Origin of the sequence: Pauljensenia sp. UMB3104 (assembly GCF_030217285.1) — a bacterium.
Classification (GTDB): domain Bacteria; phylum Actinomycetota; class Actinomycetes; order Actinomycetales; family Actinomycetaceae; genus Pauljensenia.
In genome coordinates, this window is record NZ_JASONN010000011.1 from 1 (window position 1) to 57,671 (window position 57,671).

Here is a 57,671-nt window from a genome sequence, read left to right on the forward strand (position 1 = left end):
GCCCGGCCACAAGCAGCCGAGACTACTCAGAACAACCCTCTCAAAACAAACGGTCCGAAAAACCCAGACCCCTCCAACAGGCACGCGTTGTATATGAAAGCGCGTGCCTGATCGAGAGTGAAGCTGTTCTTGTCATAGATCCAGCCTCGGTAGTGACTGATACCAGCTGGCAACATTGAAGGAGTGAGCTCTGCGTGGCGCAGGCTCGATAGTTTGGTGATTCCGTGCCGTTTACGTAGCTCTTCGTTGAGGTCCATGCTCAGATCATGCTACTTTGTGGCGCTTTATGTGAGCTGTTTGAAAAATCTGTGGATAACTAAGAAATTTCGCATGCAATTCCTTCCTGGGGTCTTTGGCGAACCTCGAGAAAACCGCATGATTTCAACGATCTGACTTCAAATCTTGAAAGAAGTGTGGGGGAATTGCATGCGACATTGTGGGGTAATTGAGGGTGTGGGGGAGGTGGGGGCACGAGGCTCGGGTGGGGGCACGAGGCTCGGGTCGGGTTACGAGGCCTGGGTGCGCGAGGCCGGGGTGCAGTTCGAGAACGCCGCGTTGTCAAACGCGTTCTGCCAATGGGACGAGCTTGTTTGTTGCCCGTGTCACGGATTACGGTGAGATTGCTGGCATGTCGGTCAGCCGCTGCACGGTCTGCGGTGAGCGGCCAAGCTTCACAGACGATGACACGCGCATACACAACACAAACTAAGGATGCATATGAACGCACTGAAAAAAGTCGCACGTGGTGAGCGGACGACAATCGTCGTCATTGCACTGGTCGCAGCCGTCGCCCTCGTCCTGGGCGTCGGTGGCTTCTTCATGGCGCGCACGTTCCTGACGAGCGCGGACTCGGGAACCACGGCCTCGAAGGCGAGCTCCGATTCAAACGGTGGAATGAGTGGTGCCTCGTCCGGCGAGGCTTCACAGGCGCCCGACACCGCGCCGCAGTCCGAGGCGGCCCCCACCCCGGAGGCCACGGCCTCGAGCATGCCCCCGTGCGAGGACGGCACCTCTGCGCCCGACGGCACCTGCCTGCACCCCGCATCGGTTCAGTGGCTCGACGACCTCCTACCCGACCCGTCCACCGTTGATCGCAAGGACGCTGACGCGGTGTGCTCCGCCTACGTCATCACCAATCAAACGTGGGACGCGTCGCGCGATGTCACAGACGCGTTCGCGTCCATCCGTGCGAGCGTCTACGAAACACCCGAGCTGCAGCGTAAGCACACGCCGACCCCCGAGCTGGTGAAGGGACAGGGCGAGTTCCTGCCGTTGGTGCCGAACCGCTCCCACACGACTGTCACGATTGAGAACATCGGCGTCGAGGGCAGGGAATCGCCCCGCCGCGAAGGCAATGAGTGGGTGAGGCTCGTCAGCTTCACGCGCTCCTACGCGGATGGCTCGCACGAGCCGGTCCGCGAGTTGGTGTTCCTGACCCTGGTCGAGCAGGAGGACGGCACCTGGGCTGTCGGTAACGCCGAGTGGCACTGATTGGCACGAGGCGGGTTGGCTGATGCGTTGTGCCGCGTTGGCTGATGCTGGGTAGCCTCTTCAATTTCGCATGCAATTCCCTGCCGAGGTCTTTTTGGTACCTCGGGAAAACCGCATGATTTCAACGATCTGATTTCAAATCTTGAAAGAGCTGCGGGGGAATTGCATGCGAAATTGGTCGGGGGGATAAGTATCGACGCCGGATAGAGTGAGCGGCTACCCCGTGCGGGGTAGCCGCTCACTGCGTTCAATCGTGCGTGAGGTGGTCGCTTGCTGCGTTCAATCGTGCGTGCGGTAGTCGCTCGCTGCGTGAAGGCCTGCGTGCCTCAGTCGGGCAGGGATGCTCCCGCCTGGGTGAGGAGCGTGCGGATCTGCTCCTCGACGCCCTTTGTGCCGCGACCCACCGCGACCAGCTGGCCGTCCGCGCCCGCGATGTAGTGGGTCGGCCACGCCGTCGCGCCGTAGGCCTTGAAGGCCTCGAGGTCGGGGTCCAGTGCCACCGGGTAGGTGATGCCCAGCTTGTCGATCGACGCGTTCACGACCGCAGGGTCGCGCTCGTAGGCCTGCTGGGGCGAGTGCACGCCCACCACGACCAGGCCGTAGTCCTTGTACTTCTCGTAGATGGCCTCGAGCTCGGGGATTTCGCGCTGGCAGTTCGTGCACGAGCTCGACCAGAAGTCCACCAGCGTCACCATTCCGGACGGCTGGCCCAGGGAATTCAGCCACTCCGAGGCCTGAATCGTCGGCATCACGCCGCAATCCTTCGCGCCGCCGCGCGCGCACTGCGCGAAGTCGGTGCTCGCCTCGACCTCCTTCTCGGGCTCACACGCACCGTCCTCGCAGGCGCCCTCGGTGCCCGCCTCGAGCGAGGCCGTGTAGTCGGGGATCATGCGCTGCAAGGCCATCGGAGCGTCGGTCGCAATGCCCAGCGCGAGCGCGATCATGGCGACGCCCGCCGCAATGCGCAGGGGGCGCTGGCGGGTCTTCAGGAAGCGCGCGGCCACCCCCGACCCGGCGATCGCCACGATCATCAGCGGGATCGACACGCCAATTGCGAAGGAGATGGCCAGGCCGATGATGTGCCAGGTGATCTGCCCGGAGCTCGAGGCCACGATGATCGAGGTCAGCACCGGGCCCGCGCACGGAACGAACGCCGCGCCCAGGACGAGGCCGAGGCCGAAGCCCGCGCTGTCACCCGTCGTACGAGGCGCCAGGCGCGCGAAGGGGCGTTCCAGCACTTCCATCATCTTTGGGACGATCATGCCGATGCCGACGGCCAGCAGTAGGACGATGCCGGTCCAGCGGATCAGCGCCTGCGGCAGGTTCAGCAAGCTCAGCAGCGCCGAACCTGCGACTGTGATCAGCATGAACGAGGTCACGAGGCCCAGGACGATGAGCACCGGGCGGCGCGTCACCGACTCGCCGCTCTGTGCTGCGACAGCTGCCTTCTTGGGTGCCTCGCCGCCCAGGTTCACGCCCGGAGCGAGACGGAAGAGCGACGGATCCACGCCCGCCTTCGCTTCGTCAGAGGGTGCGGAGGAGCGGGCGGCCCCGGCCTCGTTCGAGGAGGACGCGGAGTCGCGCCCGCCCGCGGCGCCCAGGAAGAGCGCGGGTAGGACCGGGAGGATGCACGGGGAGATGCCCGTGATGAAGCCGCCGAGAAGGCCGAGCAAGAGGAACATAGGTTCACCTTACTTGGAAGTGGTTGAAAATGCGCGCTACTTATCGACGGCAAGCATGGCAACCGTTTGGCATGACCGTCCCCTGAAAAGTCGCACGTAATTCGCTCCCTGGCATTTCAAACGTTGAAATAGGATCGTTGAAATCATGCGGTTTTCGGCCGTGCTCTAAAACTGACCGTGGGAAATTACGTGCGAAATTGTGGGGGTGTGGGCGCAGGGATGACGGTGGCGAGGTCGGGGAGCCGGCGGCCCGAAAAACGCGCGAACAGCGCGGTGGCGAGGCCGGGGAACGGCCGGCAGGACTCGCCTACAGCGACAGGATGAGGTCCGCGCGCTCCTTCGTGCGCTCGACCAGCGCCATGTTCGCCGCGTCCACGGTGCGCACCCAGTGCGCCGCGTCCGCGCGGTCGCGCCCAAAGCTCATGTGCCGGTCGATGAGGCGCGATGCGAGCTCCTCGAAAGGCGTGTCGATGAAGACGAGCAGGTCGATGAGGCCGCGCACGTCCGCCCAGCCAGGCAGCTCGAGGCCCAGGTAGTTGCCCTCGGTGATGACGACGCCGTCGACCTCGACGGGCAGGGAGGCGGCGACGGGTTCGTGCAGGTCGCGCCGGTAGTCGGGGGCGAGGACCACGCCGTCCGCGCGGCGCACGCGCCCCAGGAGGGCGATGAAACCGCCCACGTCAAACGTGTCGGGTGCGCCCTTGTGGTCGGCGATGCCGCGCGCCGCCAGCACCGCGTTGGACATGTGGAAGCCATCCATGGGGGCCAGTCCGGCGACGGGGATGCCGGCCTCGGGCAGGGCGCGAGCCAGCTCGGCGGCGATCGTCGTCTTGCCGGTCCCTGGAGGGCCGGTCAGGCCCAGCACGCGCACGGGGTCACCGTTGCGTGCGCGCTCGGCCACGGCCTCGACGATGCGCCGGGTGATCGACGAGGCCTGGGCGCGGCCGGGAGAGGCGGCCGCCTGCCGCCCTGAGCCCGCCCGAGAGGAAGTCACGGCTTGATGACGGGCAGCGTCGACCAGGGGAAGTTGATCCACTTGTCGGTGTGCGCCCACACGTAGTCGGGGTCGATGATGGACACGGGCTTCTTGTAGATGACCGCGCTGCGCGCCTCGACGCGCACGGAGGAGGAGCCGTCGAGAGAGAGGCCGTGCTCGTCGATGAGGTCCATGACCATCTTGAGGGTCTTGCCGGAGTCGGCGACGTCGTCGACGACGAGGACGCGCTTGCCGTTCATCGCGGAGACGTCCATGAGCGGGGGCAGCAGGATGGGTTCGGCGAGGGTCTCGCCGATGCCGGAGTAGAACTCGACGTTCATGGTGCCGATCGCCTTGACGTCCATCGCGTAGGCGATGGCGCCGGCCGGGATGAGGCCGCCGCGCGCGATGGCGACGATCAGGTCCGGGATCCAGCCGGAGTCGACGATCTGCTGGGTGAGCTCACGGGACGCGTCGCCGAAACCTTCCCAGGTGAGGACCTCGCGGTCGGGAGCGGTCGTGGCGTCGGGGCTGGCGGTGGTACCCATGGCTTCCTTCTCTCGGGGGTGTTGGGATCAAGGGTATCGCCGTCGGGTGGGTGTGTGCGCGCCCGCCCGGGTTACAAAACTGTGACGTGGGCATATGCGGGCTGCGGACAGCGTTGTGGGTCTCCAAGGTCAGGGCCGAGGAAGGGGCGAGGAAGGGGTGAGGAAGGGGTGAGGAAGGGCCTGAGAAGTTTCTCCCCGAATATCGCAGGTAATTTAACTCGGTCATTTTTTGAGTATGGCTTAAAACGTTGCAATTCCAACGGTCTGATTTCAAAGTTTGAAAGAGTGAAAGGGGAATTGCATGCGACATTTTTGGGTAAGTGATCGTGTATGGGATCGGTCGGCGGCGGTGCTCACCGCGGTAACGCTAACGACGGCGGCGGAGTGCGGCGAGCTCGCGCTCGTAGGCGCGCCCGGGCGAGGCCGACTTTCCGTGGTGCTCCCACGTGAGGATCAGCGCGGGATCGAAGGCGCGCGAGCACACCCCGCACGAGGAGACGCGGCGCGGCGCCCGGTACAGGCGGCGCGTGGCCCCGCAGCGCGGGCACGTGCCCACCCAGGGCGCATCCGGGGAAGGGAGGGACGAGGGCAGCCGCGCGGAATCCGGGGCACCGAGGGCGCGTGCGGCCCGCTTCCACGCGGCGTCGTGCCCGTGGGCGGGGCCGACGAGGGCGTGGGCGATCTCGTGCAGGATGACACCCCGGATCGTGTCGGCGTCGTACAGGTCGGTGAGCGGCCCCGACAGGCTGATCGTACGCGAGGAGTGCGTGCACGCCCCCGCCCGACGTTTGGCGTGGTCGAAGCGGAAACGCCAATCGACTAGGCCAGAAGCGTCCATCAGGGAGCGCGCGAGGGCACGTGCCTCCTCGCGCTTCACCGCGCCCCCGCGAGGACGCCGAGGAGGCGCTTCATGGAGACCTTGTTGGGCGTGCCCAGGGTCTGGGCGAACATGGACACGCGCAGCTCCTCGGCCATCCACCGCGCCTGCGTGAGCGCGGTGTCTCGGCGGGCGTCGTAGGGCCGACGCTCCAGGGCCTGCCGCGTGGCGGCGATGTCGGCCTCGGCCTGGTGGATGCGATCCATGTCCTCCAGGTCCCGCCTCAGCGCCCCCGGCGACGAGGCGGCGCGCTCGATGCGCACGGCCCCGGCACGCAGGTAACGGGCCAGGTGCGGCAGCGCGAAGGCGGGCGTGGCCGACACGAAGCCCTCGTAGAGCAGTGTCTTGCCGTGGCGGGCGACGTCGTGCGTCGTCTCCTCCAGCGAGGCCTGGGGGTGCGAGCGCACGGCGGCGTCGGCCTCGGCGCTGGCCTCCAGGGCCCGCACGACGTGGGAGAGGATCTGGTAGACGCGGTCCTCGTGCGCGTCGCGCGCGGCCGCCACGAGGGTCTCGAAGGCCTCGGGGTCGCGCACGTCGGAGGGGGTGCTCAGCTCGTCGACGAGGGACAGAGTCGAGGCCAGCTGCGCGTCCGCGACCAGGGCCGCCGTGTCCGCGTAGGGGGAGGCCGCCAGCATGAGGGCCTCGCGGCCCGTCCAGCGCGTGGTCACGCGGTTCGTCGCCAGGGCGATGCGGGACAGGAGCAGGCGGGCGAGGCCGGCGCGGTGCTCGCGGTCGGCCTCGGCGGCGCTGGCCATGACGCGCACGCCCGCCGCCGGGGCCGCCGCGCTGCCCTGGGGGACCAACGCGGGGAAGGCCCGCAGCGTCATCGAGCCCGAGGTCTGGGTGATCGAGCGCGGCAGCGTCGGCATCTGCGTGACGCCATCCGCGTGGAACGCGGGGTCCGGGGACGAGGCCTGGGCCGCGTCACGGGGTCCGGTGCCCGTCGTGGTCGTGCCGCGCGTCGGGGTGGGGGAATTCTCTCCACCACGTGAACCTGCGGAGGTGTCGGTGGGGGAGGTTGCTCCGTCGGTGGTGTTGTTCGCGCCGGTACCAGCGTTTTTCCCCGAGCCTCCGCGCCCGCGCTTGTTCCTGCGCGCCTGCTTCTCCCCGGCCTCCTCGAGGGCCGCGCGCACGGCAGTGCGCACAGCCTTATTCGCGTCGCTGGCGAGAGTTCGCTGGAGATAGGCCAGGTCTTTGCCCGCGCCCAGCTCCTTGCCCGACGCGTCCGTGACGACGAAGGTCATGCGCAGGTGGTCGGGCAGGTGGGCGCGCGCGTGCGCCAGATCTGCCTCGCTCAGGTCCACGCCGCGCAGGACGCGCACCGCGTGGGCGAGGGCCTCCAGGACCGGGCCCTCGGTGAGGGGGCGGGGCTTGGGGGCCTCGGAGGCAGGCGTGTCCGCGCCCTGCTGGGCGGGAGCTGGAGCTTCTTTCTGCGACGCCTTCTTCTGCGTGGCCTTCTTGGGCGAGTTGCGCGTCGACAGCTTGCCCGATGTCGCGCCCCACGCGGCCAGGCGCCCCATCGCGGCATCCAGGCTCAGGGGGTCCGGATCGTCGGCCTGCGCGGCGTCCTTCTGGCCGCCGCGCTTTGCGGCACCGGTACCGGAACCTGCGTTGCCGTCCGCCCGGGTACCCGTCCCGGCCGCATCCGCGTGTGCGCCCGTCGACTCAGCGACGGCCTCGGCCGGCTCATCGCCCGCCTGCTCGATCCAGCGGGCCACCGACGCGGCCACGTCCGGCGCGGGGGCCAGCAGGCGGCGCACGCCCTTGGGCAGGGCACGGATCGCCTCGGTCAGCAGGTCCTCGCGCATGCCCGGCACCAGCCAGTCCGTGCCCTTATCGCTGACGCGCTCGAGCACCTCGATCGGAATGTGCATCGATACGCCGTCGCGTGGGCTGCCCGGCGCGAACTCATAGCTCAGAGCCAGCGACAGGTCGCCGCACTGCCACCGGTCCGGGAAGCCCTCGCCCGAGGTCGCCTCGCGCGGCATCAGCAGGGACGCCGGGTAGATCAGTAAGTCCGGGTGAGAGCGGCGCTCGTCCTTCCACCAGCGGTTGAACGCCGCCGCGCTGGTCACGTGCTCGGGGATCAGGTCGTCGAAGAAACGGAAGCGCGCCTGCTCGTCCGCGACGAGGCCGTGGGTGCGGCTGCGGCGCTCAACCTCGCGCGCCTGCTCCACCAGGGCCTCATTTCGGCGCTGGAAACCGTGCCTCTCCCTCCACTGGCCATCCACCAGGGCGTTGCGAATGAACATCTCGCGGGCCAGCTCGCGGGCCGTCGTCCCCTCGCGTGCGGCCGCCAGCTCCTCGAAATGACGAGGCTCAAACGACCCAGACGACAGCGGATCCTTCGACGCCGACACCAAGCCGGCCGCCAGCGCCTCCAACGACCCCGCGCGCGGAGCGTGAGAGCGCGAGGCGGCCACGGCCTCGTCGATGACGAGATCACCCAAGCGCCCCAGCAGCACCTCGCGGTCCGCCGCCAGCGTGAGCCCGTAGAGGGTCACGCGCTCGCGGACCATCGCCGCGCCCTTCGCGACCGACCAGAACGGTTCCGAATAGGAGCGCTTGAGTAGGCCGCGCGCTGCCGGCTCCACCCACTCCGGGCGGATGCGGGCCACCGTGCGCGCGAACAGGCGCGAGGTCTCCACGAGCTCCGCGGTCATCACCCAGGAGGGGTGACCGCTCACGCCCGAGCCCGGCCAGATCGTGAAGTGCGTGCCGCGTGCGCCCTCGTAGTCGCGCTTCGTCTCATCCCACGACCCCAGGTAGGACAGCAGGCCGACCAGCAGCGAGCGGTGCACCTGGTCCGCGTCCACGCTCGCCGGGCCCTGCCCGTAGGCCAGAACCGCGCGCACGGCCGCGTCCTGCGCGCCGCCGAACTGGGCAGCCTCCACGACGTCGCCCGTCGATGGCTCGCCCACCGGCCCCACGCCGATTCCCAGCGCGCGGGCCATCTGGCGCAGCTGGCCGACGACGTCGCGCCACTCGCGCCAGCGCAGGTAGTGGAAAAACTCCGCGCGGCACAAGCGCCGGAACGCCGAGCCCGACAGGTCGCGTGCCTGCACCGCCAGGTAGCGCCACAGGTTCAGGTAGGTGATGAAGTCCGAATGCGGGTCCGCCAGGCGTGCGTGCGAGGCGTCCGCCGCGCCCTGGTGCTCGGCCGGGCGCTCGCGCACGTCCTGGATCGACAGCGCCGCCACGATGACGAGCACCTCCGAGGCGCATCCCAGGCGCTCGGCCTCCAGCAGCATGCGCCCCAGGCGCGGGTCGATCGGCAGGCGTGCCAGGTCCCGGCCGATGCCGGTGAGCCTGTACTGGGACGAGGCCGGGGCCGCGTCCGCGCTCTCACGATCCTGCGCGAGCGCGCCGATCTCCACGAGGAGGGCCACGCCGTCGCGCACCGCGCGCCGATCCGGGGCGTCCAGGAACGGGAAGTCCTCGACCGCGCCCAAGCCCAAGGACGCCATCTGCAAAATGACGCTGGCCAGCGACGTGCGCAGGATCTCCGGCTCGGTGAAACGCGGACGCGAGTTGTAATCCGCCTGCGAGAACAGGCGGATCGCCACGCCCTCGGCGACGCGGCCACATCGGCCCGCGCGCTGGTTCGCGCTCGCCTGGCTGATCGGCTCGATCGGCAGGCGCTGCACCTTCGTCTTATTGGAATAGCGGGAAATGCGCGCCAAACCCGGGTCGATGACGTAGCGGATGCCCGGCACCGTCAGCGACGTCTCCGCGACGTTCGTCGCCAGGACCACGCGGCGCAGGCGGTGCGGCTCGAAGACGCGATGCTGCTCAGCCGCCGTCAGCCGCGCGTACAGCGGCAGGATCTCGATGTCTCCCGGACGCGCGCCCTTGTCGTCTCCCGCGCGCCGGCCTCGTCCCTTCAGGTGATCGAGGAGGGCCGCCTCCGTGTCGCGGATGTCGCGCTCACCGGGCAGGAAGACCAGGATGTCGCCGTCGCCCTCCGCGCTCAGCTCGTCCACCGCGTGGCAGATCGCGGTCTCCACGTCGATGTCCTCGCCCATGCCGTAGCCCAGCGTCGCCAGCTCGTCGTCCGGGTCCTCCAGGACCAGCTGCATGGGGCCGGACTCGGTGGCCTCGGTGGTTTCGATGATCTCGATGGGATTGTCCGCCTGCGCGGGCGAGGCCTCGGACGTGTACGAGGAGGGCGTCGTCGGGCCGAGCGGACGGTAGCGGATCTCGACTGGGTACGTGCGGCCCGACACCTCGATGACCGGCGCGGGCTCGATCAGGCGACCCGAGCCGGGCGTGCCCTCCCACGTGCCGAAATGGCGTGCGAAACGGTCCGAATCGATCGTCGCCGACGTGATGATGACCTTCAGGTCCGGGCGCGCGGGCAGCAGGCGCGCCACGTAGCCCAGGATGAAGTCGATGTTCAGGCTGCGTTCGTGGGCCTCGTCAATGATGAGCGTATCGTAGCGGCGCAGCATCGGATCCGACTGAATCTCCGCCAACAAGATGCCGTCCGTCATCAGCTTGACGAGGGTCGTGGGGCCGACCTCGTCCGTGAAACGCACCTGGTAGCCGACCACCTGGCCGGGTTCGCGGCCCACGGTCTGGCCCAGCTCGTCGGCGATGCGATCCGCGACCGAGCGCGCCGCGAGCCTGCGCGGCTGAGTGTGTCCGATCATGCCTGCGACGCCGCGGCCCAGCTGCATGCAGATCTTCGGCAGCTGCGTCGTCTTCCCCGAACCCGTCTCGCCCGACACGATGACCACCTGATGGTCGCGGATGGCGCGCGCGATCTCCTCGCGGCGCTCGCTCACCGGCAGGTCCGGGAAGGAGATGACCGGGATTGCCGCTGCGCGCTCTGCTAGCTGCTCCGGCGTGAAGGGCTTGAAGGGACGCGCGTGCTCGCGCGGGCGCCTGCGTCCTGCGTTGCGCGGGCGCGGTTTGCGTGCTTTGCGCTCAGATGAGCGGGGCGTGGCGGAGCGAGAGTCAGGCATGATAGAGCCAGTTTAGTCGCAGGCCAGAGGGGGACGCCGGTCAGGCGGTGGGTGCTTCGCCCTGCAGGTCCTCGTCAAAGCGAGTGACAGGCGGCTCGAGACGCAGCTCCACGAGGTCACGCGCCAGCTGGTCGATCTCCTCGCCCTGATACAACGTCGACCTCCACGAGGCCGGGATGGCCTCGACCCCGTAGAACGCGCCGCCCAGCTGGCCGTAGATCGCGGCGTTCGTGTCCGTGTCGCCGCCCATGTTCGCAATCGCCAAGGTCGCGTCCTTGAAGGACGGGAAATCCAGGAGGCCATGCACCGCCAGGCGCAGGCCGTTGACGATGTAGCCGTTTGTCTCCGCCTCCCACGAGGCGCGCACCTGCGGATCCGGGCTGATCACCCGAGCGGCCATTTCATCGAAAGCCGCACCTGTCGACGCCCATGAGACGTCCATGAGCTGCTCCGGCGACCACCCCAGCAGCGCGCCCACCAGCAGGGCGGCGAACACCTCGGTGGCGGCCTCGGCCTCGAACGAGAAGTGCGTCTCGCGCGCGCTCAGACGCGCGGTGGCAACGACCTCGCGAGGGGAACGCGAGCGGAAACCCGCGATCACCATGGGCGCCAGACGCATGATCGCGCCGTTACCGGCGCTGTTCGTGCGCTCGGCGGTCACCGGCACGCGGCGCTCGTGCTCGTAATCGAACAGCGCGGCGCGCACCTGGCCGCCGATGTCGAAACACCTGTCCGTCGACGAACGGTAACCCTTCGAAAACCACCGCTGGTAGCGGTCCATCACGTCGAATGAGTCGTAGCGGCCCTGCGCCAGCAGAGAATCCGCGATGCACAGGGCCATCGACGTGTCATCCGTCCACTGGCCCGGCTTCAGCAGGAACGGGCCGCCACCCACCATGTCCGTAATCGGCTCGAAAGTCCCCGCCCACTTGAACTCATTCGTGGTGCCCACCGCGTCGCCGACCGCCAGGCCCACCATGGCGCCGCGCGCCCGAGAAAGAAAAGTCGTCATGCCCCCAGTCTCGCATACCGGGTGCACACGTGGGTCCCGGCCGCCGCCCCACGCCTCGCCCGAGGCCAGGGGAACGCGCGAGTCAGCCCCGGCCTCGTCCCCCGAGACCTTCCCGGCCTCATCCCGGTAGAGACGTCAGGAAACCGAGGTGCCGAACAGCAGGCCCAGCAGGTAGGTCACGCCCGCCGCGCCGTAACCCACGAGGAGCTGGCGCAGCGCGCGGGGCGTCGGAGCCTGACCCGAGAGGATGCCGACCACGCCGCCCGTAAACAGCAGGGCGACGCCGACGATCGCGGCCGCGACGGCGATCGCCGCCAGGCCCGTCAGGCCCAGAATGTAGGGGATCAACGGGAAGATCGCGCCCATAGCGAAGAAACAGAACGAGGACAGGGCCGCCTTCGTGGGCGTGCCCACCTGATCTCCCGCGCCGTCCGACTCGGGGCTATCACCGAGGGCCGCGCGCAGCGCGATCGCGCCGGACTCGCCGGTCGCCGGCTTGGCGAGGCGCGCAAAGACCTGCTTCGCGTGCCGCTCAGCCTCCTCCTCGCTCTCGCCGCGCGCGCGGAACACGAGGGCCAGCTCGTTCGCGTCCACATCCAGGTCCGTCACCGCCTGGTGCGCGTCCGGATCGGGGATCGAGGCGTCGAGGAGCTCGCGCTGACTGCGCACACTCACCCACTCGCCGGCCGCCATCGACAGGGCGCCCGCGAGCAGGCCCGACACGCCCGTCAGCAGGACGACGTGCGGCTCCATGCCCGAGGCCGCCACACCCAGCACGAGAGCCAGGTTCGACACGAGGCCATCGTTCGCGCCGAAGACCGCCGCGCGGAACGTGCCCGCCAGCGTCTCGCGGGACTTCGCCGCCAGGGAGCGGATGACCTCGGCGTGAATCTGCTCGTCGGCCTGCATGTGCGCCGGCACATCATCATCCACGTCGCGCGCGGAACGCTGCTCCGCGCGCTGAGCCATCGCCAGAATGAAAATCGTGCCAAAAAGATGCGCGAGGACCGACGCGGCGCGCGTGCGCAACGGCGGCTTCGGGGCGGGCAGGGCGTGCTCACCGAGGCGCGCCAGCCAATACTCCTCGTGGCGGCGCTCCGCCTCCTCGAGCTGCAAGAGGACAGCGCGCTCCTCGCCCGTGCGGCGCTCCGAAAGATCGCGGTATGTGCGAGCCTCCATGCGCTCTTCCGCCAGGTGCTTGCGCCAGCGCTTAATCTGCTCGCGCGTGGGTTCCTGGCCGCTGGTCCGCTGGTGCGCGCTCACGGCCTCGTGACTCATCGCGCTCAACGCTGCGTCGTCGAAGACGTCGCCTGCGCGTCAACCGTCGTCGACGTGGCGGACCCGGCGGAGGGCTGCGTGGCGGGGGCACCGAAAAGGCGTTCCTTCACGGCGTCGGCAACCTTATCGGTCACCTGCTCGCCGCCCGCACGCACGAGGTCGGACATCTTCTGCCCCGCCGCGTCCAAGGGACGAGCAACGACCGGGAAACGGCGCAGCTTCGAGGCATTCGCGCGGATCTGCTCGTAGCGTTCGCGGCCCGCGCGCGTGCCTAGGACGTATCCGATGCCGAGTCCGATGAGGATTCCGGTCTTGGTTCCCATGAATGTCCTTCTCTCGCTGCAAGTTGTGGGCGTCGCATTGGCGCGGGCGGTCGCTGATCCTCGTGGGCGCGCTTCCCACCGGCGCATATGCACCCCATCTTAATGGTGCCGCGTCCCCCGGCGCATGATCCTCGACCTGAGCGGGGATTTTTCTCGGCTCTTTCTCGCGCGGTGTGTCGTCTTGTCACATTTGTGCACAGTATGGTCGCCCCTTCACGTAAGGGGCATGGAAGCGCTATGTTTAACACGTGAGCCAGATAACGATTGAGACGCCCCGGGGAGTATCCCTCTCCGGTACATTCACGCGTCCTGTGGACTGCCGCGATGCTGCGGTGATCTTTTCTCACACCTTTTTTTCGGATCGTCACGCATCGGGCATGTTCGACTCACTCGGTCGCATATTGCGTCGTGCGGGCTATGCGACACTCACCTTCGATTACTCCGGCCACGGCGCCTCGGGCGACGAAATCATCGCCTTCGATCCGTTCATCGAAGACTTCCGCTCCGCCTCTGGATGGCTTGCCGACCAGGGGTTTACGCGCCAAATCTGCATCGGCCACGAGTTCGGCGCCGCCGTCGCGCTGCGCTCCCGCCCGCCCGCCGTGCAGACATACGTGCTGGTCTCCCCGGTCCTCGGCCCCCTGTCCTACGACTGGAACCTCGTGTTCTCCGATGTGCAGCTCTCCGACCTTGAGCGCCACGGCGCCACCACCGTCCCCGACGACTCCGCCTCCGCGCGCCAGCAGTTCACCATCTCCAAGCGCACCCTCGCCGACATGTCCATGGTCTCCGGCGAAAACGCGCTGCGTGGCATCACTGCTCCGGTGCTCATCACGCACGACTCCTTCGACGAGGAAACCGGCCTGCTCGACCGTACGCGCGAAGTCTTCCACCTGCTGCCCGACGGCTCCCACGTCGAGATGACCTCCTTGCCCGACGGTATTGCAGGCGAATACACGCCGGTCGACGGAGTGCCCGTCATCGACGAGGCTGTGGACCGCGCCCTGGCCGCCTCCGGCGCATCGCACCTGCCCGCGCTGACGGATGTCGCGCTCAGGTGGTCGAGCCGCTGGGTGCCTGTGAGCCGCTAGCTGCCCGCGCCGCGTGTGTTGCGGCGCCTGTTATTCCACCTGGTTTTCGGCGTTGCTACGCCCGCCTGATTTCCGGCGTTGCTTGTGGTGCCGCTGGTGTTCCGGGCGCCGTCGGGCCCGGCCGCCCGCGAGATCGCCACACGCGAGCCTAAAGGCTCGGAGTGGTCGATCTCGAGGCCCGCCCTGGCCCTCCGGACCCTCCGGCGCCCTCCACACCAGTGGGTCTTGTGTCGCTGATGTCTGGTTCGGCGCGTCGTCTCGGAGCCTGGCCAGGCCCCGCAGGCCCGCAGGCCCCGCGGTGGGCTCCAATCGGGCGGTTCGTGTGCTGCTGCCCTGACCCTGCGCCACCCTCTGATCCTGCCTCGCCAATTTCGCATGCAATTCCCCTGGGAGTATTTCGAGATTTGAATTGTGATCGTTGGAATTGCAATGTTTCTAGGCTTTGTTGAAAGTTCATTTAGGTGAATTGCATGCGAAATTGGGGGAGGGGCGCGTTGGTGGGTGAGGTGGGGTGTTGGTGCGTGACTTTTTTCGCCCTGCTCGGCTTGGTGGTGGTGGAAGCGGTATAAAACTCTCCCTGCTGGCGCAAAATGCGTCGAAAATGGGTATTTCGGGTGTGCCGGGAGAGTTTTGTACCGGGTGCGGCCGCCGGGCTGCGTGCGGGGAGAGTTTTGTACCGGCACCGGCCCTGGATCCGGTACAAAGTTCTCCCGGCATGGCTTGTTATTGGCGTGAGCGCGAAATAGTTCGCCCGGCGCACCCAAAATGGCCTAAAATCAGCGTTTTTTGGCGTGCTGGGCGAACTTTTTCGCGGAAGTGCCCAAGAGGGCGGGTTGCTGGGCGAACTTTTCGCGGGGGTGCCCAAGAAGGTGGGTTGCCGGGCGAACTCTGTCGCGAGTGGGCCCGAGAAGGCCCCATGCTGGACGACCTTCGTTCGGCATATTGTGCCCCGCCGACGCCAGACACCTACCAGCCGCGCACCAGCTCCACGAGAGTCGGGGATGTCAGCCACTGCCTGGTGCCGAAGGAGGACACCGACACCGCGGCCACGGCCGACGCGAAGCGGATGAGGCGCTCCGGATCTGCGTCCCCGCCGCGCTCGATCGCCCACGTGAAAGCCCCATGGAAGGCGTCGCCCGCGCCCAGCGTGGACGCGTCCGGAACAGCGTCAACGGGAACCTCTCCGGTTGCGCCATCCCACCAGTACTGCACGGAGCGATCCCCGCGCGTGCGAACCGTGCGCGTGATGCCGAAGCCCCGCAGGAACTCGGCGACCTGCGCCCCGTCCGGGCGCGCCATGAGAGGCGGCGCGAAATCCTCGGACACGACCGCAATGTCGACGAAGCCCAGCAGGGGAGTGAGCCAGTCCTTCCACGAGCCGCCGTCCATGATGCGCGGGTGCGGCGGGCGCGCCTCGAGAGGGGCGAACGGGTCATCCCCGTCGACGTCGGGAACCCCCAGCGTGAGTGCCGCGTGCGCAAGCGCCGGGTTGTGCCCGTCGATGAGGACCGCTCCGACGCGCTCGGGCAGCTCGGCCGCGACGCGCCCCGCATCCGCGTCAAGCCGCGCGTTCGTGGAGGCCACCATGCGTCCGCTCGGGTGCTCGATGATCGAGGACACGGCGGGCTCTCGCGTCGCAGGGGACGAGGCCGGGGCTGCGTCGCGCTGGCCGGGCTCGGTGGGGTTGTGTCCCGCCTCAGTTGACGAGGAAGAAAACGCCGTCGCGTCCAGCACGCGCACGCCTGCGGCCGCCAGGTCGGCGGCGAGGAAGGCTGACACTGGGCCCTCGCCGAGCGCCGTCAACAGCGTGGGCGCTTCCGCGGAGGGAACCACAGTGCAAGAGGTGGCCCCGGCCTCGTCGTCAGAATCAGAGAGAACGCGCGAGGCGGCGCTCAGGGCCGCGTACGTGACGGCGGCGTTCGTCGCGGGACCGCCGGCGGCCATCGTGAAGTCCGTTGACGTGACCTTGAGGAGCGGATCCGGCACGTGGTCGAGGCGATGCAGGACGTCCAGGGTCGTGAGCCCGGCGAAGAGTGCAGTCATGGGGACATTGTCGCACCCGGTGGGAGCGTGAGACGGGATGGCCGGGGCTCTCGCTGACAGAACGACAAACCCTGTAGCATATGAACAACGACACTCATCGACTCCTCCGGATCGCCATGCACCTGCTCGACGCCCTGAATAATTCCCTGCCCGAGGTCTTCCGAGCCATTGACCTCATGGGCGTGCTCCTCAATGGCATCCTCGGCGGCAAGGTTGCCCGAGAGCGCAACTTCGATGCCGTCGGCTTCTGTATTCTCGCGATCATGACGGCGCTCGCGGGCGGCATGATTCGCGACCTGCTCCTGACCACGCGCACGGGCGCGCCCGTGGCCATCACCGACCCCTACTACCTGTGGTTCGCGATCATCGGCGCCCTCGTGGCGATGGCTTTCCGCATGGATTCGCGCGTGTGGTCGGTCCTCCTGGTCATTGCCGACGGCATGGTGCTGGGCTGTTGGAGCGCGACCGGTGCGATCAAGACCCTCGACGCGGGGTTCGCGATCATGCCGGCGATCCTCCTGGGCATCATGACGGCGATCGGCGGCGGCATGGTCCGCGACATTTCCGCAGGCCTGGTCCCGCGCGTCTTCGGCGGCAACAACCTCTACGCGACCCCGGCGTTCGCGTGCTCGCTGGTGACGGTTCTCTTCTGGTACATGGGGCAGCCGGTCCTCGGCATGGGTGCCTCGATCATCGTGGGCCTCGTCTTTACGGGTATGGCGCACTGGCGCCGCTGGAGGCTCCCGCAGACCCGCGAGTGGACCATCACTCTCACATACTCTCAGTTGAAAGCTCTGCGTCGGGGCAGGCGTTAGTATGGCGGTGTGACTCCCCAATCAACACCCGTTTCTTCCACTCCCGCCGAGCCGGAGGCGGCCTCCGGGCGTAAGCGTTTTAAGACGTGGCACCTGTCCATGATGGCCCTCGGCCTCGCGATCGGCGCCGGTTTCTTCCTGGGCACGGGTTCGGCGATCCACCAGGCCGGACCTGCCGTCATCGTGTCCTATACGGTGGCCGCGTTTATCGTCGTGTCGGTCATGCTGGCCCTCGCGGAGCTGGCCTCGTCTCTACCCACGACGGGTTCCTTCTCGTCATACGCCGAGGCCGGGATCGGCCGCTGGGCAGGCTTCACGATCGGATGGCTGTATTGGGTCATGCTCATCATGGTGTCGGGCCTGGAGGTGACGGGCGCGGCGACGTTCTTCGTCGGCTGGTTCCCGGATATCCCGCAGTGGGTGGTGGCCCTCGTTATTGTCGTCGTTATTGGCGGCATTAACCTGCTGTCCGCCGGACAGTATGGCGAGATCGAGGCATGGCTGTCGATGGTGAAGATCGTCGCGATTATCGCCTTCCTGTGTGTGGGCGTGTACCTGGTTGCGCGTACGGCGATTGTCGGCCCCCTGCCCGGCCACGAGGGAGTGTGGCAGAACATTTCGGGGCACAACGGGTTTATGCCCAATGGCCTGTCGGGTATCGCGGTCGCGCTCTTGGCAGTCATTACGTCTTTCGGTGGCCTGGAGATCGTGACGATCGCTGCGGCCGAGGCCGAGGATCCCCGCGCCGCGATGAGCAGCGCGATCCGCTCGGTCGTTACCCGCATCCTCGTGTTCTACGTCGGCTCCGTCATCCTGCTGATTGCGCTGCTGCCGTGGGACGGCGAGGCCATGAAGACGAACGCCTTCGCCGCTGTGCTCGAGATGGCTGGCATCCCCGCGGTCGGCACGCTCATGAACGTCATTATTTTCATGGCGCTGATCTCCGCGTTTTCCGCGAACATCTACGCCTCCTCGCGCATGGCCTATTCGCTGTCGGCGCGAGACATGGGGCCGCGCTGGCTGCTGGGTGCTGCCGCGTCCAGCAAGGCTCGCGCGCGCTCGGTCGTCGAGGCCGCCCTCGAGGATGACGAGGCCGTCCTGGCCTCCGAGATGGAGGGTGACATCGAGGCCGGGCGGACCCCGAAGCGCGCGGTCGGCCTCGTCGTGGTCTTGGCGCTGCTGGCGGTCCTGGGTAACTGGTACCTGCCCGGTTCGATCCTGACGATTCTCATCAACGCGATCGGCATGGTTCTGTTGATCGTGTGGACGTTCATCATCATTTCGCTGATGCGCCTGCATCCGTCGCTGGAGCGCTCGGGCTCACTGGTGATCCGCATGCCGGGGTGGCCGTGGCTGCCGTGGCTGGTCCTCGCGGGCCTGGGCGGTATCGGTGTCCTCATGCTCATGAGCGACGAGGGCCGGGCTCAGCTGGTCTCCATGGGTGCCCTGACGCTCATCATCGTGGCCGTCTACTTCGTGCGCCAGCTGCTGGGCGCGCGCACCAAGGCCTAGTTATCCACAGGCGCCGCCCGCCGGGACGCAGATGCCGGCGGGCGGGTGCATCATGAGGGCATCCCGAACACCGTGTCGGGGTGCCCTCACCGTGTGGGCGGTGTGATGGAAGGAGGAGACGTGGCGCGCAAGCGACGCAGGAGCCTGGGGGACAGGATTGTCCTGCTGGTGATTCTCGCTGCCCTCGTGTGGGCCTTCGCGCCCGGAGTGGGCCCGGACCTGCTGGGTCTGCGCTCACGCCTGGGGTGGCCGCCGCTGCGCAGCGGGCAGGCGCTGTCTTCTCTGCCGGATAGCGAGGCGGCTCGGCAGCTGCGTGAGCTGACGGTTCGTGAGTCGGTCAACGACCCCGACGCTCCCGCCTATGACCGCAGCGCCTATGGGCAGAGCTGGGCGGACACGAACCACAACGGCTGCGACACTCGCAACGACATTCTTGCCCGTGACCTGGCGCGCCCCACCTTTAAGCCGGGCACGCACGACTGTGTGGTCCTGTCCGGCACGCTCGCCGAGCCCTACACGGGGGTCACGATCGAGTTCCAGAAGGGAGAGAAGACCTCGTCCCTCGTGCAGATCGACCATATCGTCGCGCTGGCGGACGCGTGGCGCTCGGGCGCGTGGCGGTGGGACGCGCAGCGCAGGCAGGAGTTCGCCAACGATCCAGAGAACCTGCTCGCGGTGGATGGGCAGGCCAACGAGGACAAGTCGGCGTCCTCTGCGGACCAGTGGCTGCCACCGAATAGGGCCTTTCGCTGCGACTACGTGAAGCGGCAGATTGCCGTCAAGAGCGCCTACGGGCTGAGCGTGACCCGTGCCGAGCAGGATGCGATGGCTGAGCAGCTGTCAATCTGTTCGGAGTGAGGAGAGAGGGGGAAGTTCTGCGTGCTTCGCAGGTGCAGCGCGCAATTCTGACCAACAATTTCCAGTGGATTCCCAGCCGTTTTCTCACAATGTGTCCATCTTGTGTGGAACTGGGCGCACGTCCGGAACATTGCCCGATAACGCCGGTAATGTTCCCCTCAGAGGGAGGGGTGACATGTACACGGCAATCAACTGGGCGCTTGACCTGGGACTTTACGCTGCGGTCTGCGCGATCACGTGTGCGCTGTGGTGGCTGCTCGGCAGGCGCAGGAATTCCGGTCGTCCCTCCTCGGGCGGCCGCGCTTCCTCGGAGGACAATCAGGTGCCTGGGCAGGAGCATCGCGCACATCTGACCGTCGTGCAGGCGCTCCCGCTCATCTACCGACGCTCCAAGCGCACGGGTGCCCTCCTGCCGCGTGAGGACAACCCCGACACCCCGATGACCGCGGAGATTCCGGTGATCGCGGCCCCTGCCTCGTCGATGTGGAGGCTCCCGCGAGCCCTTCCGCTCGCCTGGTTCCTCTATGTCGTCGGCCTGCTGATTTTTACGCTGCTGCCGCTGCCCTCCGACCCGGTGGCCGCGTGCGCCGCGATCATCCACTGGGATAACTACGTGCCGTTTGGGTCCTTCGTGGCGGTCGTCGACCAGTTCCGCGACGGGGAAACCCTGCGCGGGACCCTGTATGGCCTGTCGATCCTGCTGAATATTGCTCTGTTTGTGCCGCTGGGGTCCCTCGCGGAGACCACCTGGCGTATCCGGCGCATGCGCAGTGCGCCCGCCGATGGGTCTCGCCTGGTGCGCTCAATCCCGCATCGCCGCGTCCTGGCGTGGGTGGCGATCGGCTGCCTGCTCTCCTGCTTCATCGAGCTGACCCAGTACACGGGCCTGTTCGGTGTCGTGCCCTGCACCTACCGCGTCGTCGACATCGACGACGTCATCATGAACACGCTGGGCACCTACGCGGGCGTGCGCCTGCTGCCCTTCATGGCGCGCAACTCGCGCTTCATGGGCGCGTAGCCGTCCATTCCGAGAGCGTCGCGCAGACTTGCTCCATCGTTATCTGAGAGGAAGCGACGGCGATAACAAGCTCGTACACGTCGTCGTTGGTGACGGTTTCCTGGATCGGCAGTGCATTGAGAGACAAGAAAACAGAACAAGCGGCCCACCCAAGGCGCTTGTTTCCGTCAATGAGCGCGTGGTTTTTCGTGAGCGATTCGAGCAGGGCTGCGGCCTTGGCGGTGGTGGACGGATAAGCGTCCTGGCCCATCAGCGTTGTTTGGGGGCGTAGCGCTGCCGCATTGAGGAGGCCGAGATCCCGGACAGGACCGATTTTCAGCGCGGATACGATGTCCAGGAGGTCCTCAAGCGAGAGAAACTCGCACGGCATGGCGTTACTGCCCGAGTCGCTCAAGCGCGTCCCCCCAGCGCTCAACGGTCTGGTTGAGTGCGTCGGTGACGCGCTGACGGTGGGTCATGCGGTTGAACTCCTCGTCGATGGCGCGCAGCACAGCATCGTGTTTGGACGTGCCGGAACGTTGCGCGAGCTCGTCGAGCTTGCGTGCGTGTTCCTCGTCGAGTCGGAGTGTCATAGCCATATCGGTATGGTATCACTCTGATACCACTCTTGTGGTGGTGCCCCTCCTGCAGCCAGCCGGCGGCCTGCCTACAGCCAGCCGGCGGCGCGAGCCAGGGACGCGGCCTCGGCGCGGGTGCGCGCGTCCATCTTCAGCATCGACGAGGACACGTGGTTGCGCACCGTCCCCTGGCTGAGCCCCAGCGAGTGAGCGATGTCCGCGATGGTGCCGCCGCCCTCGACCTCGCGCAAAACGTCGGCCTCGCGCTCCGTCAGCGGCGACGAACCCGTCGACAGCGCCTCGAGCGCCAGACTCTGATCGATCGCGCGGCCACCCGCCGCGACCGTGCGCACGCCGTCAGCCAGGGTTTCGACGGGCGCGTCCTTGACCATGAAGCCCGTAGCGCCCGTGTCGAGGGCGCGCTGCAGGTAACCCGGGCGCCCGAACGTCGTCACGATGAGCACCCGCACGCCCGGGAATCGCGCCCGGATCGCCTGCGTGGCCGTGATGCCGTCCATGCGGGGCATCTCGATGTCGATGATGGCAACGTCGACGGGCGCGCTCGCGCGGGCCGGGTCAGATGGGTCGTCCGCTGATGCCAGGCGCGCCAGCTCCTCGAGGGCCTGCGCGCCGTCGGCGGCCTGCGCGACGACCTCAATATCGCGCTCCAGATCCAGCAGCCCAGCCAGGGCGCCACGAATCATCGCCTGATCGTCAGCCACGAGTACCCGAATCGTCACGCCACCCTCCTGTCTGTCTGCGCTTGGGGTACCAGGCTAGCGCAGGTCAGGGGATCGTTCCTTGTGGTCTCCACCCCTCAGGACGAGGCCGGCTCGCCCTCCCGGGACCGCGCGGGGTCAGGGGAGGGGCGTGATTCTGGGACCGCGCGGGATCCGAGGAGGGGCCCAGGCCTCGTCGATGAGGCCACCTGCCTGGGAAGGTCAGAACGAAAACGTCAGGACGAGCGAGCTTCGGCTTCCGCATCGAAAGACAGCGCGAGCGTCCACGTGGAACCCGACGCGCCCCAGGTGAGCGTGCCTTCCTCGCCGACCAGCTCGGACAAGCCCGCCAGCCCCGACCCCGACCCCGCGCTCGACGCCGCGTAGGCGGCCGAATATCCGTCGTTCGTGACCGTCACGCCGTCCGGAGAGAGACGGACCCGCACCCACGAGGGGCGTGCGTGCAGGATCGCGTTCGTGACGCCCTCGCGGATCACGTGGGCGGCGGCCGCCGAACGAGGCCCCGACGGCGGCTCGCCCTCGTTCGTGATCTCGGCGTCGATGCGCGCGACCTCCAGAAGTGCGCGGGCCTCCTCGAGCTCCTCGGCGGGGGACAGGGCCCGCGTGGCCGCGACGATGCGGCGAACGTCAGCCAAGGCCTCGTTCGACTGGGCGGTGACCGCGCGAATCTGCTCGCGCGCCTCCTCGACGCGACCCGCCTCCAGGAGGCGACCCGCCAGCTCGGATATCATCGTGATCCCCGTCAGCGAGTGCCCGAGAATGTCATGCAGGTCCGTGCTCAGGCGCGCACGCTCCGCGGCCTTCGCGCGCTGGATCGCGTCCTGGCGGCGCAGATGCTCGCGGGCCGAACGCTCCATGCGCCAACGCGCCACCCCCACGAAGACGAGCAGCAACACCAGGTACGAGCCCATCCACAGGGGCTCACCCTGCGCGTAAGCGGCCACACCCGCGATAGCGGTCACCGGCACGAGGCCCGCGGCAATGAACCTGCCCGGCGCCTGAAACACCCACGCGACCAGCAGATACGACGTCAGCATGAACGCGTGAGGGGTGTCGACGGACACCGCGTACACGAGGTAGGCGACCGTCGCCGCCGCCAACGTCGCGTGGGAGAGGATGAACGGCCTCGTGAAGGAGTTGCGCGCGGGCAGGGGATTGGCCAGCCACGTCGCCGAATTCACGACCGCGATGAGGGCGCACAACCCGATGAGACCCGCGCGCTGGGCAGGATCCGGCAGCCGCAAGGCGTAGGCGAGGGGGAACCCCATGAACAGCATCCACGGGGCCGCCCACGCCAGGGAGATCAAGCGCTCCTTCATGACACCAGCCTAGCGAGCCGTGTCGTGTGACGCGCCCCACCAGGCGATGCCCGCCGTGATAACCACCCACCCGACGATGTTGAGCCACGCCGCCGTCGGCATCGGGACGGTACCGGCGACCGCGTAGATCGCCTGGACGGCGCCGTACAGGGGCGTGAAGGGTGCGACGTGGGAGACGAAGGGCGGCATCTGCTCCAGCGGGATGAACATGCCGGACACGAACGCGCCGAACACCATGACGAACGCCGAGGCGCTGTAGGCGTTCTCGCCCTTAATCGTGTAACCGCAGGCCAGGCCGATGAGCGCGCCCAGGGCCGACAGCGCGATGACCACCGCGGCGCTGGCCGCCCACGCGCCCGCCGTCATCTGCGAGCCGGTAGCCAGACCAACACTGAAGCAGATGAGCGCGATGAACGCGCTCAGCGCCACGAGGGCTGTCAGGCGCACAAGGAGGATCACCCACGGCTGGATGGGGGTCAGCGCGTACATTCGCGAGATGCCGGTCGTGCGCTCGACGGACAGCGTCGCGCCGAGCGACCCGCCCACCAGGATCACGCCGTACGTGGTCATCATGACGACCATCGCAGCGGCCACGTTGCCGCGCCCAGTCTGCGTGGTGCGCGCGGCCTCGGTCATCCCGAACATCGCGTACATAAACAGGGGCAGGAGCAGGGCAAACGCCATGTTCCACGGGTTGAGGATGTGCGACAGGAACGTCGCGCGCCACAGCTTCCCCGCACCCGTAAAGGGGGAGGGAATCGGTCGGTCGGTGGGTCGCGCGGGTGCGTGGGTGGTCATGATGCCTTCTTCGTGTGTCGTGTCTGGGTTCGTGGGGCGTCGGCCTCGGGACGAGGCTGGGGCCGGCTCATCGGGGCGTGCGTTCGTCGCGCTCACTCGGCGTCGGCGTGGGAGGTGATGCGCTCGAAGACGTCTTCGAGGTCCTCGTTGTCTGCGACGACCTGCTCGGTGGGCGCATCCAGGAGAACCTTGCCGGCGTCGATGATGACGATGCGATCGGCCTCCTTGCGAGCCTCGGTCAGGTAGTGCGTGGCGAAGAGGAGCGTGCGGCCTTCCGCGGCCTCGGCGTGCATCGTGTCCCAGAATGCGCGCCGCGACAGGGCGTCCATGCCGGCCGTGGCCTCGTCGAGGATCAGGAAGTCCGGGTTGCCGGACAGCGCGAGGGCGAGTCGCACGCGCTGTACCTCGCCGCCGGACAGCTTGTTGAGCGGGCGCTTGGCGAGCTTCGTCAGGTTCGTGCGCTCGAGGAGCTCGTCGGTGGGGATCGGGTTGGCGTGCATCGCGGCGACCAGGTCGATCGTGTTGCGGACCTTCCCGTCGCGCGGAAGGGCCCCGGACTGGAGCATGGCGCCGACGAGCGAGCGGCGCACGGCCTCGCGCGGGCTCATGCCGTAGACACTGATGTCGCCCTGCGTGGGGGCGGCCAGGCCGAGGACGATGTCCAGGAAGGTGCTCTTGCCGGCGCCGTTCACGCCGAGGAGCGCCACGATCTCGCCGGGCATGAGGGTCAGGTTCACGCCGCGCAGCGCGTCGACGTGGCCGAAAGACTGGTGGATGTTCGTCGCCTGAAGGGCGGGCGTTGCTTCTGCGTTCATGACTCCCAGTCTGCGCTCGTATCAATGGGGCCGGAAGTGCCCTTTGATGCAGGTGGTGCCATGACAAATGTCAGGGGTGGCCTCTTCCAAAAGTCGCACGTAATTTAATGCGGTCACTTTTTGAGATAGCCTGCAAACGTTGCAATTCCAAGGATGGTAATTCAGCCTTTGAAGCGGTCGTCGGGGAATTACGTGCGAAATGGCGGGTTCGCGCTCGCGATAGCGGGTTCGCGTGTGCGCAACAAACCATGCCAGAGGCCGGATCCGCCAAAACGTAGACTCATTCAGCCACAACAGGCTTTCTTCACCGTTTTTCACCCAATGGGTCTGCACTTTGGTGGCCACACCACCGCAAACCACGCCCGCGCCGCCGCCAATCGGGGGGAATTGCACTACACGGGGGTTCGACACGCCGGCGACACGCCGTCAGAGGGCTTCGTGTAGTGCAAAACCCCCACCGCCACCGGCGTGGAGAACGCCGGGGGCACGGAGAGCCCGGCCGCAGTGCGCATGAGCAGCGCCAGGGCGCCGCCATAGCCCGCCTACTGGCACGAGGACTACGCCAGAGCACGGCATTATTCGCCCAACAACAACCACACCTTGCCGCTTCGGTACAAAACTCTCCCTGCACACCTGCCCTCGCCGCATGTGCGGTACAAAACTCTCCTTGCTCGCCCGAAATGGCCCAATTTGGCGCTTTTTCTGCATGCAGGGAGAGGTTTATACCGTTCTCGCCACCAAGAAGCCCAGCAGGGAGAGTTTTGTACCGAACGCGAGGCAGAGATCGAGCGAGCCAACACAACAGCGCACCAGGCCCCACCGGCATGGAGCGGAAGACACCCGAGGAGCCGCAGGACCCGGCCGCGGTGCGGGCTGCGGCCGGTTGGTAGGGCCAGCGCGGGTTCGCAGGGCCACCGCCAGACAAATTTCGCATGCAATTCGATTGGGCCAAATTTCAACAAACCCAGAAAACGTTGCAATTCCAACGATGCAAATTCAATGTTTGAATAAGCTGCGGGGGAAATGCATGCGAAATTGATGAGAGAGCGGCCCGTGGGTGGCGGCAGGGCCTGGCTGGGCGGTGCGGGAGGGCCTGGCTGCGGTGCCCGTGGGCGGTGGCGGGGCCTGGCCGGGCTTCGAGGCGACGCGCCGAACCAGACAACAGCGACCCAGCCCCACTGGTGTGGAGGGCGTGGGAGGGATTGGAGGGCCAGGCTGCGGTGCCCGTGGGCGGTGGCGGGGCCTGGCCGGGCTTCGAGGCGACGCGCCGAGCGAAGCTCGCGGCGCGGACGGCTCGCGGGCGGGCCGCCGCCCACGGGCACACCACGCAGCCCGGCCCACACACCACGCAGCCCGGCCCACACACCACGCAGCCCGGCCCACACACCACGCAGCCCGGCCCACACACCACGCAGCCCGGCCCACGCAGCCCGGCACGCACACAGCGCAAACAGCGTACACAGCAAGGGGCCCGAAGCGCCGTAGCGCCTCGGGCCCCTGCGTCAACCGCGTCAGCTCACAGGTTGAGCTGGATGTTGCGGCCGGGGACGGCCTCGATCAGCTCGCGCGTGTAGTCCTGAACCGGGTTGTTGAACAGCTCGTCCGTCGAGTTGGCCTCGACGAGCTTGCCCTTCTCCATGACGATCACGTCGTCGGCGATCTGGCGGACAACGGCCAGGTCGTGCGTGATGAACAGGTAGGACAGGCCCAGCTGCGCCTGCAGGTCGTTGAGCAGGTACAGGATCTGGTTCTGCACCAGCACGTCCAGGGCGGACACGGCCTCGTCCAGGACGATGACCTCGGGGTTGAGCGCGAGGGCGCGGGCCACGGCGACGCGCTGGCGCTGGCCGCCGGAGAGCTCATTGGGGTAGCGGCGCATGGCGCTACGCGGCAGGGCCACCATGTCGAGCAGCTCGGAGGCGCGCGCGATGCGCAGCTTCTTCGGGTTGAATTCTCGCTTCTCGGCGGCGGTCAGCGAACGCTTCGCGTCGGCGGCCTCGACGAGGACGCGCATCCACTCCTCGGGCTCGCGGCCCGTGGCTTCGGCGCGCTTGATTTCGGCGCGCGCGTACTCCAGGGTGCCGTAGCCGTGGATCTTCAGCGGCTCCTCGATCAGTCGGTAGATCGAGAACATGGGATCCAGCGAGCCGTAGGGGTTCTGGAACACGGCCTGGAGGCGGCGGCGCAGGCGGAAGAGTTCGCCTTCGCTCATCTGCGAGGTGTCCTCGCCGTCGAAGTAGACCTTGCCCTTCGTCGGCTTGAGGAGCTGCAGCACCATGTTCGCGGCGGTGGACTTACCGGAGCCGGACTCGCCGACGACCGCGAGGGTCGTGCCGCGGCGCAGCTCGAAGGACACGTCGTCGACGGCCAGGAAGGTGTCCTGGCCCTTCTTGGCGCCGCGGATATCGAATTCCTTGGTGAGGTGCTCGGCGCGGATGATGGCGTCCGTGGAGGTCGCACCCTTGCCGGCGCCGACAAGCTCTTCCTCGGTGACCGAAATGCCCTGCTTGTGGGCGGACTCGATACGCGCCGAGGCCAGGGAGGGCGCGGCGGACACGAGGCGCTTCGTGTAGGGATGCTGGGGGTGCTGGAGGATCTCCAGGGCGGGGCCGGATTCGACGATGCGGCCGCGGTGCATGACGACGAGCTGCTCGGCGCGCTCGGCGGCGAGGCCGAGGTCGTGCGTAATGAACAGCACGGCGGTGCCCATCTCGGCGGTGAGTTTGCCGAGGTGGTCGAGGATGCGGCGCTGGACGGTGACGTCCAGGGCGGAGGTCGGCTCGTCGGCGATCAGCAGCTTGGGGTGCGCGGCCATGCCGATGGCGATGAGGGCGCGCTGGCGCATACCGCCGGAGAACTCGTGCGGGTACTGCTTGGCGCGGCGTTCGGCGTCGGGCAGGCCGGCTTCCTCGAGGAGCTGGGTCACGCGCTGGCCGGCCTCGGAGCGGGGCACGACGTTGTTCGCGAGGAGAGCTTCCTTGACCTGCGTGCCCACGCGGAGCACGGGGTTGAGGTTACTCATGGGGTCCTGGGGGACGAGGCCGATGCCGGAGCCGCGCAGCTCCACCCACTGCTTGGTGGACAGGTGGGTGATGTCGCGGCCGTCGAATTCGATTGTTCCGCCCGCGACCTTGCCGGTGCCGGGCAGCAGGCCGATGACGGCGGCGGCGGTCGTGGACTTACCGGAGCCGGATTCGCCGACGATTGCGACGGTCTGGCCGGGGTAGATGGTCAGGTTCGCGCCGCGCACGGCGGGGACGACGCCGGTCGAGGAGGTGAAGGTGACCTCCAGGTCCGTGATCTTGAGCAGGGGCTGCGCGTCGTCCGGGTGGATGTCGGACGAGGCCGGGGCCGCGCTGGGGGCGACGGCTCGTTCGACGATCTCTTCCATCTCCTTCTCGGAGAGCTGGGGGGTGTTCGTTTCGCTCACTTGCGTGCCTTCGGGTCGAGGGCTTCGCGCACGGCGTCACCCATCATGATGAAGCTGAGGACGGTCAGGGCCAGGGCCGAGGCCGGGTAGAACAGGACCATCGGGTTGGTGCGCAGGGACGTCTGGGCGGACGAGATATCCGCGCCCCAGGAGACGACCGAGGTCGGCAGGCCGATGCCCATGAAGGACAGGGAGGCCTCGGACACGATGAAGGTGCCCAGCGCGACGGTCGCGTACACGATGATGGGGGCCATCGAGTTCGGGATGATGTGGCTCAGCAGGATGCGCGCGCGGGATGCGCCGGTCGCGCGGGCCGCAGTGACGAACTCTTCGTTCTTGGCGCTCAGGACCGAACCGCGGGTGATACGCGCGATGGAGGTCCAGCCGAACATGGACAGGACGATGACGACCATGAGGATGGAACGCGAGCCCTTGAACATCTGCATGAACACGATGGCTGCGAGGAGCAGCGGGATCGCGAAGAACACGTCGGTGATGCGCGAGAGCAGCGCGTCGAACCAGCCGCCGAAGTAGCCGGCGAGGGCGCCGACGGTGCCGCCGATCAGGACGACGGCGATGGTCGTGAGGATACCGACGGACACGGACGCGCGGGCGCCGTAGACGACGCGGGCGTAGATGTCGCAGCCCTGCTTGTCGAAGCCGAAGGGGTGGCCGGCGGCGGGTCCTGCCAGGGAGGAGGACAGTTCGCAGAACTTCGGGTCGGTCGAGGTGAACAGCGACGGGAAGAGCGCGAGGAGCGCGGCGAGCGTGATGATGGCCGCGGCGATCCAGAAGGTCGGGCGGCGGCGCAGGCGCTTCCAGGCCTCGCCCCACATGGACGAGGGGGCACCCTCGTCGGCGACCGCGTCGACGGCGCCGAGGCCGGTCTCGTCGATGTCGGAGACGTAGTGGTCCTGGCCCGCGCGGGTGCGGGTGATGTTGGCGGAAGAAATCTGGTCACTCATAGCGAATCCTCGGGTCGAGCACGGCGTACAGGAGGTCGACGATCAGGTTCGCGATGATGTAGACCAACACGAGCACTGTTGTCACCGACACGACGGTCTGGGGTTCGCCCTTGATGATGGCGCTCCACAGGGTGCCGCCGACGCCGTGGATGTTGAAGATACCCTCGGTGATGATCGCGCCGCCCATGAGGGCGCCGAGGTCGCCGCCGATGAACGTGGCGACGGGGATGAGGGAGTTACGCAGGATGTGGCGCGTCATGACGACGCCGCCGGAGAGGCCCTTGGCGCGCGCGGTGCGCACGTAGTCGGCGGAAACGTTTTCGGAGACGGACTGGCGGGTCAGTCGGATGACGTAGGCCAGGGAGACGCCGCCGAGCACCATGGCCGGCATGGTGAGGCTCCGGAGGTCGACGGAGGCTGAGGCCGTGGTCGGTAGGATTGCCAGCTGCACGCCCAGGACGTACTGGAGGACGAAGCCCAGGACGAAGGTGGGGACGGAGATCAGCAGCAGGGAGACAACGAGGATGGTGGAGTCGAACCACTTGCCGCGGCGCATGCCTGCGACGACGCCAAGGGCGATGCCGAGGAAGGTCTCGATGGCGAGGGCGTAGAGAGCGAGCTTCGCGGTCGTCGGGAAAGCGGTCGCCATGATGGACGTGACCTTCTGGCCGTTGAACGCGGTGCCGAAGTCGAGTGTGAAGACTCCCTTGAGGTACAGCAGGTACTGCATCCAGAAGGGCTTGTCCAGGTTGTACTGGGCGCGGATCTGCGCGGCGGCGGCCTCGGAGAGGCCGCGGTCGCCACCGAGTGCGGCGACGGGGTCACCTGGCATCAGGTAGACCATCGCGAAGATCAGAAAGGTGGCTCCGAAGAAGACCGGGATGGTCTGGAGGAGTCGCCGTCCGATGTAGCGGAGCATGGACAATCCTTTAGTGTTCGTGTCGTGGGAGGGGAGGTTCCGATCCCTGGCGGTGCCTCGCGGGCGAGGCCGACTATGATCTCATCATAGGGTAAAGAATGGGCAAATGGCGTATCAGTCTCTTATTTTGTATTCCGTATCAATCCCGTGATGCTTTTTTGAGATGAAAGTGTGTGCCGCGTCAATACGGGTATTCGGTGCGTCGCTGAGCTGCGCAGATGTGTTCGTGGCTGCCTAAGAAGATGCCCGCGGGGCGGGCGGCTCGCGCCGCCCGCCCCGCGGGAGAGGTTAACCTCGTGCGATCACTTCTTGGTGATCTGCCAGAACACGGGCTGGCCCTTCCAGTCGAACTTGACGTTGTCAACGTTCTTGGACCATGCGCCGTTAGCGTTGGTGTACCACAGCGGGACGGCGGGCATGTCGCGCAGCAGGATGGTCTGGGCCTGCTCCAGGGTCTTCGCGGCCTCGGCGGAGCTGGTGGCGGAGGAAGCCTGCGTCACGAGGGAGTCGAACTCGCTGTTGGAGTAACCGCCCTTGTTAGCGTCGGCGCCGGTGGCGTACTGGGGCTGCAGGAAGTTGTACAGCGCCGGGTAGTCGCCCTGCCAGCCGTTACGGAACGCGCCGGTCATCTCGTGCTTGTCCTCTGCGTCGAGCAGAGACTTGAAGTCGGCGAAGGGGTTGCCTTCAGCGTTGATGCCCAGGGTGTTCTTGATGGAGTTGGCGGTCGCATCGACCCATTCCTTGTGGCCACCGTCGGAGTTGTAGGCGATGGTGAAGGTGCCGTCCCACGGGGAGATGGCGTCGGCCTTCGCCCACAGTTCCTTGGCCTTCTCGGGGTTGTAGGTCAGAACGTCGTTGCCGGAAACGTTGGCGTCGTAGCCCTCAAGCGTCGGAGCGGTGAAGTCCTTGGCGGGGGTACGGGTGCCGTTGAAGATGGTCTTCACGATGGTGTCGCGGTCGACGGCCATCGAGATGGCCTGGCGGCGCAGCTGGCCTTCCTCACCGGAGAAGTGGGGGAGGTACTGCGGGATCGTGAAGTACTGGGCGCCAGCGTAGGGCTGGTTCACGGTGCGGCCCGACAGCTCGGACTCGTAGGTGGCGAACACGGAGGCCGGAATGGCGTCGAGAACGTCCACGGAGTCGGAAGACAGATCCTGGTAGGCCGCGTCGAGGCTCGAGTAGAAGACGAAGGTCACGCCGTCGTTCTGGGCCTTGGTGTCACCCACGTAGTTCTCGTTGGGAACGGTGGTGAACTTGACGTTGTGCTCCCACGCGTCGGCCGAGGCCATCTTGTAGGGGCCGTTGCCCACGGGGGCCTGGCCGCCGGCATCGGGATCAGCCAGCGTGGAATCCGGGAGCGGTGCGTAGGCGACGTATCCCAGACGCGACATGAAGTCCGAGGTGGGGTTCTTCAGCTTCGCGGTGAAGGTGTAGTCGTCAACTTCGGTCAGGCCGGTGATCTCGCCGTTGCCCTCGTCGTCGGTGCCTTCGAACATGGTGAAGAATGCAGCCTGCTGCTGGTTCTTCGTGGTGATAAGGTTCCAGGCCTTGATGAAGTTGTGAGCCTGGACGGGGGTGCCGTCGGAGAACTTGCGGTCGTTGTGGAGCTTGATGGTCCACTCGGAAGCGTCCTCGTTGGGTTCGATAGACTCGGCGACGTCGAGGACGGCCTTGCCGTCAGTGTCGTAGCGGACGAGCTGGCTGAACAGAACGGACAGGATCCTGCCGCCGCCGTTCTCGTTGGTCAGGCCGGGCAGGAGCGGGTTCTGGGGCTCGGAGCCGTTCGCGGTAACGACCTTGTCGCCGGAGCCGGACGACGAGGCGGTGTTGCCGCCGCCGGCGCAGGCGGTCAGAGCGAGCGCGGCAGCCGCGGGGATGACGAGCCATGCCTTCTTCAGGTTCATGGATTCTTCCTCCTGGTTGATGGGTGGAACTGGGGGCGGTGCCCTCAGGTATGGTCCGAGAGTAACCCCTGAGGCCTGGAAGACACGAAAGATGTCCATCATGTGCGCATTACATTTTGGTTACAAACGTAAAAAGAAGGTCAAATAATGGTGTGTGTCACATAAAAGGGGCCCTGTTGTGACCAAGTATTCATGCGACGAGGCCGGGGCTGAGCGTGCGCACACACCCGGCCCCGGCCTCGTCCATCGAAGAACACTCAGGAGAGCAGACCCTCCGAGATCAGCCAGTCGTGGGCGATCTGAGAGGCGGACTTCTGCTCGACCGTCGACGCCCGGTTCATCTCGATGAGATCCTGCGCGTCGAGCGCCTCGCTCACCCGATTGATGACCGCGGTCGCGTCGTCGTTGACCCGCGACGAGGCCAGGGGCACCACGTGCGAGGCCAGGAACAGGCCCTTCGGGTCCGTCAGGACCGTCAGCGTTCCGTCCGCGAGCGCCGGGTCGGACGAGTAGATGTTCGCGAGCTGGATGTCGCCGTCCTTCAGGGCCTTGACGGTCAGGGGGCCGCCCGAATCCTCGATTGGGGTGAAGTTGACGGTCACGCCGTAGACGTCGGACAGTCCGGTCGGGCCGTAGGGGCGCGTGCGCAGCTCCGAATTACCGCCCAGCGTCAGCGTGCCCGCGTTCGCGAGGTCGCCGATCGACGTCAGCGAGTGGGCTTGCGCGAAGTCGGACGTCACCACGTAGGAATCCTGGTCGGTCGCGCCAGCCTGCTCGAGGGCGCGCAGGCCCGAGGGGAGCGCGGTCTGCAGAGCCGAATACACCTCGTCCGTGGATCGTGCGGTCGCATCGGGATCCAGGTACTGCAGGAGGTTGCCCGTGTACTCGGGGAAGACGTCGATCGACCCGGCCTCGAGCTCGGGCATGTAGACCTCGCGCTGGCCGATCCGCATCTGGCGGTCGACCGCAAAACCGGCACCCTCGAGGGCCTGCGCGTAGGCCTCCGCGATGATCTCGTTCGAGTAGTAGTCCTGCGACCCCACGACGAGCGTCGTCTTGCCATTGTCCGAGCTTCCGGTGCTCGCGTTGCCGCCGACCGACTCTGCGGAACCGCAGGCGGCCAGCGCCAGGGCGGAAGCCGCGACGGCAGCCATTGTGATCATCGTGCGTTTCATAGTGTCTCCTTGGGTGAGTTGTTCTCATCGTCTGCAAAAGAGTGGGTGCGGGCGCGAAGGCGTCGTGCCACCAGCGCCAGGAGCGCGTCGGTCGCCAGCGCGAGGGCGACGACGATGATCGCGCCGCCGATCATCTCCGCGTAGTCGCGGGTTTTCAGGCCCTCGTAGAGGAAACGGCCGAGGCCGTAGTTTGCCGTGTAGGCGGCCAGCGTCGTCGTCGCGATCACCTGGAGCGTCGCCGAGCGCACGCCCGCCGCGACGAGGCCGGCCGCGTGTGGGGCCTCGACCTGCGCGAGCACCTGGGGCTCGGTCAGGCCGATCGCACGCGCCGCATCCACGGTTGAACGCGGCGTCGAGGCAATGCCCGAGTAGGTCGCCGACAGGAGTGGCGGGATCGCCAGAATCAAGAGCGCCAGGGTCGGCGCCGCCAGCCCGATACCCAGCCACAGTCCGGCCAGGGTCAGGACGCCCAGGGTGGGAACCGCGCGGGCCCCGCCCGTCGCGCTCACCAGCCAGCGGCCCCTGCCCGTATGCCCGATCCATGTGCCCAGCGGCAGCGCGATCAGGGCTGCGAGCGCCACAATCAGGAGTGTGAGGCCCAAGTGCTCGGTGGCCCTCACGAGGATCCCGGACTCGCCCAGCCAGTGGGCGGGGACTGCCAACCATGTCAGGGCGTCAAGAAGAATGTTCATGCCCGCCCCCTCCTCGTCCACGGAGTGAGCGCCCAGCCGATTCCCTGGATCAGCGCATCGATGACGAGCGCAAGGAGAACCGTCGCGACCAAGCCGGCCACGACCTCGGCGATGAGTCCACGCTGAAAACCGTCAGTGAACAGCGTTCCCAGCGAGCGCACCCCGATGAACGCGCCCACCGTCACGAGCGACACCGTCGACGTGGCAACAACGCGCGTGCCCGCGACGATGACGGGCGTCGCCAGGGGAAGCTCCACCTCGACGAAGCGTCGAAAGAGTGGGTAGCCGCACGCGTTCGCGGCCTGCAGGGTCGCGCGAGGAATCGCGCGGAAGCCCTCCGCGGCCTGGCGCACCAGCACCGCCACGCCGTACAGAGTCAGGACGATGATCATGTTGGCGGGAGAGCGCAGCGCCACCCCGACGATCACGGGAATGACAATCAGGAGCGGCAGCGACGGTACCGCGTACAGCGCCGACAGGACGGACAGGACCCAGCCGCCGCGGCGCGAAAACGCCGCCCAGCGCGCGATCGGCACGGAGAGCAGCACCGACAGTGCGATCGCTGGGAGGGCGATCCACAGGTGAGCAAGAGTCAGGGAGCCAATGAGCCCCCAGTTGGAGGACAGCCAGGTCACGGACGCTCCCCGGCCTCGTCGGTCGTCAGCGTGCCCACGGGGGTGCCGGCGTCGTCGACAACCAGGCCGCCCGGCCCGGCGACGCGCACCGGGCGTGCCGCGCGCGAGGCTCCGACGAACTCCGCAACGAAGGGCGAGGCGGGAGAGGAGAGCAGCTCGGTGGGCGTCCCCACCTGCTCGATGTGGCCACCCGTCGAGAGGACGGCAACCTGGTCGCCCAACGTGAACGCCTCGTCCACGTCGTGCGTCACGAAGAGGATCGTCGTGCCCAGGGCCCGCTGAATCTCCTTCAGCTCGCACTGCAGCTCTGTGCGCACGATCGGATCCAGCGCGCCAAAGGGCTCGTCCATCAGCAGGATGTCCGCGCGATTGGCCAGCGCCCGAGCCACGCCCACGCGCTGACGCTGGCCGCCCGACAGCTGGGCGGGGTAGCGATCAGCCATCTCGCGATCCAGGCCCACCAGCTCGAGGAGCTCGAGCGCGCGCTCGCGGGAAGCCTGCTTCGTGGCGCCCTCCAGGCGTGGGACGGTCGCGATATTGTCTGCGATGCTTCGGTGGGGGAAGAGGCCGCCCTCCTGCAGGACGTAGCCGATCGAGCGGCGCAGGCGCACGGGGTCCTCGCCTGCGACGTCCTGGTCTCGTACGAATACCCTGCCCGAGGTTGGGGTGACCATCGCGTTCACCATCCGCATGAGCGTCGTCTTGCCGCAGCCCGAGGTGCCCAGGAAGACGGTCGTGGAACCCTGCTCGACGGTGAGGGAGAAGTCCTCGACGGCGCGTGTGCCGCCCGGGTAGGTCTTGGAGACGTGGTCGAAGCGAATCATGCGCGCTCCTTGGCAGCCTCGGCGATGAGCGCGAGGCAGCGCGTCAGCTCCTCGCGCTGGGCTGTGGAGAGTGGGGCGAAGAGGCGCTCCTGCTCCTTCTCGACGACCGCGCAGGCCTCCTCGAGGTGTGCCAGGCCCCGGTCCGTCACCGTCAGGATGGTCGCGCGCCGGTCGTGCTCGCACGGGGTGCGGTGCAGCAGTCCGTCGCGGTGGAGGCGATCGACGAGGCGCGAGGCCGCTCCCAGGGTGATCCCCTGGCTCGCCGCGACCTCCTGGATGCGACACGCGGGGGTGTCTCGGACCGTGCGCAGGACGAGGAAGCGGCCGAGTGTCAGCGCGTTTCCGGCCTCGGAGAGGGCGGATTCAACGGCGCTCCAAGCGCGAACTTCCGTGTCGATCAGTGTCGCGAACAGCGTGCATGTATCTGTTGCCATGCCCACTACCTTACGCGTAAATAATTGATATGTATGGTGTTTGTGAGGGGAAACTCGTTGAGTTTTTGACGAGATAGGCGTTCTTGTGCTGTTTGTGAGCGGCCCACAACTGTGTGTGGGGCGTGGTCGGCGGGACTCGGCGCGGTGCTACAGTGCGTGGTATCGGCGAGTGGCAAGCTCCGGGGCCCTCGCTCGACGCAAGTCAGTGCCCAGTCGTGGGTGCGTTTTCCCGGCGCGTGACGTGCATATCGATGAGGAGTGTTAAAGGTGCGGAAACGTCTCTACTCTCTGCTGGATGGTGATGGGGGAGCGGCGATGTGGTGCGGGCACGTCATGACCGTGCTCATTATCGCCAGCCTCCTTCCCCTGTGCTTCAAGGAATCCAGCCCCGTCCTCGAGACAATCGAGTACGCCTGCGTCCTCGTGTTCATCGCCGACTATCTGGCACGATGGGCGACGGCGGATCTGAAGCTCGGCAAGGGCGCATTGTCGTTCCTGATCTATCCCTTCACCCCCATGGCCGTCATCGACCTGCTGTCGATCCTGCCAGTCTTCAATGCCCTCAACGACGCGCCGCGCACGCTGCGAGTCCTCCGCCTGTTTCGGGCCCTGCGGCTGTTCAAGCTCATTCGCTACTCGAAGAGCGCCTCCGTCATCGCCGCCGTGTTCGAGAAAGAGAGGGAGGCGCTGCTCGCCGTCCTCGGCCTGGCCATCGGCTACATCCTCGTCAGCGCCCTCGCCATCTTTAACGTCGAGCCGGAAACCTTCAACACCTTCTTCGATGCCGTGTACTGGGCGGTCGTCTCCCTGACGACCGTCGGCTACGGCGACCTCTACCCCACCTCCGACGTGGGGCGTGCCATCGCCATGATCTCCTCGCTCATGGGCGTCGCCGTCGTTGCCCTGCCCTCGGGCATCCTCACGGCGGGCATGCTCGACGAGCTGCGCGGCGGCGGAGACGTCGGCGACTGATGTGCATGGACTTTTGTGGCTCTTCGCATTTGAGGGTGTAGGTGTTGTGGGCGGGGTTGGGCGTGTCGTGGCTGGGTAGGGGTCGAGGTCTTCCGATGATGGGGGTTCCTACACCGTCCATCTGAAAGACCTCGACATGGCCAATACTATCTTTGATCGCCCTGATCTGAGCGTGTTCACGCGCCTGGATGACCTGGGCCTAGAAGTGACGGGCCAGCGCGTTGAGGCAGACCATGCAGTGTTGGCGTGCCGTATTACGGGTGAGGACCGGTGGTGTCGACGCTGCGGGTGCCAGGGCATTTCTCGTGACACGGTGGTCAGGCGCTTAGCTCACGAGCCCTGCGGGTGGCGTCCCACGATCTTGCATGTGAGCGTGCGCCGCTACCGGTGCGAGACGTGTGCTCACGTGTGGCGTCAAGACATGAGTCAAGCGGCCGATCCGCGCGCGAAGCTCTCGCGTGCGGCGGTGCGCTGGGCGCTGACGGGCCTGGTGGTCCACCATCTGACGGTGGCGCGCGTCGCCCAGGCCCTCGGTGTGTCCTGGAAGAGCCGCCAATACTGCTGTCCTGGCTGAAGGGGCGCGCCTGCTGATCAATGATCCAGCACGGTGTGAAGGCGTGCGTGTCATTGGCGTGGATGAACACGTGTGGCGCCACACCCCCTACGGCGACAAATACGTCACCGTCATCTTGGACGTCACTCCCGTACGAGACCGTCGCGGTCCCTCCCGGCTCCTGGACATGGTCCCGGGCCGCTCCAAGCAGGTTTTCAAAACCTGGCTGGCCTCCCGCCCTGACACGTGGCGCGAACGCATTGAGATCGTCGCGATGGATGGATTCACCGGGTTCAAAAGCGCAGCCGCTGAAGAACTCCCCGGCGCGAGGGCAGTCATGGACCCCTTCCATGTCGTGCACCTGGCTGGCAACGCCTTGGATGAGTGCCGCAGACGCATTCAGCAAGAACTCCACCACCGGCGCGGGCGTGCCACCGACCCCCTATACAAGGCCCGCAGGATGTTACACACCAGATCCTGCCTGCTCACCCCACGCCAGCAGCACCAGATCCTCGACCTGTTCGCCAGCGATTACCACGTCGCCCTCGAAGTCACATGGAGCGTCTACCAGAACATCATCGACGCCTACCGCGCACCCGACACGGACGTGGGTAAGGCCCTGATGCAAGCCGAAATCAATACACTGACCTCCACACGCGTACCGAGGGGCCTAACCGAGCTCATCACGCTGGGCAGGACACTCAAACGCCGAGCCGGGGACATCCTGGCCTACTTCGATCATCCCCACACCAGCAACGGTCCTACCGAAGCCATCAACGGACGTCTCGAACACCTACGCGGATCCGCACTCGGACTTGCGAAACCTCACCAACTACATCACCCGAGCACTCCTCGAAACAGGAGGATTCAGACCCCAACTACACCCCCAATTATGAAGAGCCGGAAATCCGGGCATTGCACTGACGATGATTGCGGTGCACCGGGGGAATTACGTGCGGAATTATGGGGATAAACGAGGCCGGGGCCCGACCCACCCCTCACCGTGCGGTGAGCGAGTGGCCGAGCCCCGGCCTCGTCAATGAAAGCGTCAGATCAGGCCTCAGCCTGCGGCGCGGGGGAGCGATGGCGCTTCGAATACGCCTCGCCCTCCAGCTCCGAACCCGACGGTGCGGACGCGGGCGTCGCCGCCTCCAGGTTCGTGCCGCGCAGCTTCGAAATCAGGCGCATGCCGTGGTAGATCAGCAGAGCCGAGGCAGTACCCAGCGCGATGCCCTCGAAGGACATGTCGCCGATCTTCCACGTGAAGTTCGCAATCGCGACGATCAACGCGACCGCAGCGGTGTTCAGGTTCACCGGGTTGGAGAAATCCACGCGGTTCTGCACCCAAATACGCACGCCCAGCATGCCGATCATGCCGTACAGGACCGTGCCCGCGCCGCCGAGGACGCCCGGAGGAATCGTCGCAATCAGCGCGCCGAACTTCGGCAGCATCGACAGGACCAAGGCAACACCAGCCGCGATCAAGTACGCGGCCGTCGAGTACACGCGGGTCGCCGCCATAACGCCGATGTTCTCCGCGTAGGTCGTCGTACCCGAGCCGCCGCCGCTGCCAGCCAGCATCGTGGACAGACCATCCGCCATGAGCGCGCGTCCCGTCAGGTCGTCCATGTTCTCGCCCGTCATCGCGGACACGGACTTCACGTGGCCGACGTTCTCCGCGACCAGGATGAACACGACCGGCAGGAACAGGCCCAGGGTCGAGGGGGCAAAGCTTGGGGCCTGGAACTCGGGGAAGCCGATCCAAGCGGCCTTGCTCACGGTCGAGAAGTCGACCTGACCCTGGATAATCGCGGCCACGTAGCCGATCAGCACGCCGATCAGGATCGACAGACGACCCAGGATGCCCTTGAAGAGCACCGTCACGAGGCAGATCGACACGATCGTCACAACAGCAGTGATCGGGCCTTCCTTCACCCAGTTCCACGCGGCGGGCGCCAGGTTCAGGCCGATGAGAGCCACAATCGCACCCGTCACCACGGGCGGCATGACCGCGTCAATCCAGCGCACACCCGCGAAGTGAACGATCAAACCAACCGCAGCCAGCGTCGCACCCGTCGCAATGATGCCGCCGAGCGCGTAGGAGGAACCCATGGACGCCGACACCGCGGTAATCGGGGCGATCAGAGCGAACGAGGAACCCAGGTACGAGGGCAGACGGCCCGCCGTGATCAAGAAGAACAGCAGAGTGCCGATCGCGGTGAAAAAAAGCGTTGTCGACGGAGGGAAACCCGTCAACAACGGAACAAGGAACGTCGCACCAAACATTGCGACCACGTGCTGGGCGCCAATGCCAATAGTGCGCGGCCACGACAGTCGCTCACCCGGGAGGACGACGTCACCGGGATTAATGGACGTGCCGTTACCGTGAAGCTTCCAACGGAACAGCGAGGTCTTCGTTTCGCTCATAAGCGTACAAATCCGATCAGTTGATGGGCAGAATGGCCGTACCGGTCGGAATAACAGGGTAGCGCGTTCACCCCTGTAGTCGCAGGTTTCGCCACGCCTAAACCCCATGAGCGGCCAAAGTGTGGTGCACGCCCCTGCTGTTATGGAATAGTGGAGCACATGAGCCAGCCGTCCCCGAACGTCGCCCCCGCAGTCTCCAGCGTGCCCTGGGCGAACCCGGACACTGCCTCGCCGACTGCCGCCCCCGGCGACCGCTACGGCTACGCCCCCGAGAGCGTCGCCCGCCAAAGCGCGCCGGCCTCGTACGGCAGGTTCCCGGGCGTGGAATACGTCAACATCCAGGAGGTCTTCGCCGACGGCGGCTACACCTCCCCCAAGCCCATCACGAACCCCATGGCGAAAGTCGCCCTCTGGTTCGCCGTCTTCGGGGTCTTCGGCTTCACCCTCGTCGTCAGCATCGTTCTCGCGGTCATCGCTCTGATCCAGGCGCAGTCACTCCCCGAGCGCATCGGCTCGCGCGAGGCCATCGCCGCCCTCGTCTACGACGGCATCCTCGTCTTCGTTGGCCTCTCGATCTACCTGCTCGGGCTCTTCTAATCGACGAGGCCGGGGCCGCCTTCGCGGGTGCGGCTCGTGGGTGCGCCTTCGCAGGTGCGGCTTCGTGGGTGTGGCCAGGTGGGCGGTGGGTGAACTGACGTGCGCTCGCGGCGTCGATCTCACTGAGTGCCCTGGCCGATCATCGGCGGGCATGCGGCCTGCCTGCGCGAGCGGAGCACGCGTTTTCTGCGACATTCCAGGCCTGTGATCTGGTCCATTGGCCAGGATTGGCGCTGGGAGGCTTTTTTCGCTTATGATTGTCCGGCACGATGTGCACGGAGGATTCGCCTAGTGGCCTATGGCGCACGCTTGGAAAGCGTGTTGGGTGCAAGCCCTCGGGGGTTCGAATCCCCCATCCTCCGCCACCGGACCCCGGAACCTGCCCAGGTTCCGGGGTTTTCTTTGCGTTTGCAGCGAAAAGTCCCCATCGTAGGGTTATAGGACACTACGTGTTGCTAGAGTGTTGACTTTTCGTTGTGCTGGTGCGGGAAAGTCGGTGTTTTAGTTGGTTGGAGCCAACTATGAGGATGGACAAATCGTGTTGCTAGCAGGGTGACTTTTCGGCTTTGTTGCGCGGGAAAGTCATGTTTTTAGTTGGTCGTGTTTGCCTCTTTCCTGTGAATACTGCATCGTGCCCTGTGTGTGGCTGCCCCATGATCCGTCACGGTAAGACGTCAACAGGTCGTCAGCGCTGGCGGTGTAAGCCCTGTCAAATCACGACGCTGAACGACATCGACTCCACGGCGAAGCATCTTGATGAGTTCTTGGCCTGGCTGCTCAGTCGGCGCCGTCAGGCGGACATGCCTGGTGGGGGCCGCTCGTTTCGTCGGCGTTGTGAGCCGTTGTGGCAGTTATGGACGTTCAGCCCGATCATCGATGAGGTCCATGACGTCATCTTCGTCGACGGCATCCACCTGGGCCGCGGCGCCGTGGTCCTTATCGCCCAGACACCCGATTGTGTGCTGGGCTGGTACGCGGCCAGGAGCGAGAATTCCCGGGCCTGGGGCGCGCTCATGAGCCGGATCGCACCCCCGGCCCTGGTCGTGACCGACGGGGGCAGCGGGTTCGCGAAAGCCTGCAAGAGAATCTGGCCGACCACGCGCGTTCAACGCTGCACCTTCCACGCGTATTGTCGTATCCGCCAAGCCACCACAACGCGCCCCAAACTGCAGGCCTCGCGCAGCTTGTACGCTCTGGGGCGCCAGCTCACCCACGTGACAGACATTGATGGCGCCCAGGAATGGATAGGTGCCTACCAGGGGTGGTGCACGCGCTGGAAGGACTTCCTGGAGGAGAAAACACGCAGGCCTGAGGGGGGATGGGAATACACCCACGAACGGCTCGTACGGGCTCGTAACAGCCTCAACAAGCTCATCTCCCAGGGACTCCTGTTCACCTACCTGGACCCCACCTGGACACATCAGATGCCCGCGATGACCAACCAGATCGAAAGCACGAACGCGCGCCTACGCCAGATGCTGCGCGACCATCGCGGCATGCGCCTGACCCGACGTATGAAAGCAGTGTTTTGGTGGTGCTACATCCACTCAGCTCACCCGCAACCAGCAGCGAGGATCCTGGCGACCATGCCCACCGACGCAGCCCTCGAAAATGCCTGGTACCACGCCAGCCAAACCCACCAAGCCACCGGCATCATCCCCGGCTGGGGCGACGCAATCTGCTTCAACGAACTCCACCACACCACCCCCTACCACAACACCTGGGACTAACCCCAGCAACACGAAATGTCCTATAACCCCCATCGTAGGGGAGGGGCGTTGCTTCAACGAATCCGCGTTTTCCCCTTAGTTGTGGAACTTGAGGGGAAAAATAGGGGAACTAAGTACGAAATTAGTACGACACGGCGTGGCGGCCGGTGGGGAGCTTTCCTGCTTGTGTTGCGTGTAGCGCCGCCTGATCTCCGGCCGCCGCGTGGCCTGCCTCGTCGGGCCGGGCTGCTTGGTGTGCCCGTGGGCGGCGGCCCGCCCGCGCTGCGAGCCTTCGGCTCGGCGCGTCGCCTCGAAGCCCGGCCAGGCCCCGCAGGCCTCGCGTCGGCCTCCAATCGGGCGGGGCTTGTCGTGCTGTGAGCACCGCAGCCAGGCCCTGACTCCGCCCGCGGGCACCGCAGCCGGACCCAACAACTCCTGCATGTCACATGCGTCCGCAGCCGACCGACGCCAGAGCTAGGCTCCGCAGCCTGCGCGGTGACCGCCGACCGGGCGGGGCTTGCCTGACGGGCCCCGGCCTCGTCCTTCTAGACTCCGAGTCCCTCGACGATCTCTGCGCCCGGGAGCGCGGCGAGGACCTCGCCCGTCACGAACAACTTCGAGCGGCGCAGGCCCGAGCCGATGCAGCTCCAGCCGACCGCGCACGCCGAATCGATGAGGAGACGCCACGAGCCGGGCACGCCCACCGGCGTGATGCCGCCGTACTCCATGCCCGACGCCTCAACCGCGCGGTCCTGCGGCCAGAAGCTCGCCTTGCGCACGTCGAGGCGCTTCTTCACCACGTGATTGACGTCCGCGTTCGTCGTCGCGCGCACGACACACGCGGCGATGCGCTCCTCGCCCGCGCGCTTGCCCGCCACCAGGATGCAGTTCGACGACAGCGCCAGATCCATGCCGAACTCGCGCGTCATGACCTCCGTGTCCGCGAGCTCCGGGTCGATCGCGACGACGAGGGCCGACGAGGCCGTGGCCACCCCGCGCTCGGCCAGCGCGGTGAGAGCGGCCGCGACCGGCGGCGCGAGCAGATTCAGATTGTCCAGTGCGGGCACTGGCTCCAGAGAGCCGATGCCGGGAATGATGATGTCGCTCATGGTGTCAGGGTAGGCCTGTCGGCGTTGGAGTGTCTGGGGTGGCCGATGGGCAAGCCTGCGTGACGGCCGGGTGTGCGTCGGTGCCTGCGGTGTTCGGGGTCTGTGGTGTTCTGCGCCCGTGGTGTTCTGTGGCATGGTCGTCGCAGCTGCGCGCGCCGGGTGAAACCGTGTATGCTGAGGGTCGGTCCTCCGCGTGACGGTATCATCCGAACCTCCCCAGGGCAGGAATGCAGCAAGGATAAGGGTGCGCTGCCGGGTGCGCGGAGGATCTTTGTATATGCTGCTCGATCTTGGTCGGCTGAAGGACATGCTTCTTCAGTGTGGTTCAGGTCATGACTCTTGATTTTGCATCCTGACGAAGAGCGTGTAAGCTTATACCCAGCCAAACGGCAAAGCGCCCGTAGCTCAATGGATAGAGCATCTGATTACGGTTCAGAAGGTTGGGGGTTCGAGTCCCTTCGGGCGCGCAGCGGCCCCCCTCGGTGCGATCCACCGGTGGGGGTTCTGCGTTTTTGAAAAGCACTCCTTCGGGAGTGCTTTTTTCATGCCCAATGTATCCACGCGTTCGCGGCGGGGTCCGCGGGGTTAAGGGTTAAAGGACAAAACGTGGGGTTATAGGACGCTACGTGTTGCTGGAGTGTTGACTTTTCGTTGTGCTGGTGCGGAAAAGTTGGTGTTGAAGTTGGTTGGTGTCAACTATGAGAATGGACAAATCGTGTTGCTAGCAGGGTGACTTTTCGGCTTTTTCGCACGGGAAAGTCGTGGTTTCAGGTGGTTGTGTGTGCCTCGTTCCTGCGAATACTGCGTCGAACCCTGTGTATGGGCCCCTGGCACACGCGGGCCCGATGATCTGCAGGTGGGCCCGATGATATGCGTGTGGGCAGTGCTGCCCACGTCGATGTCTAGGGTTTTATGTGCGCACACAGAGGTTAACGTGCGGCCGCGCAGCTGAAGGCGTGACGGAACTCGTCCGGCATTGCCGCTGCGGAGCGTTTTCCGTGACAAAATTCGCCCGGCGTGGCCGGTTTGGGGTGCTCGCGTGACAAAATTCGCCCTGCTCGCCAAAATACGCGCATTTTGGGCCGTTTGGTGCATGCAGGGAGAGTTTTGTCCCGTTTTGGCTGCGAGCAAGCTGAGCGGGGAGAGTTTTGTCCCGCGGCCCGGTTGGAGGCCGCTGCACAACTTGTGGAGCACAGCGGTGAGATGTTGGGACTGGTCGCCGCGCCCGTGGGTGGGCAGCTCCCAGGCGTCAACACGCACGCGGATAGGTAATGAGCATGCGGATAGGTAACGAAGATTCGGGTAGCTAACGAGCATCCGGATAGGTTACGAACATCCGGATAGGTAACGAGCATGCGGATAGCTTATTAACCTATCCGGATGCGCATAACCTATCCGCGTGTGCACAACCTATCCGGATAGTGCTCAGACGGAGAGAGCTGTAGGGGCGGCAGCACGCGCACAGGGTTAGCTGCACGATCAGAAGCGGCTGCATCGCCGAAGGGGCCCGCTTTCAAAGCTCGCGGCGGTGGCGGGGCCCGGCTCCATTAATTCCGCATGCAATTCGATTGCGTGAACTTTCAACAAAGTCCAGAAACGTTGCAATTCCAACGCTGTGAATTCAATGTTTGAAATAGTTGTGAGTGAATTGCATGCGAAATTGGTGGTGGATCTGGGGATGAGGGGTGTGACGTATACGGGGTGGAGGTAGGGCCTGGCTGCAGTGCCCGTGGGCTGGCGGGGCCTGGCCGCAGCACCCGAGAGTGACGGCGATAACCACCCCAGAAAAAGTCGCACATAATTTCCGACGGTCATTTTTTGAGACCGCCCAAAAACGTTGCAATTCCAACGAGGCGATTTCAACGTTTGAACAACTTGCTGGGGAATTACGTGCGAAATTGATGGGAGAGCGGCCCGTGGAGCCACAAGCAGCCCGGCCCGGCAGGGCACATAGAGCAAAACCTTAGGAACTGGGCGGCGTCACGACCCACGGCTCGGTCGACAAGGAGCGCAGCCCCTCAATCCCCAGGGCGTCCGCGATGTCGGAGGCGCAGTGCGCCCCGGGCACTCCCAGGGAGGAACCGATAAACGACACGACGTCCTCGGTGGACCAGCCCAAGCCTCGTAGGTCTGAGAGGGTGACGGCGCCGTCGCGCTTAGCCAAGCGGGCCCCGGAGGGCGCGAGCGCGAGGGGCACGTGCGCGTACGTCGGCTCGGGCGCTCCGAGCAGGTGCGCGAGCTGCGCCTGCGCGGGCGCCTGGGAGAGCAGGTCGAAGCCGCGCACGACCTGGTCGACGCCCTGGTAGGCGTCGTCGACGACGGCCGCCAGGTTGTAGGCGGGCACGCCGTCTGCGCGGCGCACGACGAAGTGGTCGACGGGCCCGGTGTAGGAGCCGTGCAGCTCGTCGAACACCGTCCACTCGGGCGATGGCGCGGCCAGGCGCAGCGCGGGGGACCGCCCAGCGGCGGCCAGTGCCTCGCGCTTGGATGAACGCTCGTCCTCACTCAGGCGCAGGCACGTGCCCGGGTAGTGGCCGGGCGGCACGTGCGGCGCGGAGGCGGCCTCGCGGATGTCTCGGCGTGTGCAGTAGCACTCGAAGATGAGGCCGCGCGCGGCCAGCGACGCCAGGGCGGCCTCGTGCGCGTCGGCCCGCGCGGTTTGGATGAGGGGCTCGCCGTCCCAGTCGATGCCGATCGCTTCCAGGTCCTCGATCTGGCGTTGGGCGGACCCGGCGCGTTCCCGGTCGATGTCCTCGATGCGCAGGACGAAACGCCGCCCGGTCGTGCGCGCCCACGCCCACGCGAGAATCGCGGTGCGCAGGTTGCCCAGGTGGAAGTCGCCCGTGGGGGAGGGCGCGAATCGTCCGGTGTTCGTCATGCGCCCAGTGTACGAGGCTGGGGCCGCCCCCGGGATCCGCCTCCCCGTGCGTGAGGGCCGCAGGCGTACAGTGGGTGCATGGCGAGTTTTCGGGTGCCCAACTGGTTGGCGGTCTTCATGGGCGGCGTCGTGGGGACGGCGGCGCGTGCGGGCCTGGACGAGGTGGCGAAGGCCTCTCCCGTGCGCGGCCTTTTCCTGTCGTGGTCGACGCTGACGGTCAACGTGGTGGGCGCGTTCCTCCTGGGTGCACTGGCCGCGTGGGTGGCGGGGCGCCTCGCGCGCGGCGCGGGGGATCCGGCCTCGTTGAAGACTCTGAAGCTCCTGGTTGGCACGGGTTTCGCGGGCGCGTTCACGACGTACGGGACGTACATCGTCGCGTCGGTGGGCTACGTGTCGCTCAATGGCATTGTCGAGGCCGCCTCTCAGTCCCTGGGTCTCCTCGCCTTGGGCGGTGCGTGTGCCTGGGTGGGGATGCGCGTGGGGGAGCGGCTGTGCGGCCCCTCGGCGGCCTCAGCTGCCTCCTCGGCCTCTGCGACGTCCGTGAACGACGAGGAGGGCCGAGCATGAGCACAGCGACCTTCCTGTTTGTGGCCCTGGCTGGCGGCGTGGGCGCGTGCGCCCGCTTCTGGCTGGACCGAGGCGTGCAGCGCGCCCTGGACTCGTGGGGTGACCCGGCGGGGGCGAAGCTCGGCATCCTGGTGGTCAACGTGATCGGCTGCTTCCTGGCCGGTGCGGCCACTCAGCTTACTCCCGCAAGCATCATGCCGATCGTGTCGACGGGGTTCCTCGGTGGCTTCACGACGTTCTCGACCGCGCTCGTGGACGCGGTGACCCTGTGGGCGGACGGATTCCGAGGACGGAGCCTCGCTCTCGCGCTGGGCACCTGGGCGGCCTCCTGGGGCGCGGCCCTCGCGGGTATCGCTGTCGCGTGAGCGACCGGAACGCTGTTCCGGGTTTCGCGTGTTATCAGCATTGCGTGTTATCTGAGCACAGGCTTCTGTGATCTTTACTCGAAAATGTCGCATGCAATTCCCCTGCGTCTATTTCAGAATTTGAATTGTGATCGTTGGGATTGCAACGTTTTCTCGGATGCTAAGAAAAATGAGGGTACCCAAATTACCTGCGACTTTGGGAGGGACGAGGCCGGGGGTGGGATCAGGGAGGAGGAGATGCAGGGCGCTCGTGGGTATCGCGTGCGTCGGGTAGGGAGTTTTCCGCGTAACTACGGCCGCAATATGGGCTGTTCGGTGAGGGTTTAGCCACGATACGGAGTTTTGTAACAGCATTCCGAGCGCTGGCGCCGCTGGCCCTCATATGCTGATGATGCGGGCCGTGGGGCCCAGTAACGGAGAAGCATATGATTGACCTCACCGGGGTGTCCAAGGTCTACCCCGTGAAAAGCGGCGGCCAAGTCGTCGCGCTCGATGGGGTGAACCTGCACGTCGATCGCGGTTCGATCCACGGGATCGTCGGCCGTTCTGGTGCGGGTAAGTCCACGCTCATCAGGTGTCTGACGGCGCTCGAGAAGCCTACCGAGGGCCGCATCGTCGTCGACGGCCTCGACCTGTCGACACTGTCGGGTTCCGCGCTGCGCGCCGCCCGTCGCCGCATCGGCATGGTGTTCCAGGCCGCGAACCTCCTGGATGCGCGCACTGCCGCGGATAACATCGGCTACCCGCTCAAGCTCGCGGGTGTGCCCGCCGCAAAGCGTCGTCAGCGCGTCGAGGAGCTCCTGGCCCTCGTTGGCCTCGAAGGCCGAGGCGACTCCTACCCGTCTCAGCTGTCGGGTGGCCAGCGTCAGCGCGTCGGCATTGCCCGCGCCCTGGCCGATGACCCGGCCGTGCTCCTGTGTGACGAGCCGACGAGTGCGCTCGACACGGAGTCGACCGCCCAGATCCTCTCCCTGCTGCGCCACGTGCGCGACGTCGCCGGTGTCACCGTCGTCATCATTACCCACGAGATGGCCGTCGTCCGCGAGATCTGTGACTCCGTGACCCTCCTCGGCCACGGCCAGGTCCTGCAGACCGGTCCCCTCGAAGAGGTCGTGGCCGACCCCTCGACTCCGCTGGCCCGCGAACTGGTCCCCATGCCCGTTGTGGAGTCCGTCCCCGCCCCCGGGGCTACGAGCCTGGATGGCCTGACGAAGAGCACCGTCCTCCTCGACGTCGTCTTCACCTCGCACCCGGGTGTGCCCACGGGCGCCACGGTGCTGCACCTGGCCTCGTCCATGGGCGCGGACGTGACCGCGGGAACCTTCGAGTCCCTCGGCAGCGTGCAGGTGGGTCGCCTGGCCCTCACCGTCCCCGCGTACCACGCCGACAAGATCATCGAGCAGCTGCGTAAGAACAACGTTCACGCGGAAGTGAGGACCCAATGACCACCGCATACCTCGCCGCCGCGACCGCCGCGCAGGCGCTCCAGTCGACGGGCAAGGGCGACCCGACGTGGCTCGACAACCCGGCGCTGACCCAGAAGTTCGGTCCGGCGATCCTCGAGACCCTCATGATGACGGGCCTGTCCACGCTCTTCGCGGTCATCATCGGAACGCTCCTCGGCCTCCTCCTCGTGCAGACCGGCAAGGGTGGCCTCACCCCCAACAAGGGCGTGTACCAGGCCGTGTCCTTCGTCGTGAACATCGTGCGCTCCCTGCCCTTCATCATCGGCATCATCATGCTGATCCCGCTGACGAAGCTGCTCGTTGGCAAGTCCACGGGTTCGCTTGCGACCGTCGTGCCGCTCGTCATTCTCTCCGCGCCCTTCTTCGCGCGCCTCGTGGAGACGAACCTCCTGGCCGTCGACCCCGGCAAGGTCGAGGCCGCCCAGATGATGGGTGCCTCCAACCGGCAGATCCGTTGGGGCGTCCTCATTCGCGAGGCCATGCCCGCCCTTATCCAGTCGATCACGACGCTGGCGATCACCCTGATCGGCTACTCCGCGATGGCGGGCGCCGTCGGCGGCGGAGGCCTGGGCCAGATGGCCATCAACTACGGCTACAACCGCTGGCAGGACGACGTCATGATTTCGACCGTCGTCGCCATCATCGTCATCGTGCAGATCATTCAGCTGATCGGCGACCTCCTTTCGCGCCTGGTTGACCACCGCGCGCGCTGACAGACCACGGTCGGGCCGCCGGCCTCGACTATCCGTCCCATCCAGTACACAGAAGAAAAGAGAACCACCATGCGTCATCGCTTCCTCGCAGCCATCGGCCTGGCGGCCGTCGCCTCCCTGGGCCTGGCGGCCTGCGGCGGCTCCGGCTCCTCCTCGGATGCGTCCGGCTCCGGCTCCTCCTCGGACGTCGTGACCCTGACCGTGGGCGCGACCCCCTCGCCCCACGCGAAGATCCTCACCTACATCAACGACAACCTGGCCGAGGCCGAGGGCATCAAGCTGAACATCGTTGAGTACACCGACTACGTCCAGCCCAACACCGCGCTGAACGACGGCGACCTGGACGCCAACTTCTACCAGACCGTCCCCTACCTGGAGAACGCGGAGAAGCAGTTCGGCTACGACTTCGAGGCCGGCGAGGGCATCCACCTCGAGCCCCTCGGCGTGTTCTCCAACAAGCACAAGTCCCTCGATGAGCTGCCCGACGGTGGCACGATCGGCATCATCTCCGACACGGCTAACCAGTCGCGTGCGCTCAAGCTCCTGGCCACGCAGGGCCTCGTCTCGATCCCCGAGGGCGACGGTGACGTCAACATCAACACCGTCACCAAGCTGAAGAACTTCGACTTCCGTGAGGTTGAGGGCCCGCAGCTGGTCCGCTCGCTCGATGACTTCGACTACGCGGTCATCAACGGCAACTTCGCCCAGGAGGGCGGCAAGTCCATCTCCGGCGACGCGCTCGTCGTCGAGTCCCCCGTGGACAACCCGGCCGTGAACGTCCTCGTGTGGAAGAAGGACACCAAGAAGGCTGACGCGATCGCCAAGCTCGAGAAGCTCCTGCACTCCGATCAGGTGAAGCAGTACATCGAGCAGACCTGGTCGGATGGCTCGGTCATTCCGGCGTTCTGATTGACTCTGATTGACGAGGCCGGGGCGCGCAGGCGCCGAGGCTGACGGAACGCGGGGCCGAAAGGCTCGCAGAGATAACGGGTGGCCCCCGGAACCCATGGGTTCCGGGGGCCACCCGTATGTCCGCGTGAGCGGCGATCAGTTGGTGCGAGACTCGAGCGGGAACTCGGCGTCCGGCTCGTGCGTGATGCGGTTGCGCATGTCGCGGCGGAAGACTTCGATGACCCACAGCCAGATGATGTGGCCGAAGAACTCCGAGAAGTGCTCTGCGAAGGGCTGGTTCCAGGGCGCCGGGACGGTGCCCATCAGCGGCATGAGGACGACGTGGAAGGCCACGTAGACGAAGATACCGAAGGCGGCACCCTGCCAGAGCTTGATCTGCGGGAAGCGCTCGGCGAGCACGCAGTAGATGATCGCGAAGGCGATCGAGAACGAGAAGTGGACGATGAAGGAGATCCAGGGGAGTCCTTCGTTACCGTTGAAGGTGTAGGACAGGTGCGTGACGCTCTCCGGGACGCCCAGCTGCTGGAGCAGCTCCTGGGGCGGGTTGGTGGCGTTGCGCTCGGGCGTGCGCGGAGGCAGCGGCACCTCCCAGCCGAACTTGACGATAGCGGAGACGATGCCGCCGAGAACACCTGCGATTGCTGCGACGCCGTAGCGGCGGCGCTTGGGATTGGTCTGAATCAGTGCCATAGGACAAGCATGAGACGCTCACGTGGCATTTTCGAGGCTGACGAACTCTTAGCGGTTAAGGTCACATAAGGCTGTCATCAGGGAAAATAGGCTACAAATAGCCAAGACGGTTAGTTTATATGTTGATTAATAAGTAAATACGAGGGGTGGTGGCGGGACCTGGGTACCGCCACCACCCCTTGCGTGGCGTTAGCTGCGTCGCATCCCTCGGCGCGGTGACGCGTCAGGGGTGCGCGCCTCGTCAGTCGATGATGCCGTACAGGCGGTCGCCCGCGTCACCCAGGCCGGGGACGATGTAGGACTTCTCGTTGAGGTGATCGTCGACAGTGGCGACGACGACGTTCACGTCGGCGCGGTCGCCGATCGCCTCCTCAAGCGTCTTGATGCCCTCGGGCGCAGCCAGGATACACACGCAGGTGACGTCCTTCGCGCCGCGCTCGAAGAGGTAGTTGGTGGCGGCGACCATGGTGTGGCCGGTGGCCAGCATGGGGTCGAGAATGAAGCACTGGCGGCCCGACAGGTCTTCCGGCAGGCGGTTCGCGTAGGTCTCGATCTCGAGGGTGTCCTCGTCGCGGCGCATGCCCAGGAAGCCGACCTCGGCCGTGGGCAGCATGCGGGTCATGCCCTCGAGCATGCCCAGGCCTGCGCGCAGGACGGGCACGACGATCGGGCGGGGCTCGGAGAGCTTGAGGCCAACCGTGGGGGCAACGGGGGTCTCAATGGGGGTCTCGGTGACGGCCACCTCGCGGGTCGCCTCGTAGGCGAGCAGGGTGACCAGTTCGTCTACGAGCTGGCGGAACGTCGCCGACGGCGTTTCGCGATCGCGCAGAACGGTGAGCTTGTGGGTGATCAGGGGGTGATTGGCAACGTGGAGGCGCATGGTTATAGGCTACCTTGTTCGCCCGCGAGTGTGCACCCTGGTGCGCCGGGGACGAGGCCGTGGCGGGTTCTCTGCTCGGTGCGCCTTTCGGTTGGTCGGGCATCGCGTCCGGATGTGGACGATGTCAAACTCACGAGTCACATGAAGCTCACAAGCCACTGTGGACTCCAACTACCCCAACACTGATTTGGCCGGTAAGCTAGTAGGGTGACCGTGAATGAGCAGTACCGCGAAGCAATGGGCAAGGCCCTCTTCCTGGCCAACCGCGCCCGCGAGACGGGAGATGTCCCCGTCGGGGCCGTCGTCGTCGACGAAAACGGCCGGATCATCGGCCGCGGGTGGAACTGCCGCGAGGCGCACCACGATCCCGCAGGTCACGCCGAAATCGTTGCGCTGCGTGAGGCTGGCCGCGCCAGGGGAACCTGGCGCCTGACGGGCTGCACGCTCGTCGTCACCCTCGAGCCCTGCACGATGTGTGCGGGCGCTATTCTCGCCTCCCGCGTTGATCGCGTCGTCTTCGGCGCGTGGGACCCGAAGGCAGGCGCGGCGGGTTCCCTGCGCGACGTCCTGCGCGACGCCCGGATGCCCCACCCGACCGAGGTTATTGGCGGAGTCCTCGCCCAAGAGGCCGCCATGCAGCTGCGTTCCTTCTTCCTCGGTTGCCGCAGCGCTGACGAAATGCCCGTCGTCCAGGCGCCCGTCCACGAGCCCGACGACATCCCCGCGCCCCTCGTCGTCCCCTACGAGGAGGATGAGGCACCCACGTCGGCGCGCGCACACGAACAGGCGAGCGAGAAGGCTCCTCGCCATGAGGGGGTCCCCGCTCAGCTCGTAACACCCGAAGCGCCCGTCGCGCCCGTCGTCCCCGCTCCCCCGGTCGTGGCTGAGGCCCCGGTGGCCCCCTCCCACTCCGTCCATACGCCCAGCCGTCACCGTGGCACGCAGGCCTCGCCCCTGCCTCGTCGAGCGGGCCGCCCCTTCTCCGAGCGCGTCTCCGGCAACGCCGACGACCCCGCCGACATTCCCGCCGACGAAAGCGTCGCGCCCGCGCCGCAGACCCCACCCTCGCAGCCGCCCTACCGCAGTGCCGCCCCGGTCATGCCGGCCGTGTCACCCGACACGACGCGCGGCCCCATCACGCGCTCCGTCCCCCGCATCCGCCCCGTCCACGTGCGCCCCACCGCGACCGTGCCCGAGGGGCTCTACACGCCCGCTCAGCCGGGCCGCCCGCTCGTCCAACCGCTGCGTGAGAGCGCTCCCCGGCCTCCGGCCCCCACGCCCGCGCCAGTAGCGGATGAGCCGATCCCCGCGCCGCCCGTGTTCCCCCAGCGCGCCCAAAAACGCACGAGTGAGCGCCCGCAGCGGCCCCTCCCGCAGGCCTTCGAGCCCGAACCCGCGCGCCGCGTCGACTACGAGCTGTCCCCGCGCCAGTTCAACGACGTCGACCCCATCACCTCCGGGATTCGCGTGCGCCGCTCCGGGCGTCGCCGCGGCAACGCGCGCCACTGACATGATCCCCGCACGCGTCATCACGGTCTCCGACCGCTGCTCCGCCGGCGTCGCCGAGGACCTCTCTGGCCCCCTCGCCGCGCGTCTTCTCGCAGAGCACGACATCGAGGCGTCGGTCGAGATCGTCCCCGACGAGGTCGATGCCATCCGCGCTGCGATCACCGCGGCCGTGGAGGACGGGGCCCGTTTCGTCTTCACGACCGGAGGCACCGGCCTCGCCCCCCGCGACGTCACCCCCGAGGCGACCGAGCCGCTCCTCGTGACGCGCATCGACGGCCTCGCCGACGCGATTCGGCGCCGCGGCGAAGAAAAGGTTGCATCCGCCGCCCTCTCGCGAGGCCTCGTCGGCGTGACCGCGCGTTCGCCCGAGGGCGCCCTCGTCGTCAACGCTCCCGGCTCGCGTGGCGGCGTCACCGACACCGTGGCCGTCATCGGCCCGCTCGTCGCCCACATCATCGACCAGCTCGCGGGCGGCGACCACCCGCGCGCGTAACGGCCTCTGCTGAGACGACCAGGCCGCCCGGCACGTGTGTGCTGCGGGCGGCCTCCTCGTACAGCGGCGGCGTCAGTCCTGCGGGTCCTCCGGGCGCACCCAGTCGCCGCTGCGACCACCCGACTTCGCCACGATCTTCGCCTCGCGGATGCGGGCGGAGCGATCCACGCCCTTGACCATGTCCACGATCGCCAGCGCCGCGACCGTCACCGAGGTCAGCGCCTCCATCTCCACGCCCGTGCGGTCAGCCGTGCGCACGGTCGCGCGAATCGCCACGTGGTCCTCCTCCAGGCTCAGGTCCACCGCGCAGCCGTGCACGCCGATCGTGTGTGCCAGGGGTAGCAGCTCGGGGACGCGCTTCGCCGCGGAAATACCGGCCACGCGGGCCACCGCCAGCACGTCGCCCTTCGGGACAGTGCCGTCGCGCAGGGCCTGCATGACCTCGGGCGAGCAATCCACGCGACACACGGCGCTCGCCTGGCGCACGGTCGGGGTCTTCGCCGTCACGTCCACCATGTAGGCGGCGCCGTCCTCGTTCAGATGTGTAAACTTCACGGTTTTCCTCTCGTTATATGTCACTAGCGGGGTCAGCCCACGAGCGGGACGACCGCCAGCTCCTGGCCGACCTCAACCTGCTCAACGTCCGGTAAGACCACGCCGATCGCCTCCGCATTCGCCAGCGAAGCCACCAGGTGCGACTTCGACCCCAGGGGGTGCACCGGCTCCACCCAGCGGGCCCCGGCCTCGTCTCCCTCTCCGGAAATGAAACGAAGCGGAATGAACTGCATCTTTCCAGACGGGGAGTCCCACCCGGTGTGAGCGCGGGCGAGGACGCCGCTCGGGGCGGTCGCGCCGCGCTCGGGAGCGACGAGGCCCGACATGACCGCCAGCACGCCCGCAACGTACATGTGGAACGTCGTAAAAACCGACACCGGGTTACCGGGCAGGCAGATGACCGGCGTCTCGCGGCCGCCCGGGCCCACCGGCGTGGACCCCACGCCCTGCGGGCCGCCCGGCTGCTGGGCGACGTGATGGAAGCCCGCGTCAGTGCCGAGGGTCAGACGCACGACCTCGTATGCGCCCGCCGAAATGCCGCCTGCGGTCAGCACCAGGTCGGCCTCCGGGGCTTCGTTGAGGGCCTGGCGCAGCTCCGCCGGGGTGTCTCCCGTACGCAGGTGGGCGACGACGCGTCCGCCGGCCTCCTCGACGAGGCCGCGCAGCAGGATGCCGTTCGAATCGGGAATCTGGCCGCGCTCGAGAGCCTCACCGGCCTGCTTCAGTTCCGTGCCCGTCGACACAACGATGACGCGCGGTCGGGGCAGGACCGTCAGGGTGCCGTGCCCGACCGAGGCAGCGGCCGACAGGGCCGTCCCATCCAGGACGCGTCCCGCCTCCAGGACCGGGGAACCCACCGCGAGGGCCTCGCCGGCAACGCGCACGTTCTCGCCCAGCTTCGGGGCGACGCGGATCTCCACCGTCTCGGGCGCCTGCGCGATGCCCGCCGCGTGGTCCGTGTCCTCGACTTTCACGACAGTGTCGGCACCAGCCGGGATGGGGGCGCCCGTCATGATGCGCCACGCCTGCCCCTTCTCAAGGCGATTCTCGCGGGTGTCGCCCGCCGGAATATCACCGGCGACGGGCAGTGTCCACGGTCCCTCGCCCTCCAGGTCCTCGCGACGCACCGCAAACCCGTCCATCGCGGAATTCGTGAACGGTGGCAGTGGGATCAACGAGCTGATGTCGACGGCCAGGCGGCGACCCAGGCACTCCTCGACGGGAAGCGTCTCGTGGGGGAGAACGTGGCTGAGTGCCAGTGCCTCAATCAGCTCGCGATGCTGCGCAGTAGACAGGGTGGGATCGTGCATGTGTCCAGTGTAGGGCCAGGTGGCGTGGGGGAGGCGTGCGGGGATGTTTGCTTTGCGCGCGATGGATGAGGAGTGGGCTGGGTTGGGTGGTTGCAGCTCGTTTCAACGGCCTGGATATGGGAGGCTGGGGGATTTGCGCCATCCAAGGGCTCGACACGCCGGCGACACGCCGTGACGGGGCTTCTAATGCTGCCAAACCCCCACGTGCGCCTTCGTGGGTGACGCGTCGGGCGCAATATCCTGAGTCTGTGCCGTGTGGAGGGATGGTGGCTGCATAATTCTCGCTTGACCACGCTGATTGGGCTCCGGTGCCTGTCTCGTTTCTCTCAACGACGAGGCCGGGGCCGCATGATGCCGTTCGGGCTCGGTTTTTCGAGGGGCGAACACAGGGCAAATCGCGGTAGGGTTGCGCCATGTCTGTCGAGTTCGTTTCCGCCTCTCAGGCGGCAGATGCGGTGGCGTGTGACGCGCCGCTGCGGCTCGTCGACACCTTCGGGCGCGTCGCCCGAGACCTGCGCGTCTCGCTCACCGACCGCTGCAACCTGCGCTGCTCCTACTGCATGCCCCCCGAAGGCCTGGACTGGCTGCCCACCGAGGACACTCTGACAGATGACGAGGTCGTGCGCCTCATTCGTATCGGTGTGGACATGCTGGGGATCCGCCAGGTGCGCTTCACGGGAGGTGAGCCGCTCCTGCGCCGAGGCCTCGAGGGGATCATCACCGAGTGCTCCCACCTGCGCACCGACGAGGGGAAGCCGCTCGACCTGGCTCTGACGACGAATGCGCTGGGCCTGGCCAAGCGCGCCCAGGGCCTGAAGGATGCGGGCCTGAATCGCGTCAACATTTCGCTCGATTCTTTGGATCCCGAGCATTTCGCGGCGATCACCCGCCGCGACCGCCTCGCTGACGTCCTCGAGGGGATCGAGGCTGCCGCCCGCGCGGGCTTGAGTCCCATCAAGGTCAACACCCTCGTGCTGCGCGGCATGAACGAGGCCGACCTGCCCGACCTGGTCGACTACTGCCTGGACCGAGGCATTGAGCTGCGCGTCATCGAGCAGATGCCGATCGGCCCGGCGGACACCTGGGATCGGCAGAACATCATGACGGCCGACGAGATCCTGCACATTATGGGGACCCGCCACACGCTGACTCCCGCGCCGCGCGAGGATCCGCACTCGCCGGCGGGACGCTGGATCGTCGACGGTGATCCGAGCAAGAGGCTCGGCGTCATCGCCTCCGTGTCTGACCCGTTCTGCAATGCCTGCGACCGCACGCGCCTCACGTCTGACGGCATGGTGCGTTCCTGCCTGTTTTCCACCGAGGAGACATCGCTGCGCGACCTGCTGCGTGGAGGTGGAGACGACGCCCAGATTGCGGCCCGATGGGCCGATGCGATGTGGACGAAGCCGGCCGCGCACGGCCTCAATCTCGACGCTTTTGCGCGCCCGTCGCGCACGATGAGTCGTATTGGTGGGTAACCTCCCTTAAATTCCGTAATGCCGGTGTTTTCTAACGGCGGTCAATTGTGGTCTTGTTGTCCGCCGTATCTTGCCTTGTAGGAGGACTTTTCCCAACGTTTCCAAGGGTGATGTACGTCCCAATGAGTTCGTGTGGGTTACGTCATTTCCATTGGTAGCCTCCGTGTTAAAGAATGTCCGGCGTGCGCCCGCGCCCGGACGCCCTTCAGACACGAGGAGAGCCATGAGCGCGACCGAACCCGCGGCCAAGAAGAGCCGCTACCTGCTCACTGACTGGAACCCCAACGACGAGTCCAAGTGGGACTCGAAGCTCGCGTGGCGCACGCTGTGGATCACGACCTACTCGCTGATCCTCGCCTTCTGCGTGTGGTTCCTGCCCAGCGCCATCGCGCCGAAGCTGACGCTTCTTGGCTTCGATCTGAACAAGTCGCAGCTGTACTGGCTCACCGCTCTGCCTGGCCTCGCGGCCGGCATCCTGCGCCTCATCTACATGTTCCTGCCCCCGCTCATCGGCACCCGCAAGCTCGTGGGTATCACCTCCCTGCTGTGCATCCTGCCCATGGCCGGCTGGTTCTACGTCGTCCAGGACAACACAACCCCCTACTGGGTCCTGCTGACCCTGGCCTTCATGTGTGGCATCGGCGGCGGCTCGTTCTCCGGCTACATGCCCTCCACCGGCTACTTCTTCCCCAAGCGCCTCTCCGGCACGGCCCTCGGCCTGCAGGGCGGCATCGGTAACCTCGGTATGTCCGTCATCCAGCTGGTCGGCCCCATCCTCATGGGCTTTGGC

General features: G+C 66.6%; 49 protein-coding genes, 2 tRNA genes, 1 other RNA gene and 1 pseudogene (1 of these 53 running past the window's edge). 22 read left to right on the top strand and 31 right to left on the bottom strand.

The features are described 5' to 3' along the window. Positions 1-717 precede the first annotated feature (717 nt). Entirely contained in the window at positions 718-1,491 is a 774-nt protein-coding gene (locus QP415_RS06565) for a hypothetical protein (protein ID WP_048675764.1), read from the top strand. A gap of 326 nt (positions 1,492-1,817) precedes the next feature. On the opposite strand, the gene QP415_RS06570 is transcribed toward QP415_RS06565, so the two are convergent. The 8 genes from QP415_RS06570 to QP415_RS06605 all read right to left on the bottom strand — a co-directional run bounded on the left by QP415_RS06570 (position 1,818) and on the right by QP415_RS06605 (position 13,154). Further along, a complete protein-coding gene (locus QP415_RS06570) occupies positions 1,818-3,173 on the bottom strand; it encodes a cytochrome c biogenesis protein/redoxin (protein WP_285099482.1) in 1,356 nt (451 codons plus the stop codon). Positions 3,174-3,480: 307 nt separating this feature from the next. Beyond that, a complete protein-coding gene (locus QP415_RS06575) occupies positions 3,481-4,167 on the bottom strand; it encodes an AAA family ATPase (RefSeq protein ID WP_285099483.1) in 687 nt (228 codons plus the stop codon). Beyond that, positions 4,164-4,697, bottom strand: coding sequence for a phosphoribosyltransferase (locus tag QP415_RS06580; RefSeq protein ID WP_048675756.1), 534 nt, complete (start codon positions 4,695-4,697; stop codon positions 4,164-4,166). Before QP415_RS06580 ends, QP415_RS06575 begins: the two co-directional genes overlap by 4 nt. A 367-nt stretch (positions 4,698-5,064) precedes the next feature. Then, positions 5,065-5,574 carry a SprT-like domain-containing protein gene (locus QP415_RS06585; protein WP_285099484.1) on the bottom strand — a complete coding sequence of 170 codons (510 nt, stop codon included), beginning with the start codon at positions 5,572-5,574 and terminating at the stop codon, positions 5,065-5,067. Then, positions 5,571-10,541, bottom strand: a complete 4,971-nt coding sequence (locus QP415_RS06590; RefSeq protein ID WP_285099485.1) for a DUF3418 domain-containing protein — start codon at positions 10,539-10,541, stop codon at positions 5,571-5,573. Before QP415_RS06590 ends, QP415_RS06585 begins: the two co-directional genes overlap by 4 nt. A gap of 40 nt (positions 10,542-10,581) precedes the next feature. Beyond that, the gene (locus QP415_RS06595; RefSeq protein WP_285099486.1) at positions 10,582-11,553 is read right to left on the bottom strand and encodes an ADP-ribosylglycohydrolase family protein; all 972 of its coding nucleotides are present in this window, start codon (positions 11,551-11,553) and stop codon (positions 10,582-10,584) included. Positions 11,554-11,688: 135 nt separating this feature from the next. Beyond that, positions 11,689-12,831, bottom strand: coding sequence for a VIT1/CCC1 transporter family protein (locus tag QP415_RS06600; RefSeq protein ID WP_016460812.1), 1,143 nt, complete (start codon positions 12,829-12,831; stop codon positions 11,689-11,691). A gap of 5 nt (positions 12,832-12,836) precedes the next feature. After that, the gene (locus tag QP415_RS06605; protein WP_285099487.1) at positions 12,837-13,154 is read right to left on the bottom strand and encodes a YtxH domain-containing protein; all 318 of its coding nucleotides are present in this window, start codon (positions 13,152-13,154) and stop codon (positions 12,837-12,839) included. Between the two features lie 248 nt (positions 13,155-13,402). Between QP415_RS06605 and QP415_RS06610 the strand changes: the two genes are divergently transcribed. Beyond that, a complete protein-coding gene (locus QP415_RS06610) occupies positions 13,403-14,245 on the top strand; it encodes an alpha/beta hydrolase (RefSeq protein WP_285099488.1) in 843 nt (280 codons plus the stop codon). 966 nt (positions 14,246-15,211) lie between these two features. Here QP415_RS06610 and QP415_RS06615 read toward each other — a convergent pair. Then, on the bottom strand, positions 15,212-16,288 hold the full coding sequence (locus QP415_RS06615) for a PfkB family carbohydrate kinase (RefSeq protein ID WP_285099489.1): 1,077 nt from the start codon (positions 16,286-16,288) through the stop codon (positions 15,212-15,214). A 116-nt stretch (positions 16,289-16,404) separates the two neighbouring features. On the opposite strand from QP415_RS06615, the gene QP415_RS06620 reads away from it, so the two are divergent. The 4 genes from QP415_RS06620 (at position 16,405) to QP415_RS06635 (ending at position 20,491) form a co-directional block, all read left to right on the top strand. Then, a complete protein-coding gene (locus QP415_RS06620) occupies positions 16,405-17,103 on the top strand; it encodes a trimeric intracellular cation channel family protein (RefSeq protein WP_016460817.1) in 699 nt (232 codons plus the stop codon). A gap of 9 nt (positions 17,104-17,112) precedes the next feature. Beyond that, positions 17,113-18,615 carry an amino acid permease gene (locus tag QP415_RS06625; protein ID WP_285099490.1) on the top strand — a complete coding sequence of 501 codons (1,503 nt, stop codon included), beginning with the start codon at positions 17,113-17,115 and terminating at the stop codon, positions 18,613-18,615. 120 nt (positions 18,616-18,735) lie between these two features. Continuing rightward, positions 18,736-19,473 (top strand): HNH endonuclease family protein, encoded by a 738-nt coding sequence (locus QP415_RS06630; protein WP_285099491.1) that lies wholly within the window; start codon positions 18,736-18,738, stop codon positions 19,471-19,473. Between the two features lie 175 nt (positions 19,474-19,648). Beyond that, a complete protein-coding gene (locus QP415_RS06635; RefSeq protein WP_285099492.1) occupies positions 19,649-20,491 on the top strand; it encodes a VanZ family protein in 843 nt (280 codons plus the stop codon). Here the strand turns inward: QP415_RS06635 and QP415_RS06640 are convergent. The 15 genes from QP415_RS06640 to QP415_RS06710 form a co-directional block, all read right to left on the bottom strand. Continuing rightward, positions 20,478-20,861, bottom strand: a complete 384-nt coding sequence (locus QP415_RS06640) for a type II toxin-antitoxin system death-on-curing family toxin (protein WP_285099528.1) — start codon at positions 20,859-20,861, stop codon at positions 20,478-20,480. The two genes, QP415_RS06635 and QP415_RS06640, sit on opposite strands and share 14 nt — an antisense overlap. A gap of 4 nt (positions 20,862-20,865) precedes the next feature. Further along, positions 20,866-21,069: a type II toxin-antitoxin system VapB family antitoxin gene (locus QP415_RS06645; RefSeq protein WP_003797348.1), complete on the bottom strand. Its 204-nt coding sequence runs from the start codon at positions 21,067-21,069 to the stop codon at positions 20,866-20,868. Positions 21,070-21,137: 68 nt separating this feature from the next. Then, the gene (locus tag QP415_RS06650) at positions 21,138-21,788 is read right to left on the bottom strand and encodes a response regulator transcription factor (protein ID WP_285099493.1); all 651 of its coding nucleotides are present in this window, start codon (positions 21,786-21,788) and stop codon (positions 21,138-21,140) included. A 215-nt stretch (positions 21,789-22,003) separates the two neighbouring features. Continuing rightward, entirely contained in the window at positions 22,004-23,107 is a 1,104-nt protein-coding gene (locus QP415_RS06655; RefSeq protein ID WP_285099494.1) for a sensor histidine kinase, read from the bottom strand. Positions 23,108-23,116: 9 nt separating this feature from the next. Beyond that, positions 23,117-23,905: an ABC transporter permease gene (locus tag QP415_RS06660; protein WP_285099495.1), complete on the bottom strand. Its 789-nt coding sequence runs from the start codon at positions 23,903-23,905 to the stop codon at positions 23,117-23,119. Between the two features lie 92 nt (positions 23,906-23,997). Next, a complete protein-coding gene (locus tag QP415_RS06665; protein WP_285099496.1) occupies positions 23,998-24,720 on the bottom strand; it encodes an ABC transporter ATP-binding protein in 723 nt (240 codons plus the stop codon). 1,516 nt (positions 24,721-26,236) lie between these two features. Further along, positions 26,237-28,150 (bottom strand): dipeptide ABC transporter ATP-binding protein, encoded by a 1,914-nt coding sequence (locus QP415_RS06670; protein WP_285099497.1) that lies wholly within the window; start codon positions 28,148-28,150, stop codon positions 26,237-26,239. Continuing rightward, positions 28,147-29,115 carry an ABC transporter permease gene (locus QP415_RS06675; RefSeq protein WP_285099498.1) on the bottom strand — a complete coding sequence of 323 codons (969 nt, stop codon included), beginning with the start codon at positions 29,113-29,115 and terminating at the stop codon, positions 28,147-28,149. Before QP415_RS06675 ends, QP415_RS06670 begins: the two co-directional genes overlap by 4 nt. Continuing rightward, positions 29,108-30,034 carry an ABC transporter permease gene (locus tag QP415_RS06680; RefSeq protein ID WP_285099499.1) on the bottom strand — a complete coding sequence of 309 codons (927 nt, stop codon included), beginning with the start codon at positions 30,032-30,034 and terminating at the stop codon, positions 29,108-29,110. The genes QP415_RS06675 and QP415_RS06680 overlap by 8 nt, the downstream gene beginning before the upstream one ends. Before the next feature lie 302 nt (positions 30,035-30,336). Beyond that, positions 30,337-31,938 (bottom strand): peptide ABC transporter substrate-binding protein, encoded by a 1,602-nt coding sequence (locus QP415_RS06685; protein WP_016460828.1) that lies wholly within the window; start codon positions 31,936-31,938, stop codon positions 30,337-30,339. Between the two features lie 257 nt (positions 31,939-32,195). Further along, a complete protein-coding gene (locus tag QP415_RS06690) occupies positions 32,196-33,113 on the bottom strand; it encodes an ABC transporter substrate-binding protein (RefSeq protein WP_285099500.1) in 918 nt (305 codons plus the stop codon). Beyond that, positions 33,110-33,805: an ABC transporter permease subunit gene (locus QP415_RS06695; RefSeq protein WP_285099501.1), complete on the bottom strand. Its 696-nt coding sequence runs from the start codon at positions 33,803-33,805 to the stop codon at positions 33,110-33,112. The genes QP415_RS06690 and QP415_RS06695 overlap by 4 nt, the downstream gene beginning before the upstream one ends. Next, positions 33,802-34,440, bottom strand: coding sequence for an ABC transporter permease (locus QP415_RS06700; protein ID WP_285099502.1), 639 nt, complete (start codon positions 34,438-34,440; stop codon positions 33,802-33,804). The genes QP415_RS06695 and QP415_RS06700 overlap by 4 nt, the downstream gene beginning before the upstream one ends. Next, positions 34,437-35,264 carry an ABC transporter ATP-binding protein gene (locus tag QP415_RS06705; protein WP_285099503.1) on the bottom strand — a complete coding sequence of 276 codons (828 nt, stop codon included), beginning with the start codon at positions 35,262-35,264 and terminating at the stop codon, positions 34,437-34,439. Before QP415_RS06705 ends, QP415_RS06700 begins: the two co-directional genes overlap by 4 nt. Next, positions 35,261-35,698, bottom strand: coding sequence for a MarR family winged helix-turn-helix transcriptional regulator (locus QP415_RS06710; RefSeq protein ID WP_048671091.1), 438 nt, complete (start codon positions 35,696-35,698; stop codon positions 35,261-35,263). The genes QP415_RS06705 and QP415_RS06710 overlap by 4 nt, the downstream gene beginning before the upstream one ends. A 267-nt stretch (positions 35,699-35,965) precedes the next feature. On the opposite strand from QP415_RS06710, the gene QP415_RS06715 reads away from it, so the two are divergent. Next, positions 35,966-36,670 carry an ion transporter gene (locus tag QP415_RS06715; protein WP_219752604.1) on the top strand — a complete coding sequence of 235 codons (705 nt, stop codon included), beginning with the start codon at positions 35,966-35,968 and terminating at the stop codon, positions 36,668-36,670. A 136-nt stretch (positions 36,671-36,806) separates the two neighbouring features. Further along, positions 36,807-38,119: pseudogene (locus QP415_RS06720) on the top strand (ISL3 family transposase). A 157-nt stretch (positions 38,120-38,276) separates the two neighbouring features. Here the strand turns inward: QP415_RS06720 and QP415_RS06725 are convergent. Next, positions 38,277-39,650, bottom strand: a complete 1,374-nt coding sequence (locus QP415_RS06725) for a uracil-xanthine permease family protein (RefSeq protein WP_285099504.1) — start codon at positions 39,648-39,650, stop codon at positions 38,277-38,279. 159 nt (positions 39,651-39,809) lie between these two features. On the opposite strand from QP415_RS06725, the gene QP415_RS06730 reads away from it, so the two are divergent. From QP415_RS06730 to QP415_RS06740, 3 genes are all read left to right on the top strand, one after another. Continuing rightward, positions 39,810-40,247, top strand: a complete 438-nt coding sequence (locus QP415_RS06730; RefSeq protein ID WP_285099505.1) for a hypothetical protein — start codon at positions 39,810-39,812, stop codon at positions 40,245-40,247. Between the two features lie 277 nt (positions 40,248-40,524). After that, a tRNA-Ser gene (locus tag QP415_RS06735) sits at positions 40,525-40,612 on the top strand. 252 nt (positions 40,613-40,864) lie between these two features. Next, entirely contained in the window at positions 40,865-41,977 is a 1,113-nt protein-coding gene (locus QP415_RS06740; protein ID WP_285099506.1) for an IS1249 family transposase, read from the top strand. Between the two features lie 524 nt (positions 41,978-42,501). Here the strand turns inward: QP415_RS06740 and QP415_RS06745 are convergent. Next, positions 42,502-43,065, bottom strand: a complete 564-nt coding sequence (locus tag QP415_RS06745; protein ID WP_016460836.1) for a YbaK/EbsC family protein — start codon at positions 43,063-43,065, stop codon at positions 42,502-42,504. 180 nt (positions 43,066-43,245) lie between these two features. Between QP415_RS06745 and ffs the strand changes: the two genes are divergently transcribed. Both ffs and QP415_RS06755 read left to right on the top strand, forming a co-directional pair. Further along, positions 43,246-43,341, top strand: an RNA gene (gene ffs / locus QP415_RS06750) — signal recognition particle sRNA small type. A gap of 118 nt (positions 43,342-43,459) precedes the next feature. Further along, a tRNA-Arg gene (locus QP415_RS06755) sits at positions 43,460-43,532 on the top strand. A gap of 1,496 nt (positions 43,533-45,028) precedes the next feature. Here QP415_RS06755 and gluQRS read toward each other — a convergent pair. Then, on the bottom strand, positions 45,029-45,943 hold the full coding sequence (gluQRS, locus tag QP415_RS06760; RefSeq protein ID WP_285099507.1) for a tRNA glutamyl-Q(34) synthetase GluQRS: 915 nt from the start codon (positions 45,941-45,943) through the stop codon (positions 45,029-45,031). Between the two features lie 78 nt (positions 45,944-46,021). Between gluQRS and QP415_RS06765 the strand changes: the two genes are divergently transcribed. From QP415_RS06765 to QP415_RS06785, 5 genes are all read left to right on the top strand, one after another. Then, entirely contained in the window at positions 46,022-46,510 is a 489-nt protein-coding gene (locus QP415_RS06765) for a fluoride efflux transporter FluC (protein ID WP_285099508.1), read from the top strand. Beyond that, positions 46,507-46,875, top strand: a complete 369-nt coding sequence (locus tag QP415_RS06770) for a fluoride efflux transporter FluC (protein WP_016460839.1) — start codon at positions 46,507-46,509, stop codon at positions 46,873-46,875. The genes QP415_RS06765 and QP415_RS06770 overlap by 4 nt, the downstream gene beginning before the upstream one ends. A 425-nt stretch (positions 46,876-47,300) precedes the next feature. Next, positions 47,301-48,320: a methionine ABC transporter ATP-binding protein gene (locus QP415_RS06775; RefSeq protein WP_285099509.1), complete on the top strand. Its 1,020-nt coding sequence runs from the start codon at positions 47,301-47,303 to the stop codon at positions 48,318-48,320. Next, complete coding sequence (locus tag QP415_RS06780; protein ID WP_048677120.1) at positions 48,317-49,054, top strand: methionine ABC transporter permease; 738 nt, start codon at positions 48,317-48,319, stop codon at positions 49,052-49,054. Before QP415_RS06775 ends, QP415_RS06780 begins: the two co-directional genes overlap by 4 nt. Before the next feature lie 69 nt (positions 49,055-49,123). Then, complete coding sequence (locus QP415_RS06785; protein WP_016460842.1) at positions 49,124-49,963, top strand: MetQ/NlpA family ABC transporter substrate-binding protein; 840 nt, start codon at positions 49,124-49,126, stop codon at positions 49,961-49,963. Positions 49,964-50,101: 138 nt separating this feature from the next. Here the strand turns inward: QP415_RS06785 and QP415_RS06790 are convergent, their stop codons facing one another. Both QP415_RS06790 and upp read right to left on the bottom strand, forming a co-directional pair. Then, positions 50,102-50,656: a YagU family protein gene (locus QP415_RS06790; RefSeq protein WP_016460843.1), complete on the bottom strand. Its 555-nt coding sequence runs from the start codon at positions 50,654-50,656 to the stop codon at positions 50,102-50,104. 241 nt (positions 50,657-50,897) lie between these two features. Next, positions 50,898-51,536, bottom strand: a complete 639-nt coding sequence (gene upp / locus QP415_RS06795) for a uracil phosphoribosyltransferase (protein ID WP_285099510.1) — start codon at positions 51,534-51,536, stop codon at positions 50,898-50,900. A gap of 207 nt (positions 51,537-51,743) precedes the next feature. On the opposite strand from upp, the gene tadA reads away from it, so the two are divergent. Both tadA and QP415_RS06805 read left to right on the top strand, forming a co-directional pair. Then, positions 51,744-53,045: a tRNA adenosine(34) deaminase TadA gene (tadA, locus tag QP415_RS06800; RefSeq protein WP_285099511.1), complete on the top strand. Its 1,302-nt coding sequence runs from the start codon at positions 51,744-51,746 to the stop codon at positions 53,043-53,045. Position 53,046: 1 nt separating this feature from the next. Further along, positions 53,047-53,538 carry a MogA/MoaB family molybdenum cofactor biosynthesis protein gene (locus tag QP415_RS06805; RefSeq protein ID WP_285099512.1) on the top strand — a complete coding sequence of 164 codons (492 nt, stop codon included), beginning with the start codon at positions 53,047-53,049 and terminating at the stop codon, positions 53,536-53,538. A gap of 72 nt (positions 53,539-53,610) precedes the next feature. On the opposite strand, the gene moaC is transcribed toward QP415_RS06805, so the two are convergent. Then, the gene (moaC, locus tag QP415_RS06810) at positions 53,611-54,093 is read right to left on the bottom strand and encodes a cyclic pyranopterin monophosphate synthase MoaC (RefSeq protein WP_016460847.1); all 483 of its coding nucleotides are present in this window, start codon (positions 54,091-54,093) and stop codon (positions 53,611-53,613) included. A 32-nt stretch (positions 54,094-54,125) separates the two neighbouring features. Further along, the gene (locus tag QP415_RS06815) at positions 54,126-55,403 is read right to left on the bottom strand and encodes a molybdopterin molybdotransferase MoeA (protein WP_285099513.1); all 1,278 of its coding nucleotides are present in this window, start codon (positions 55,401-55,403) and stop codon (positions 54,126-54,128) included. 413 nt (positions 55,404-55,816) lie between these two features. Here QP415_RS06815 and moaA point away from each other — a divergent pair, with 413 nt between their 5' ends. Together moaA and QP415_RS06825 are read left to right on the top strand one after the other, a co-directional pair. After that, a complete protein-coding gene (gene moaA / locus QP415_RS06820) occupies positions 55,817-56,881 on the top strand; it encodes a GTP 3',8-cyclase MoaA (protein ID WP_048676185.1) in 1,065 nt (354 codons plus the stop codon). A 223-nt stretch (positions 56,882-57,104) separates the two neighbouring features. After that, positions 57,105-57,671: the 5' portion of a nitrate/nitrite transporter gene (locus QP415_RS06825; protein ID WP_285099514.1), read on the top strand. The gene runs 786 nt beyond the window's last position; only the first 567 of its 1,353 coding nucleotides appear in the window; it begins with the start codon at positions 57,105-57,107; the stop codon falls past the right edge of the window.

Coding starts and splice junctions, on each gene's coding strand:
- QP415_RS06565 (WP_048675764.1), top strand. CDS start 718: ATGAACGCACTGAAAAAAGTCGCACGTGGTGAGCGGACGACAATCGTC.
- QP415_RS06570 (WP_285099482.1), bottom strand. CDS start 3,173: ATGTTCCTCTTGCTCGGCCTTCTCGGCGGCTTCATCACGGGCATCTCC.
- QP415_RS06580 (WP_048675756.1), bottom strand. CDS start 4,697: ATGGGTACCACCGCCAGCCCCGACGCCACGACCGCTCCCGACCGCGAG.
- QP415_RS06590 (WP_285099485.1), bottom strand. CDS start 10,541: ATGCCTGACTCTCGCTCCGCCACGCCCCGCTCATCTGAGCGCAAAGCA.
- QP415_RS06595 (WP_285099486.1), bottom strand. CDS start 11,553: ATGACGACTTTTCTTTCTCGGGCGCGCGGCGCCATGGTGGGCCTGGCG.
- QP415_RS06600 (WP_016460812.1), bottom strand. CDS start 12,831: ATGAGTCACGAGGCCGTGAGCGCGCACCAGCGGACCAGCGGCCAGGAA.
- QP415_RS06605 (WP_285099487.1), bottom strand. CDS start 13,154: ATGGGAACCAAGACCGGAATCCTCATCGGACTCGGCATCGGATACGTC.
- QP415_RS06615 (WP_285099489.1), bottom strand. CDS start 16,288: ATGACTGCACTCTTCGCCGGGCTCACGACCCTGGACGTCCTGCATCGC.
- QP415_RS06620 (WP_016460817.1), top strand. CDS start 16,405: ATGCACCTGCTCGACGCCCTGAATAATTCCCTGCCCGAGGTCTTCCGA.
- QP415_RS06635 (WP_285099492.1), top strand. CDS start 19,649: ATGTACACGGCAATCAACTGGGCGCTTGACCTGGGACTTTACGCTGCG.
- QP415_RS06640 (WP_285099528.1), bottom strand. CDS start 20,861: ATGCCGTGCGAGTTTCTCTCGCTTGAGGACCTCCTGGACATCGTATCC.
- QP415_RS06645 (WP_003797348.1), bottom strand. CDS start 21,069: ATGGCTATGACACTCCGACTCGACGAGGAACACGCACGCAAGCTCGAC.
- QP415_RS06655 (WP_285099494.1), bottom strand. CDS start 23,107: ATGAAGGAGCGCTTGATCTCCCTGGCGTGGGCGGCCCCGTGGATGCTG.
- QP415_RS06660 (WP_285099495.1), bottom strand. CDS start 23,905: ATGACCACCCACGCACCCGCGCGACCCACCGACCGACCGATTCCCTCC.
- QP415_RS06665 (WP_285099496.1), bottom strand. CDS start 24,720: ATGAACGCAGAAGCAACGCCCGCCCTTCAGGCGACGAACATCCACCAG.
- QP415_RS06675 (WP_285099498.1), bottom strand. CDS start 29,115: ATGAGTGACCAGATTTCTTCCGCCAACATCACCCGCACCCGCGCGGGC.
- QP415_RS06680 (WP_285099499.1), bottom strand. CDS start 30,034: ATGCTCCGCTACATCGGACGGCGACTCCTCCAGACCATCCCGGTCTTC.
- QP415_RS06685 (WP_016460828.1), bottom strand. CDS start 31,938: ATGAACCTGAAGAAGGCATGGCTCGTCATCCCCGCGGCTGCCGCGCTC.
- QP415_RS06690 (WP_285099500.1), bottom strand. CDS start 33,113: ATGAAACGCACGATGATCACAATGGCTGCCGTCGCGGCTTCCGCCCTG.
- QP415_RS06695 (WP_285099501.1), bottom strand. CDS start 33,805: ATGAACATTCTTCTTGACGCCCTGACATGGTTGGCAGTCCCCGCCCAC.
- QP415_RS06705 (WP_285099503.1), bottom strand. CDS start 35,264: ATGATTCGCTTCGACCACGTCTCCAAGACCTACCCGGGCGGCACACGC.
- QP415_RS06710 (WP_048671091.1), bottom strand. CDS start 35,698: ATGGCAACAGATACATGCACGCTGTTCGCGACACTGATCGACACGGAA.
- QP415_RS06725 (WP_285099504.1), bottom strand. CDS start 39,650: ATGAGCGAAACGAAGACCTCGCTGTTCCGTTGGAAGCTTCACGGTAAC.
- QP415_RS06730 (WP_285099505.1), top strand. CDS start 39,810: ATGAGCCAGCCGTCCCCGAACGTCGCCCCCGCAGTCTCCAGCGTGCCC.
- QP415_RS06745 (WP_016460836.1), bottom strand. CDS start 43,065: ATGAGCGACATCATCATTCCCGGCATCGGCTCTCTGGAGCCAGTGCCC.
- gluQRS (WP_285099507.1), bottom strand. CDS start 45,943: ATGACGAACACCGGACGATTCGCGCCCTCCCCCACGGGCGACTTCCAC.
- QP415_RS06765 (WP_285099508.1), top strand. CDS start 46,022: ATGGCGAGTTTTCGGGTGCCCAACTGGTTGGCGGTCTTCATGGGCGGC.
- QP415_RS06770 (WP_016460839.1), top strand. CDS start 46,507: ATGAGCACAGCGACCTTCCTGTTTGTGGCCCTGGCTGGCGGCGTGGGC.
- QP415_RS06775 (WP_285099509.1), top strand. CDS start 47,301: ATGATTGACCTCACCGGGGTGTCCAAGGTCTACCCCGTGAAAAGCGGC.
- QP415_RS06780 (WP_048677120.1), top strand. CDS start 48,317: ATGACCACCGCATACCTCGCCGCCGCGACCGCCGCGCAGGCGCTCCAG.
- QP415_RS06785 (WP_016460842.1), top strand. CDS start 49,124: ATGCGTCATCGCTTCCTCGCAGCCATCGGCCTGGCGGCCGTCGCCTCC.
- QP415_RS06790 (WP_016460843.1), bottom strand. CDS start 50,656: ATGGCACTGATTCAGACCAATCCCAAGCGCCGCCGCTACGGCGTCGCA.
- upp (WP_285099510.1), bottom strand. CDS start 51,536: ATGCGCCTCCACGTTGCCAATCACCCCCTGATCACCCACAAGCTCACC.
- QP415_RS06805 (WP_285099512.1), top strand. CDS start 53,047: ATGATCCCCGCACGCGTCATCACGGTCTCCGACCGCTGCTCCGCCGGC.
- QP415_RS06815 (WP_285099513.1), bottom strand. CDS start 55,403: ATGCACGATCCCACCCTGTCTACTGCGCAGCATCGCGAGCTGATTGAG.
- moaA (WP_048676185.1), top strand. CDS start 55,817: ATGTCTGTCGAGTTCGTTTCCGCCTCTCAGGCGGCAGATGCGGTGGCG.